This is a genomic window from Pseudomyxococcus flavus, assembly GCF_050038885.1.
GTDB lineage: Bacteria > Myxococcota > Myxococcia > Myxococcales > Myxococcaceae > Myxococcus > Myxococcus flavus.
On record NZ_CP143624.1, the window covers coordinates 9,189,497 to 9,247,167 of the forward strand.

General features: G+C 70.1%; 46 protein-coding genes, 1 tRNA gene and 1 pseudogene (2 of these 48 running past the window's edge). 20 read left to right on the forward strand and 28 right to left on the reverse strand.

Features of this window, described 5'->3' with window-relative positions; all coding sequences use genetic code 11:
- From VZL07_RS37910 to VZL07_RS37940, 7 genes are all read right to left on the reverse strand, one after another.
- Nucleotides 1–1,499 carry the 5' end (the start) of a hypothetical protein gene (locus tag VZL07_RS37910; RefSeq protein ID WP_426752854.1) on the reverse strand. Its footprint begins 1,591 nt before the window's first position, so only the first 1,499 of its 3,090 coding nucleotides appear in the window; it begins with the start codon at nt 1,497–1,499; the stop codon falls past the left edge of the window.
- A 9-nt stretch (nt 1,500–1,508) separates the two neighbouring features.
- Complete coding sequence (locus VZL07_RS37915; RefSeq protein WP_426752856.1) at nt 1,509–5,108, reverse strand: flagellar motor protein; 3,600 nt, start codon at nt 5,106–5,108, stop codon at nt 1,509–1,511.
- A complete protein-coding gene (locus VZL07_RS37920) occupies nt 5,105–7,006 on the reverse strand; it encodes a hypothetical protein (protein WP_426752857.1) in 1,902 nt (633 codons plus the stop codon). The genes VZL07_RS37915 and VZL07_RS37920 overlap by 4 nt, the downstream gene beginning before the upstream one ends.
- Before the next feature lie 36 nt (nt 7,007–7,042).
- Complete coding sequence (locus tag VZL07_RS37925; protein ID WP_426752858.1) at nt 7,043–8,710, reverse strand: TolB family protein; 1,668 nt, start codon at nt 8,708–8,710, stop codon at nt 7,043–7,045.
- A gap of 249 nt (nt 8,711–8,959) precedes the next feature.
- Nucleotides 8,960–9,922 carry a hypothetical protein gene (locus tag VZL07_RS37930; protein WP_426752859.1) on the reverse strand — a complete coding sequence of 321 codons (963 nt, stop codon included), beginning with the start codon at nt 9,920–9,922 and terminating at the stop codon, nt 8,960–8,962.
- 39 nt (nt 9,923–9,961) lie between these two features.
- A complete protein-coding gene (locus tag VZL07_RS37935; protein WP_426752861.1) occupies nt 9,962–11,809 on the reverse strand; it encodes a sensor histidine kinase in 1,848 nt (615 codons plus the stop codon).
- Entirely contained in the window at nt 11,806–15,135 is a 3,330-nt protein-coding gene (locus VZL07_RS37940) for a response regulator (RefSeq protein WP_426752862.1), read from the reverse strand. The genes VZL07_RS37935 and VZL07_RS37940 overlap by 4 nt, the downstream gene beginning before the upstream one ends.
- A 195-nt stretch (nt 15,136–15,330) precedes the next feature.
- On the opposite strand from VZL07_RS37940, the gene lexA reads away from it, so the two are divergent.
- Nucleotides 15,331–15,999, forward strand: coding sequence for a transcriptional repressor LexA (lexA, locus tag VZL07_RS37945; protein WP_090490846.1), 669 nt, complete (start codon nt 15,331–15,333; stop codon nt 15,997–15,999).
- Nucleotides 16,000–16,045: 46 nt separating this feature from the next.
- Here lexA and VZL07_RS37950 read toward each other — a convergent pair whose 3' ends face one another.
- The 5 genes from VZL07_RS37950 to eno all read right to left on the reverse strand — a co-directional run bounded on the left by VZL07_RS37950 (nt 16,046) and on the right by eno (nt 21,486).
- Nucleotides 16,046–17,188, reverse strand: coding sequence for a tetratricopeptide repeat protein (locus VZL07_RS37950; protein WP_426752863.1), 1,143 nt, complete (start codon nt 17,186–17,188; stop codon nt 16,046–16,048).
- 15 nt (nt 17,189–17,203) lie between these two features.
- Complete coding sequence (locus VZL07_RS37955) at nt 17,204–18,265, reverse strand: hypothetical protein (protein ID WP_426752864.1); 1,062 nt, start codon at nt 18,263–18,265, stop codon at nt 17,204–17,206.
- A 194-nt stretch (nt 18,266–18,459) separates the two neighbouring features.
- Complete coding sequence (locus VZL07_RS37960; RefSeq protein WP_426752865.1) at nt 18,460–19,392, reverse strand: peptidoglycan DD-metalloendopeptidase family protein; 933 nt, start codon at nt 19,390–19,392, stop codon at nt 18,460–18,462.
- Between the two features lie 2 nt (nt 19,393–19,394).
- Complete coding sequence (gene surE / locus VZL07_RS37965) at nt 19,395–20,183, reverse strand: 5'/3'-nucleotidase SurE (RefSeq protein ID WP_426752866.1); 789 nt, start codon at nt 20,181–20,183, stop codon at nt 19,395–19,397.
- A gap of 4 nt (nt 20,184–20,187) precedes the next feature.
- Nucleotides 20,188–21,486 carry a phosphopyruvate hydratase gene (gene eno / locus VZL07_RS37970; protein WP_426752867.1) on the reverse strand — a complete coding sequence of 433 codons (1,299 nt, stop codon included), beginning with the start codon at nt 21,484–21,486 and terminating at the stop codon, nt 20,188–20,190.
- Between the two features lie 106 nt (nt 21,487–21,592).
- Between eno and VZL07_RS37975 the strand changes: the two genes are divergently transcribed.
- Nucleotides 21,593–22,636 (forward strand): ADP-ribosylglycohydrolase family protein, encoded by a 1,044-nt coding sequence (locus tag VZL07_RS37975; protein ID WP_426757459.1) that lies wholly within the window; start codon nt 21,593–21,595, stop codon nt 22,634–22,636.
- Nucleotides 22,637–22,738: 102 nt separating this feature from the next.
- Here VZL07_RS37975 and VZL07_RS37980 read toward each other — a convergent pair whose 3' ends face one another.
- The 4 genes from VZL07_RS37980 to VZL07_RS37995 all read right to left on the reverse strand — a co-directional run bounded on the left by VZL07_RS37980 (nt 22,739) and on the right by VZL07_RS37995 (nt 25,232).
- Nucleotides 22,739–22,915 carry a hypothetical protein gene (locus VZL07_RS37980; RefSeq protein ID WP_426752868.1) on the reverse strand — a complete coding sequence of 59 codons (177 nt, stop codon included), beginning with the start codon at nt 22,913–22,915 and terminating at the stop codon, nt 22,739–22,741.
- Nucleotides 22,916–23,341: 426 nt separating this feature from the next.
- Nucleotides 23,342–23,767, reverse strand: a complete 426-nt coding sequence (locus VZL07_RS37985; protein ID WP_426752869.1) for a type II toxin-antitoxin system RatA family toxin — start codon at nt 23,765–23,767, stop codon at nt 23,342–23,344.
- 41 nt (nt 23,768–23,808) lie between these two features.
- Nucleotides 23,809–24,774, reverse strand: a complete 966-nt coding sequence (gene glpX, locus VZL07_RS37990) for a class II fructose-bisphosphatase (protein WP_426752870.1) — start codon at nt 24,772–24,774, stop codon at nt 23,809–23,811.
- Between the two features lie 29 nt (nt 24,775–24,803).
- Entirely contained in the window at nt 24,804–25,232 is a 429-nt protein-coding gene (locus VZL07_RS37995) for an acyl-CoA thioesterase (RefSeq protein ID WP_426752871.1), read from the reverse strand.
- A gap of 98 nt (nt 25,233–25,330) precedes the next feature.
- Between VZL07_RS37995 and VZL07_RS38000 the strand changes: the two genes are divergently transcribed.
- Nucleotides 25,331–26,944 carry an alkaline phosphatase family protein gene (locus tag VZL07_RS38000; RefSeq protein WP_426752872.1) on the forward strand — a complete coding sequence of 538 codons (1,614 nt, stop codon included), beginning with the start codon at nt 25,331–25,333 and terminating at the stop codon, nt 26,942–26,944.
- 94 nt (nt 26,945–27,038) lie between these two features.
- Here the strand turns inward: VZL07_RS38000 and nadC are convergent, their stop codons facing one another.
- The 4 genes from nadC to VZL07_RS38020 form a co-directional block, all read right to left on the reverse strand.
- Nucleotides 27,039–27,920, reverse strand: coding sequence for a carboxylating nicotinate-nucleotide diphosphorylase (gene nadC / locus VZL07_RS38005; RefSeq protein WP_426752873.1), 882 nt, complete (start codon nt 27,918–27,920; stop codon nt 27,039–27,041).
- A gap of 11 nt (nt 27,921–27,931) precedes the next feature.
- The gene (locus VZL07_RS38010; protein ID WP_426752874.1) at nt 27,932–31,819 is read right to left on the reverse strand and encodes a valine--tRNA ligase; all 3,888 of its coding nucleotides are present in this window, start codon (nt 31,817–31,819) and stop codon (nt 27,932–27,934) included.
- Nucleotides 31,820–31,883: 64 nt separating this feature from the next.
- On the reverse strand, nt 31,884–33,143 hold the full coding sequence (locus VZL07_RS38015) for a response regulator (protein WP_426752875.1): 1,260 nt from the start codon (nt 33,141–33,143) through the stop codon (nt 31,884–31,886).
- A gap of 116 nt (nt 33,144–33,259) precedes the next feature.
- Nucleotides 33,260–34,075: a chemotaxis protein CheW gene (locus VZL07_RS38020; protein WP_426752876.1), complete on the reverse strand. Its 816-nt coding sequence runs from the start codon at nt 34,073–34,075 to the stop codon at nt 33,260–33,262.
- Nucleotides 34,076–34,125: 50 nt separating this feature from the next.
- On the opposite strand from VZL07_RS38020, the gene VZL07_RS38025 reads away from it, so the two are divergent.
- Nucleotides 34,126–35,499, forward strand: a complete 1,374-nt coding sequence (locus VZL07_RS38025) for a diguanylate cyclase (protein WP_426752877.1) — start codon at nt 34,126–34,128, stop codon at nt 35,497–35,499.
- 134 nt (nt 35,500–35,633) lie between these two features.
- Here VZL07_RS38025 and VZL07_RS38030 read toward each other — a convergent pair whose 3' ends face one another.
- The gene (locus tag VZL07_RS38030) at nt 35,634–36,029 is read right to left on the reverse strand and encodes a demethoxyubiquinone hydroxylase family protein (protein ID WP_426752878.1); all 396 of its coding nucleotides are present in this window, start codon (nt 36,027–36,029) and stop codon (nt 35,634–35,636) included.
- A 149-nt stretch (nt 36,030–36,178) separates the two neighbouring features.
- Between VZL07_RS38030 and sinK the strand changes: the two genes are divergently transcribed.
- Together sinK and sinM are read left to right on the forward strand one after the other, a co-directional pair.
- Entirely contained in the window at nt 36,179–37,696 is a 1,518-nt protein-coding gene (gene sinK, locus VZL07_RS38035) for a hybrid histidine protein kinase/response regulator SinK (RefSeq protein WP_426752879.1), read from the forward strand.
- Nucleotides 37,693–38,796, forward strand: coding sequence for a signal integration modulator SinM (sinM, locus tag VZL07_RS38040; protein WP_426752880.1), 1,104 nt, complete (start codon nt 37,693–37,695; stop codon nt 38,794–38,796). Before sinK ends, sinM begins: the two co-directional genes overlap by 4 nt.
- Nucleotides 38,797–38,900: 104 nt before the next feature.
- Here the strand turns inward: sinM and groL are convergent, their stop codons facing one another.
- Both groL and VZL07_RS38050 read right to left on the reverse strand, forming a co-directional pair.
- On the reverse strand, nt 38,901–40,541 hold the full coding sequence (groL, locus tag VZL07_RS38045; RefSeq protein WP_426752881.1) for a chaperonin GroEL: 1,641 nt from the start codon (nt 40,539–40,541) through the stop codon (nt 38,901–38,903).
- Between the two features lie 168 nt (nt 40,542–40,709).
- Nucleotides 40,710–41,066: a response regulator gene (locus tag VZL07_RS38050; protein ID WP_426752882.1), complete on the reverse strand. Its 357-nt coding sequence runs from the start codon at nt 41,064–41,066 to the stop codon at nt 40,710–40,712.
- A gap of 92 nt (nt 41,067–41,158) precedes the next feature.
- Here VZL07_RS38050 and VZL07_RS38055 point away from each other — a divergent pair, with 92 nt between their 5' ends.
- Nucleotides 41,159–42,229 carry a metallopeptidase family protein gene (locus tag VZL07_RS38055; protein WP_426752883.1) on the forward strand — a complete coding sequence of 357 codons (1,071 nt, stop codon included), beginning with the start codon at nt 41,159–41,161 and terminating at the stop codon, nt 42,227–42,229.
- On the opposite strand, the gene VZL07_RS38060 is transcribed toward VZL07_RS38055, so the two are convergent.
- Nucleotides 42,183–43,160: an NAD-dependent epimerase/dehydratase family protein gene (locus VZL07_RS38060; protein WP_426752885.1), complete on the reverse strand. Its 978-nt coding sequence runs from the start codon at nt 43,158–43,160 to the stop codon at nt 42,183–42,185. The two genes, VZL07_RS38055 and VZL07_RS38060, sit on opposite strands and share 47 nt — an antisense overlap.
- A 104-nt stretch (nt 43,161–43,264) precedes the next feature.
- On the opposite strand from VZL07_RS38060, the gene VZL07_RS38065 reads away from it, so the two are divergent.
- Complete coding sequence (locus tag VZL07_RS38065; protein WP_426757460.1) at nt 43,265–43,906, forward strand: TetR/AcrR family transcriptional regulator; 642 nt, start codon at nt 43,265–43,267, stop codon at nt 43,904–43,906.
- 52 nt (nt 43,907–43,958) lie between these two features.
- Nucleotides 43,959–44,057, forward strand: a tRNA-Sec gene (locus VZL07_RS38070).
- Nucleotides 44,058–44,303: 246 nt separating this feature from the next.
- On the opposite strand, the gene VZL07_RS38075 is transcribed toward VZL07_RS38070, so the two are convergent.
- Nucleotides 44,304–45,215: a DUF2381 family protein gene (locus tag VZL07_RS38075; RefSeq protein ID WP_426752886.1), complete on the reverse strand. Its 912-nt coding sequence runs from the start codon at nt 45,213–45,215 to the stop codon at nt 44,304–44,306.
- Between the two features lie 41 nt (nt 45,216–45,256).
- The gene (locus VZL07_RS38080; protein WP_426752887.1) at nt 45,257–47,293 is read right to left on the reverse strand and encodes a serine/threonine-protein kinase; all 2,037 of its coding nucleotides are present in this window, start codon (nt 47,291–47,293) and stop codon (nt 45,257–45,259) included.
- Nucleotides 47,294–47,401: 108 nt separating this feature from the next.
- Here VZL07_RS38080 and istA (VZL07_RS38085) point away from each other — a divergent pair, with 108 nt between their 5' ends.
- The 4 genes from istA (VZL07_RS38085) (at nt 47,402) to VZL07_RS38100 (ending at nt 50,790) form a co-directional block, all read left to right on the forward strand.
- The gene (gene istA / locus VZL07_RS38085) at nt 47,402–48,925 is read left to right on the forward strand and encodes an IS21 family transposase (RefSeq protein WP_426752888.1); all 1,524 of its coding nucleotides are present in this window, start codon (nt 47,402–47,404) and stop codon (nt 48,923–48,925) included.
- Nucleotides 48,926–49,061: 136 nt separating this feature from the next.
- Nucleotides 49,062–49,820 carry an IS21-like element helper ATPase IstB gene (istB, locus tag VZL07_RS38090; RefSeq protein WP_426749852.1) on the forward strand — a complete coding sequence of 253 codons (759 nt, stop codon included), beginning with the start codon at nt 49,062–49,064 and terminating at the stop codon, nt 49,818–49,820.
- A 252-nt stretch (nt 49,821–50,072) separates the two neighbouring features.
- Nucleotides 50,073–50,438 carry a helix-turn-helix domain-containing protein gene (locus VZL07_RS38095; RefSeq protein WP_426752889.1) on the forward strand — a complete coding sequence of 122 codons (366 nt, stop codon included), beginning with the start codon at nt 50,073–50,075 and terminating at the stop codon, nt 50,436–50,438.
- Nucleotides 50,431–50,790 carry a helix-turn-helix transcriptional regulator gene (locus VZL07_RS38100; protein ID WP_426752890.1) on the forward strand — a complete coding sequence of 120 codons (360 nt, stop codon included), beginning with the start codon at nt 50,431–50,433 and terminating at the stop codon, nt 50,788–50,790. The genes VZL07_RS38095 and VZL07_RS38100 overlap by 8 nt, the downstream gene beginning before the upstream one ends.
- Here VZL07_RS38100 and VZL07_RS38105 read toward each other — a convergent pair.
- Nucleotides 50,787–51,470, reverse strand: a complete 684-nt coding sequence (locus VZL07_RS38105; RefSeq protein WP_426752892.1) for a protein kinase domain-containing protein — start codon at nt 51,468–51,470, stop codon at nt 50,787–50,789. The two genes, VZL07_RS38100 and VZL07_RS38105, sit on opposite strands and share 4 nt — an antisense overlap.
- Before the next feature lie 22 nt (nt 51,471–51,492).
- Entirely contained in the window at nt 51,493–52,548 is a 1,056-nt protein-coding gene (locus tag VZL07_RS38110; protein WP_426752893.1) for an IS3 family transposase, read from the reverse strand.
- 15 nt (nt 52,549–52,563) lie between these two features.
- Here VZL07_RS38110 and VZL07_RS38115 point away from each other — a divergent pair, with 15 nt between their 5' ends.
- From VZL07_RS38115 to VZL07_RS38145, 7 genes and pseudogenes are all read left to right on the forward strand, one after another.
- Nucleotides 52,564–52,968 (forward strand): transposase, encoded by a 405-nt coding sequence (locus VZL07_RS38115; protein WP_426749777.1) that lies wholly within the window; start codon nt 52,564–52,566, stop codon nt 52,966–52,968.
- Entirely contained in the window at nt 52,962–53,342 is a 381-nt protein-coding gene (gene tnpB / locus VZL07_RS38120; RefSeq protein WP_426749778.1) for an IS66 family insertion sequence element accessory protein TnpB, read from the forward strand. Before VZL07_RS38115 ends, tnpB begins: the two co-directional genes overlap by 7 nt.
- Before the next feature lie 16 nt (nt 53,343–53,358).
- Entirely contained in the window at nt 53,359–54,063 is a 705-nt protein-coding gene (locus VZL07_RS38125; RefSeq protein ID WP_426752894.1) for a hypothetical protein, read from the forward strand.
- An 89-nt stretch (nt 54,064–54,152) separates the two neighbouring features.
- Nucleotides 54,153–55,673 carry an IS21 family transposase gene (gene istA, locus VZL07_RS38130; protein WP_426757258.1) on the forward strand — a complete coding sequence of 507 codons (1,521 nt, stop codon included), beginning with the start codon at nt 54,153–54,155 and terminating at the stop codon, nt 55,671–55,673.
- A 100-nt stretch (nt 55,674–55,773) separates the two neighbouring features.
- Entirely contained in the window at nt 55,774–56,514 is a 741-nt protein-coding gene (gene istB / locus VZL07_RS38135) for an IS21-like element helper ATPase IstB (protein WP_374270940.1), read from the forward strand.
- An 82-nt stretch (nt 56,515–56,596) separates the two neighbouring features.
- Nucleotides 56,597–57,508: pseudogene (gene tnpC / locus VZL07_RS38140) on the forward strand (IS66 family transposase); the annotation flags it as partial.
- 125 nt (nt 57,509–57,633) lie between these two features.
- A protein-coding gene (locus tag VZL07_RS38145) for a hypothetical protein (RefSeq protein ID WP_426752896.1) crosses the window boundary here: on the forward strand, nt 57,634–57,671 show its start. It continues 343 nt past the right edge of the window; only the first 38 of its 381 coding nucleotides appear in the window; its start codon is at nt 57,634–57,636; its stop codon lies off the right edge, out of view.

Genomic DNA, 57,671 nt, shown 5'->3' on the forward strand with positions numbered 1-57,671 from the left:
GACTGCCCCGACGCGGGGGCCCACGTGTAGCGCACCGCGGGACACGCTTCGTCCACCGGCTGCGCGGTGAACACCTGGGCCGCTCCGGACGCCGTGGTCGACGCACGCGTGGGCGTCACCCTCGGCCGCTGCGGGCCCTGCACGTTCACCACCCGGAAGGGCACCGTGGCCTCGACGTCGTGCGAGCCCAGGCCATCCGACGCGAAGATGCGAAGCGTCCCCTCCTCGTCCTGGCAGACGGGACGCTGGGGCATGAGCATCACGTCGAGCTGGTCCGGCGTCTCGAGCGTGTTGACGGCGATGGGGCTCCCCGCCGGCGGCTCCTCCACCGAGATGCGCACGGCATCGAAGTCGGCATCGGTGGCGGTGAACCGGGCCGTCGCCGACTCCGTCTCGTTGACGATGATGGGGGTGCTCCCCACGTCGAGCACGGGCGCGTTCACGTTGAAGTACGAGACGACGTTGAAGCCCGGCTGGTCCAGGATGAAGACGCAGAAGGTCGAGCCGACGCAGGTCACCTCGAGCGGCGCCGCCACCAGCGCGCCCGGGAGCGCCGAATCCTCGAAGGCGGGATGAATCCGCCACTGCTGCCCGGCGTTCCCCGCGCTGGAGGCGGGCACGGCCCCCAGGACCACCGGCTCGCCGCCGGGCCCCTGCCCCACGGCCAGACCAAATCCCTCGCCGTGGCGGCTGCCGCTGCCCGTGTTCACGTCCACCGAGGTGATGACGATGGGTTGCTCGTCCGGGAGCATCACCGGCGCGAAGGTCGTCCCAGCCGGGTCGAGCACGCCGCGGAAGAGCCCGTCCGCGTTGCCGAACAAGGCGATGGGATAGGGTCCGTCCCCCGCGAAGAGGTCCACCGTCCGCGGAGACTGGGTCGTCAGCGTGGAAGGCACGACGAACTGTGCCTGATGGTCGTCGCGCGTGTACCAGAGGAGCTCCGTGCGCGAGACGCCGGTGACGCTGAAGAGCGCATGCGGCGCGCCATCCGGCGTGTCCACCACGCCCAGCACATCCGTGGACGACATCAACCCCGTATCACTCAGGATCGGTGTCCAGGGCGCGGGGCCCTCCAGGCCGGCAGGCGACGTGAGCAGCGTGAGGCCGCCCCCGGAGAGCGCCACCGACGCGTAGCCCGTGCCTGACGGCGTGTGCTTCACCCGCCGGACGCCCACGACGGTGTTCACCGGGTCCGGGGGGATGATGTTGCCTGCGGCGCGACAGTTCTCGTGGCTGATGATGTCGCCCGGGCGCACGACGATGGCGAAGCAACCCGCCGGAGACAGGAAGGTGCCGAACACATCCCCGTGCAGGAAGAGGATGGACTGGGTCCCGGCCCCCCGGTGCAGCTCGGTCTGCGTCGACGTCGACACCGCGTAGACGCCCGGAGCGAAGACGTCCACGGACCGGGCGATGCCTGGCACTTCGGTGACGTCCCACTCCGCGCGCGCCGCGGTGGCCACACCCAGGCAGAGGCTGATGACGAGGACGGGACGCACGACTCGCTCCTAATAAGCCACTTCGGCTCGAAGGTAGAGCCGGTCCTGATTGTCCGACGAGCCGGGCTCCAGCCCCAAACCGCTGAAGCCCAGGAGTGTGTACCCGGTGGCCAATCGCAGCCGCTCGTCCACCCGGTAGGCGACTTCCGCACGCACCGCTGTCAGCCGCTCGCCTTCCGGGGATGCCGTCCGCCGCGCCAGCTCCGCCCCCACCTCCAGGCCCCCCACCACGCGAACCGCGGGACGGAGCGTCCCCGTCCACACCCAACGCGCGGTGTCCTCCACGCTGGAGCGGCCCGCATGCAGCCCCGCCGCCACTGACAGCCGGTCCCCCAGCCGGACGGCCGGCAGCAGGGAGAAGGTCTGCAGGGCCCGGTCGCCAAACGCGGACCGGAGGCCGGGCAGCAGCTCGCGGGTGATGCCATAGCGCGCCACCACCAGCCAGGGACCGGGCCGCCAGGCCACCGCGGCGTAGCCTTCCACCAGCCGCGTCTCCAGCACGTCGGCATGGACGGTCCGCGCGAAGTCCACGCGCCCGGAGGCCGTCACGTCCTTCAGCAACTGCGCCTGGGCCGCCAGGGCCACCACGGCCTGGAGCCGGTCCACGGGCGTCGCCGCGCCCCGCTCGGGCGTGCCCTCCTCCCGGCGCAGCTCCACGCGTCCATCCAGACGCAGGCGCGGAAGGACGAGCTGCCCGAAGACGCCTCCCGCCTCCCGCTCCAGCGGGCTGTCCACGTCCAGCAGGCTGCGCACGCCGCGCTCGTAGCGCGCGCCCACGCTGAAGCCGCCCGCCACCTGCTGCTGGAAGCCCACCGCGCGCGCCAGCCGGACCGCCGTGGCGTCATGCGCGCCCACGTCCTCCACGAAGAGCGCGGTGCCGCTCGCCGGCAGCTCCGTGCGCGCGCCCGTCACCGTGCGGCCCGCGCCGTAGTCCGGCCCGTCCACGTCCACGGAGTAGCCGCCGTAGTACACGTCCTGCCCCCGGCGCGACTCGACGTTCGCCCAGGCCCGAGGCCCGAGCGCCGGCCCCCAACCACCGAACACCCCCGCCCGCGTGTCCCGGTCCACCTCCACATCCACGCCCACGGACGTGAAGGTGTCGTCGAAGCGCCCCGGCCCCTCGCCGTGCAGCGCCAACGCCTGGCGGTGCGCCGCGCGAAGCCGGAGGCGCTCCCACACCTTCAGCGAGCCCGTCACACCCGCGGAGGTGCGGCCGCCCCACAGCGCGGGTCCCACGCCCGCCACCTGCGCGGCGCGCAGCCTCGAGTCGCGGACCTCCAGGCCCACGCCCCACCGTGCCTCCTCCCACCCCAGGCCCGCACCGAGCACCTGCGCAGAGAAAGGCGTGTCGGCGAAGGGCTCGCGAGGATCGGCCGAGCGGCGCTCGTCCGCCAACAGCGTCAGCCGCAGCCGCCCCAGCGGCTGCTTCACGCGCAGCGACGACTGCCGGAACATGGCGACGTCGGTGTGCGCACCGTCCGAGAAGCCTCGCCCGCGCAGGCGGAACGCCGCGTCCACGGTCCCCTCCCCAGACAGGCCCGGCCCGTGGAGCTGGACGTTCAGGGCCTCCGCGCCCGTCCCCGCGTCGGGACGAGGCCGCAGGAAGCTGAGGCCACCGTCGTCCGAGACGCCGAAGAAGGAGGCATCCACGGCCGTGCCACGGCTGGACGCCACTTCGGCCGCCACGCGGTAGGCGCCCAGCGTCGTGCTCGCGCGTCCCGTGTAGAGCGTGTAGGGGCTCCCGTCCCTGCCCTCGCGCACCGCGCCCAGGCCCAGCCGCGAGCCGCGCCACTCGGCCCACACCTCACCGCCCGCCGAGTCGCCGCCATCCGCGAGCCGCAGCGCCGCGTAGTCCACCACCAGCACCGGCTCCGGCGACTCCGTGGGCGAGCCGGTCCGCAGCCAGGCCTCGCCCGCGAGGAAGGACAGCGGACGCGCCAGGAGGATGCGCCCACCGAAGTAGTCGATGTCGTAGTCGACGCCTCGCACGAGGTGCCGCTCGCCCATGGGGAGCCCGGTGACGCCATCGCGCACCTCCACGCGCACCAGCTCCGACCCCTCCGCCACCGACGCCGCGCCCAGGTAGTACAGGCTGCCCCCCGTGGCCCGCAGCTCCTCGTGCGCGGGCACCGCCGACACCGCTCGCACCGGGTCCGTCAGACTTCCGCCGAAGGCATTCACCCCCACACGCGCCGAGTCCTTCTTCCCGACCTGGAGCTCCGCGTACGGGCCGAACAGCGGCCGGTGGTAGCGGCCCACCTCGCGGTCCTGGATCAGCGCGCGATAGGTCCCCAGGCCCGCGCGGCCGTGCTCCGCGTGGCGCGCTTCCAACCGGAGCCGGGCCTCCGTGGGGTTCGGCATCAGGGACACCGAGTCATCGCCCCACTCCGCGGGCGCGAGGTCCGGGTCCGCGACCCGGTCGAAGCGCTCGGGCACGCGTGGACGCAGCCAGTCCGGGAGGCTGGCGCCGTTCAACGTGCGCCCGTCCGTGTCGCGCAGGTCGAGCTCGCCCACGAGGTCCACCGCGCCCAAGCGCACCTCCGCGTGGGCGGAGCCCCGTCCGCGAAGCTGCACGTCGCCGGTGGCTGGCGCATACGTCGCCTCCACGTCCAGCAGGCCCACCGCGAAGGACCGGGCCTCGGCGACAATCTCCACCGACTCGTCGCGAGGCGCCTCCCCCGGCAAGGCCAGGTGGACCTTCACCGTGTTGAGGCCCGGGGCCAGCACGACGGGAGCGTCAGCGCGACCCTCCGGCCCCACCACGACTTCGCCTCCCGGCGTGTGGACACGCGTTCCCGCGGGCGCCGTCACTCGCACGCGCGCGGGGCCGGTGGCCGCGGGCGCATCCCGCCCAGAGGGCAATTGAAGCGTGGCAACGGGGAGCATCGGCCGCGGGGCCACCAGCCAGCCACCGTCACGGCTCACCACGTCCACGCGCTGGCGGAACAGCCGGACCTGACCTTCTGGCCCGGTGGCGGTGATGGGCAGCCAGTTCTCGCCGCTCGCCAGCGGCACCTTGGCCTGCCACGCCCCCTTCGCGTCCACCTGGGCCGCCACGCCCGCGACGGTGACGCGGTCTCCCGCCGCTGCCTGTCCCGCGACCCGGAAGCGGACGGCACCGGAGTCCGGCTCGACCTGCGCCACCGGGGGAGCCTCGGTGAAAGACAGCTGCACGGGCGCTGCGTCCACGGCCGCACTGCGCACGGCGAAGTCCTGGAGGACCGCGGCCCCCCACGGGACTTCCAACGTCGCGCCCGCTGGATGCACCCGACTCGTGACTGGCAGCGAGCGCGCGTCCACCTTCAGCCGATGGCGCCCCGGACGCAGATGCAGCCCACGCACGGCATCGGGCACGCGCGCGTCCACGCCGGTGATGTGGTAGCGCCCCTGGGCATCCGTGCGGACATCCCGACCGGTGGAGAGCACGAGCCGGACATCGGCCACTCCGGGTTCGTCGGCACCGCACTGCCCGTCGCCATCGAGGTCCTGGCACACACGGCCCGCGATGGTGGATGCCTGAGACGGCGTGTCCAGCGACAGCGCCTGCGCCCACGTGCCCAGGGGCAGCAACCACGTCACAACGGCGAGACAGGCCAGTGCGCGGCTCATGGGCGCACCTCCGCCAACGCCGTCACGCCCGTGGCGACGTCGGCGACGGAAACACTCACGGTGCCGGCGGCGCGCACCGTGAACGACGTGCGGCCTTCCCGCGACACCTCATCCATCCGCTCGCCCTCCGACAGCGAGACGAACACGTCGCGCCCCGGCAGCACCTGCCCGCTGGCGTCCTCCACCCAGTACGTCACGCGCGGCCCATCCACCTCGAGGCGCACGTTGACGGGGACCTCGGGCGCCAGCCGAACGCGCTGAGACACGGAGGGAGGCACCAACGGCCGCTCCAGCGGAAAGACGGGGCCCTCCACGCCCAGCACGTGAACGGTGCGCGTCAGGCCCGTCCATACGGCGTGCGCGACCTCCACCGTTCCCGGCTGCGCGGGGCCCAGGCGCACGGTGCCATCCGCGCCCGTCACCACCTCCCGGCCGTCCACGCGCAGCGGCTGCGCGGGCACCGGCAGGCCCGCCAGGTCCGACACCCCCGCGTGCAGCGCACCGTCCGCCATCCACACCCGGATGCGCGCCGGCTCGCTGCCCGCGGGTCCCCAGGCGCGGGCCTGGACGTCCACCGCCACATCCTCGCTCTGGGATGGAAGCACCCAGGTGCTGGTGAAGGTTCCCTCGGAAGCCTCCTCCGGCGGGGTGAAGGTGCCCACGGGCGCGCGCAACTCCAGCGTCGCACCCGGACGGGGCCTGTCGAGGGAATCGCGAGCGGTCACCACCACGCGCGTGCGGGCCCCGAGGTGCACCAGCGACTCGTCCAGGCGCAGGCGGCTCTCGGCCACCGGTCCCTGCACCAGCTCCAGCGCGGGCGACTCGCGCGAGCCCGGCCCGCGCTGCGGCCACGCGGCCTCGATGCGCTCGTCGGCCGCCAACGTCCGCGGCGCGGTGTAGCGCCACTCCAGCAGCCCTCCCGGCGCGCGCGTGGGCCCGCGCAGTGTGCCGTGACGCGCCTGCGCGGTGACGCGCGCATCCTCCACCGGCCGGCCCATCGCGTCGCTCGTCGCGCACACCAGCCGGGCCTGAGACACGCCGTCGGCGGGCAGCCGCTGCGGCTGGAGCACGCACGCCAGTCCATCGGTGGGCGGCAGCCGCAGGTCGATGGGCATCCGCCGCACGTTGCCCACCTTGTCCACCACGCGGCCCTCTCCGATGCGGTGCCCCGGCGGAACGATGATGGGCACCCGGAAGCGGCCGTCGTGGCCGGCGGTCACCGGACCGAACGTCTGGCCCGCGATGCCAATGGAAATCTCGGCGTCCGGCTCCGTCGTCCCCGGCAGGTTCACCGATGCGGCGAGCGGCACGAGCACCCGCCCGTAGGCGCCATGAATCGACTGCGGCGAAGGCCACGCGGAGAAGGCCACCAGGATGGCCACTTCGGGATACCGCGTGTCCGGCAGGACGTAGCGCGCGCGATACGTGCCCGGCCCGGTGCGCTCCAGCGCCTCCACGCGCCCCACGCTCACGCGAACCACCGGCGGCGCGCCGCTATCATCCGCGGTGCCATCCGGCCGCACGAGCTGCACGGTGAGCCGCGCCTCCTTGTCCTTGCCCTTCACCGGCGCGGGCGGATCCAGCGCCAGTCGGACTTCGGTGGCCTGTGGCCCCAGCACGTAGCGGGCGCGCGCCTCCAGACCGTCCTTGCTCGCGCGCACCACCACGTCGCGCACGCCGGGCCGAGGCACCACCACGAACGTGTGCAGCGGCGGCTGGGCCACGGCCTCGCGCAGCTCCGCGCCCTCCACCTGCACGGAGGGCTTGCCCATCGCGACAGGATGGCCCGCCGCGTCCTTGCGTACGATCGCCACGGGGAAGCCATCCGGCGCCACGGCGGACGACGGCCCGAGAATCTCGAGCGTGTCCGCCCAGGCCGGGGCACACAGCAGCAACAATCCGAGGAGGAGAAACCGGTTCAGGGCCGTGTCAGTCTACAGGGCGACCTCGCTGCGTCGAAGCGCCTTCGCACCTGCACGCGCACGACGCGGACGCAGCCACCAGGCCATCAACAGGATCACCCCGGAAAGCGTTACCGGTCCGCTCCCGGTGCTACATCCCCGAAGCTCCGCGTCACGCACCGGGCCATCGGGAACGAAGGTCACTGGAGACACCACCGAGGACGAAGATGACACCGGCTTCAAGGCGCGTCCTGGAACGATTCGGGCGCCCGTGGGCGCGTCCGCCACGGGCTGGCACGTCATCGGAGGCGCGTACACGCGAAGGCGGAACGCGCTTCCGGGTCTGCCGGAGATGAGCGCCGCCAGTGAGTTGTGACCGTCCAGCGGCGCGCGCGTGGCCACCAGCGATACCCCCTGCCTGAAGCGCGACGGGTCCACCAGCTCGCGGCCGTTGATCCACACCCAGCCCGCGGTGGACGCCTCGCCGTTGTAGCCGTTGTCCACGCACAGCACCCCCTCCCCCGTGCCCGCGAAGCCGAGCGCCACGCCGTTGGGCTGACCGCTGGTGCGCGCCACCTCCAGCGATGCGAGCAGGGGCCAGGCATCGGGCCGCGCGCAGACCTCCTCGGGCGAGGCCATCGCCACCGGCGCGAGCTTGCAGCCCGGCGCGTCATCCACCTTGAAGGTGAAGGCGTGGACGTTGAAGTCACCGTTCTGCGACACGGTCCACACCACGCGCACCGTACCGTCCGCGTCCACGCTCAGGTCGGTGAGGCTCTCGTTCTCCGGCGTCTCGGTGATGGCGTAGAGCGTCTCGGTGCTCATGTCGTAGAGCACGATGTCGAAGTCGCTCTTCGCCGGGTCCCTGCGCTCGAAGGCAATCAGCGAGCCGCTGATGCTGGGGTTCGCATCCATCCCCGGCAGGGCCAGCCGCTGCTCCGTGCCACCGCCCAGCGGCTTCCAGTAGATGTCCCGGTCGGTCACCCCATCGAAGGTGCGGGTGCTGGCATAGACGACGACCTCGCCGTTGGTGTCCGGCTGGGACTCCTCGCCCTCGCTGCCGGTGAGCGCCTGGGACGCGAAGCCCGAGGCACCGCGCCGGGCCTGCCAGATGTCGCAGCGCAGGCCCTGCTCATCGCACTTGGCCCAGACCACCGTCGAGCCGTCCGGGGACACCGCGGGCGTGCGGTCCTGGAACGTGTCGTCCGTGAGCCGGGTGAGCGTGCCGCGCTCCAGGTCGTAGGCGGCGATCTCCGGCTGGGACGTCACGCCGGTGTAGCCGAAGTCCTGCCACGCCACGGTGCGCCCACCAATCACCGCGGCGCGGCGGCTGCTGCCTGCTTCGGGCGCCAGCTCCCGGGCCACCGCATCTCCACCCACGTCGAAGGTGTAGATGGCGCTCGATGTGCTGACGCGCGTGAAGACGATGGTGCCGTTTGAGATGTCCGACACGAAGTCGAAGGCGCCTTCGTTCGGAATGGCCGCGTCCGTGGCGGTCCGCAGGTCGTGGTAGCGAATCTCGCTCGTGCCTCGGGACTCGTTCGTGTACGCCACCAGGGGGCCGCTGACGTGAGGGTCCGTCTGGTCGCCCGGGCCGCCCGCCACCACGTGCAGGGTGCCCGTCAGCGTTCTCGGTTCGGGGGTGGATGCAAGCGCCAGGGGAGGAAGCAGCCAGCAACTCAGGGCCAGTGTCCGCAGCATCGGATAGGTCCTCCGGGGTTCCGAATCGATGACCCACGTCCGCCCTGCACGAGGCGCAGTGGGCCCGGACCCGGTCCGGTGCTGACTTCCCACGGCGGTCACGGCCGGCCGGACTTCAGGCCCCGCGGCTTTGCGCACCTGGGCTTTCGCCCGGGATTGCCCTTGAACAGGAACGATTCCTCCCCGAAGTGTAGGAAGCCCCCTCGGTGTGGGTCAAGGCGAACACCCGCCCGCCCACCTGGCTGCTCCCTAGTCTTCGCGCGCCTGATTCCAGATGTCCTCGGTGTCCGTCTGGAGCGGAGGCGGCGTCGTGTCGACGACGACGTCCTGCGAGGCTTGCTCCCGCGTCCTGCCGACACCGAAGGCCTGGACGTCCACGGTGTTCCGGCCCTCTCGGAGGATCACCTTCCGCTGGAAGTTTCCTTCAGCATCGGACTTCACGTTGACGCCAGCGACCTCCACGCGGCTGCCCGGGGTGACCTGCCCGCGCACGACGAGCTCGCGCGCGCGCCGGGTGCGCTCGGTGGGCCAGTCCACCTTGAGCAGCAGGCTGGTGGGCACCGGCGCCGGGTCTGACGGCGCCTGCCCCGGACGGACGACGGCCTGCTGGCCCGCGCGGACGATGACGACCTTGCCCTGGCCCACCAACGTCACCTCGCCTTCGCGCGTGCCCACCGCGACGGTGCCCTCGCCGTTGTTGCTCATGGTGAAGGCACCGCTCTGCTGCAGCGTGGCCTTCGCGTCCGAGTTCGCGGCCTTCACCTCGAAGGTGTGACGCTGCCCTGGGCGGACGACGGCGGTGGCCATACCGCGAGCGAGCAGGATGCGTGACAGCGACTCGGTCAGCTCGTCCACGGAAATCTCCGTGCCGGGGTCCATGTGCACCTCCACGGACTCACCGCCAATCAGCATGGCGTACGAGCCGTCATCCGTGCGCACCCGCTCGTCACGGCGCAGTTTCGTGCCCACGGTGGCCTCGCGCCACGAGCCATCCGTGTTCTGCACCTCCACCTTGCCGGACACCTGCGTCAGCTCCAGCTCCAGCGGCCGGGCCACCGCCTGCGCCTCGACGACGGGCGGCGCCACCGGCGGAGGCGGCGGCGGGGGCGGCTGGCGCAGGAAGACGAACCACCCCACCGGCAGCGCCGCGAGAATCAGCACGAGGCCGATGAAGAAGGGGGCCTGACGGCGCGATGGGTGGGAATCAGCCATGGGCGGCCTCGTTAGCTATCACAGGCCCCGCGCGGGACCTCACGCCTTCGGCAGCTTCACGGTAAAGCAACTGCCCTGCTCGACTTCCGAGCGGACCTCGATGCTGCCGCCCGCCTCCGTCACCATGCGCCACGCCACACTGAGCCCGAGCCCCACGTTGGACCACACGTCCTTCGTCGTGAAGAAGGGCTCGAAGATGCGCGGGCGGATGTGGGGAGCAATGCCCTTCCCGGTGTCCTCCACCTCCAGGTAGCTGACGCCGTCGGCCTCGCCCGTGCGCAACGTGAGCCGCTTCTGCGGTGACTTCAGCATCGCGGTGCGTGCATTGGACACCAGCGCCAGCACCACCTGTGACAGGTGCCCCGGGTCCGCGCGTACACGTGACAGGCCGTCCGCCAGCTCGCTGGTGAGCATGATGCCCTCACCGCGCGCCTGGTGCTCCGTGAGGCTGAGCGCGTCGCGCACCACGGCGTTGAGGTCCACCGGCCGCAGCTCCGCGCGCTCGCGCTGCTGCGAGAAGCGCAGCAGGTTCTGGGTGATTTCCTTGCAGCGCTTGGCGCTCTGCTCGATTTTCCGCAGCGTCTCCAGGTCCGGGTCCGTGGAGCCCCGGTCCAGCATCAGCAGCTGCACGTTGCCGAGGATGCCCGCCAGCGGGTTGTTGATTTCGTGCGCCACGCCCGCGCCCAGCTGCCCCACCGCGGCCAGCTTCTGCGCCTCCACCAGCTGGGCCTGCGCCGCCTTCAGCTCCGCGGTGGCCTCCTCCACGCGGACGCGCAAGTCGTCGTTCCACCGGAGCAGGCGGCCCCGCGCCGCCTCCAACTCCTCGCCCATGCGGTTGAAGGTGGTGGCCAGCTCGCTCAGCTCGTCCTGCCCCGTCACCCGCACGCGCTTGTCCAGCTCGCCACGCCCGTAGGCCTCCGCGCCGCGCACCACCTCCGCCAGCCGCAGGTTGAGGCGGCGGGTGAAGAGCGCGCCCAGCCCCAGCAGCACCAGGAAGGTGCCGCCGATGGACAGGAGCACGGTGCGGCGCATGGCGTGGACGGGCGCCAGCGCGGCGGCCTCGTCCACCTCCACCAGCACGTCGAAGCGCATGCCGTGCGGAACGCGCGCCACGCTCACGCGCCGGGTGGGCGACTCCAAGCGGAAGCTGCGCACCGGCTCCGCCAGCGGCCCCGCGGGCGCGAGCAGGTGCGCGCTGAGCTCGGGCGCCAGCAGCTGGCCCCGGCGGTCCGGAAAGGAGCTGGCCAGCACCCGCCGCTCCTCGTCCACCAGGTCGATGCGCCCCAGCCCGTCCCCCGCGCGGCGGCGCAGCACGGCCTCCAGCGGCTGGAGCACCACCTCCGCCACGGCGAAGGGCGCGCGCTCCCCGTCCGCGAGCTTCACCGCCACGGCCACCGCCGCCCGCCCGTCCTCCGCGTGCAGGTACGCGCTGCCCAGCGCCGCCTGCCCCTTGCCACCGCCCCGCAGCGTCTGCACGGGCATGGCGCGCACCAGCCGGTCCAGCGACTCGGGAGCGAAGGCCGGGTGTCCGTCCAGGGCCTGTGTCCGGAAGACAGGCGAGCCCAGCGGGTGGCCGTCCGCGTCCAGCTTCAGCACCGCGCTCACCGCCGGGGACTGGCCGTACAGGAGCCGCAGCGCGCCCTGCGTCTCCGCGTCGCTCATGGCCTGCCAGTCGATGAGCTCGGCGGAGCGGGCCAGGGCGTCCACCACCTCCATCATCAAGGCCCCCACCGCTTCGGCCGCCGCGGACGCCTGCGCGCGCTGCTCCGCGTCGATGCGGGCGGCCAGCTCGGCCTCGGCGCGCGAAAGCAACAGGAAGCCGACCGCGGCCAGGGGAAGCACCGTCGCGGCGAGCATGAAGAGGACGAGTTGCTGGTAGAGCCTCATCCGGCCGCGGAGCGTACCACCCGCTCCAGGTCACTGCGCAGGAACACCGAGCCGGCAATGGCCTTGGCGCGCTTCTTCATGTCCGCTGCGCGGCGCGCCAGCTCGGCATGGTCCTGCGTGCCGTCCGTCATCACCGCCACCACGGACACGCTCATGATGGGGAAGCGCCGCTTCTCTCCGTAGCGGTCCTCCGCCTCGATGTGCCCGCGCTCGCGGTCCTGCCGGTCGTAGTAGAGCGGGATGATGCGGTCGAAGGTCTCGATGGCCTTCTGGCAGATGCGGTCCACCGACTCCGGCGAGGTGATGAACACGAAGTCGTCGCCGGCCACGTGGCCCAGGAAGTCGCCGGGCGCGCCGTCCTGGGCGAACACCTCGCGCATCAGGTCGCCCGTCTGGCGCACCACGCCGTCCGCCTTCGCGAAGCCGTAGTAGTCGTTGTAGGCCTTGAGGTTGTCCAGGTCCAGGTAGCAGAAGGCGAAGGGCCGCCGCAGCGCCAGCCGCCGCTGCACCTCGCGCTCGATGGCGGTGGAGCCCGGCAGCTGCGTGGTGGGCGACGCGGACAGCTCCTGCTCCTTGCGCCGCATCACGCTCTCGACGCGGGCGCCCAGCTCCAGCGCGTCGAAGGGCTTGGTGAGGTAGTCGTCGCCGCCCAGCTTGAGCGCGCGCACCTTGGAGGACGTCTCCGCGCGGGCGGAGATGAAGATGACGGAGATGTGGCCGCCGGCGCTCTCCGCCTTGATCTCCTCCAGGAACACGAAGCCGTCGCCGTCCGGCAGCGTCACGTCGAGCAGCACGACGTCCGGCCGGCGCTCGCGCAGGGAGCGGCGCCCCTCCTCGATGGAGCCCGCCAGCGCCACGTCGAAGCCGATGTTCTCCAGCACCTCGCGGCAGATGGTGGCGATCTTCGTGTCATCGTCCACCACCAGCACGCGGCCGTGCGCCGGGCCCTGGCGGCCGCGCACCAGCGAGTCCACCGTGGCCAGCAGCTTGTCCGGCGCCAGCGGGCGCACCAGGAAGGCGTCGGCCCCCGCGCGGAACGCGCGCTGCCGCTCGTCGAAGGCGGAGGACACCAGCAGCGGCGCGCGGCGCGTCTCCGGGTCGTGCCGGAGGATCTCCGCCAGGCGCAGCCCGTCCACGTCCGGCAGGCGCACGGACACGAGCACCGTGTCCGGGTCGTACCGCCGCGCGGCGGCCAGGCCGTCCTCCGCGTTGAAGGCCAGCCGCACGTCGTAGCCGCGCCCGGACATCAGCGCCTTGGCGATGTACGCCACCTCGGGCTCGCCCTCGATGACCAGCACCCGGCCCCGGCTCTCCTGGCGGCGCGGGAGCTGGATGGCGTCGGCCACGTCGTCCTGCCGGCGCAGCTCCGGCGGCGGCTCGGTGGGCAGCACCACCAGGAAGCGCACGCCGTCCAGGCACGGCTCGCACCAGATGCGGCCGCCGTGGGCCTCCACGATGTTGCGGCAGATGGCCAGCCCCAGGCCGGTGCCGCGCACGGTGCGGTTGGCCTTGGTGCGCGCCTGCTCGAAGCGGTCGAAGATGCGCTCCAGGCTCTCCTCGGCGATGGGGTCCCCGCTGTTCCAGCAGGAAATCACCACGTAGCCCGGCAGGCTGGAGGTGGCGTGGACCTCCACGCGGACCTCGCCGCGCTCCGGCGTGAACTTCACCGCGTTGTTGAGCAGGTTGTTGAGGACCTGGTCCAGGCGGTTGGGGTCCGCCAGGAGGCGCAGCGGGTGGCGCGGCAGCACCGGCGTCACCTGCACCTGCTTCTCGGCGAAGGCCGGGCCGTACTTCTCCACCACGCGCTGGACGAGCTCGTCGAGGTACGACACCTCGAAGCTCATCCGCAGCCGGCCCTTGGCGAACTTCGACAGGTCCAGCAGGTCGTCCACGATGCCGTTGAGCTTCTCCGTGGAGTCCCGCGCCAGCGACAGGTAGCGGCGCTGCCGGTCGTTGATGTCCCCGGCCATGAAGTTGAGCACCAGGTCCAGCGCGCCGGAGATGGACGTCAGCGGCGTGCGCAGCTCGTGGCTCACCATGGAGACGAACTCGTCCTTGCGCTCCTCCAGCCGCTTCTGCTCGGTGATGTCGCGCAGCACCACGCACACGCCGCGCAGCGTGCCGCGCGCGTCCGTCACCGGCGTCACCGTCGTCTGCACGTGCCGGTCGAAGAGCTTCACCTCCTCGCGCAGCACCTGCCCGCCGCCGTACTCCCAGCCACGCACCAGGTGGAAGGGCTGGAAGCCCAGGCGCTCCTCCATCAGCCGGGTCGTCTGCTCCTCGGGGTTGTCCCCCGCGTGCAGCAGCCGCCGCGCCGCCGGGTTCATCACCACGATGTCGTTCTTCTCGTCGGTGAGGACCACGCCGTCGGCCATGGACTCCACCATCCGCTCCATGCGGTGGCGAGCTTCCTCCTCCGCCGAGCGCAGGGACTGGATGGCGTCCGCCGTCTGGTTGGCGAGCACGTCCAGCAGCACGCCGTCGTCCTCGGAGAAGGCATCCGGCCGCTGGCTGAACAGCGACAGCATGCCCACCGGACGCCCGCCCGCCACCAGGTTGACGGTGAGCTGGCTGGGGTAGATGGACGGCGCCGCCGCGTCCTGCGTGGTGGTGCCCGCCACGCGGGTGATGACGCGGTCCTCCGGCAGCAAGAGGCCGCTGCTCTTGCGGTAGGCGCCGAGCATGGACTCCTTCACGCCCAGCAGCGCCTGCTCCCCCACCACGCCCTGGCAGCGCAGCCGCAGCGTGGCGCTGCGCGCCTCATCCGGGGCGATGAGCGCCGCGCCGCAGTCGTAGGGCAGCACGCGCGCCACGGCGATGAGCACGCGGTCGATGATGTTGTCGTAGCTGGCCGGGTCGTTCGCGCTGGCGCGGCTGACCTCGTACAGGACGAAGAGCGCCTCCACGCGCTGGTGGAGCTGGCGGATGAGCCGCTCCTTGTCCTTGCGCAGCTGCGTGTACTCCACCGCGTTCTTCACGGTGATGAGCAGGTCGTTCACGTCCCAGGGCTTGGTGATGTAGCGGTACACCTGCCCCTGGTTGATGGCCGCGATGATGTCGTCCGGGTGCGTGTACCCGGTGAGCAGCAGCGCGGTGACGTCGAAGCCCTCCGCGCGCGCGGTGGCCACCAGCTCGATGCCCGTCATCTCCGGCATCCGCTGGTCCGTGACGAGGACGTCGACTGACTCTTTTCTCAGGATTTCCAGGGCGGCGGAGCCGCTTCGGGCCGTGAGGACGCGATACCGGCGCTGAAACATCCGCGTGAGGATGTCCAGGACGTCGACCTCGTCGTCGACGAAGAGCAGCGTGTGGCGGAGCTCGGACAAAGCAGCGGAAGTGTACGTCGAGTTCGTCCTCCCACCTCAAGAAGTGAGAAACAGGACGGTCCGGCACACACGGGGAGTGCGCGGTGAGACACCGGACGAGTTGACTCTACACGTCTGTTCAGGGAGAGTGACACTGAAAGCCTGTTGCCTGGGGGAACGACCCTCCGGCAGGACGGCAGACGAGTGAGGGAGCGCATGGAAGAGCTCACGGAACGCCAGCGCGAGATTCTCAGCTTCATCGTCAAGGAGACGGAGACCCGGGGCTTCCCGCCGACGATTCGCGAGATCGGGGAGCACATGGACATCCGCTCGACGAACGGCGTCAACGACCACCTGAAGGCGCTGGAGCGCAAGGGCTACCTGAACCGGGGCGAGCAGCAGAGCCGCTCCCTGGTGCCCACCAAGCGCGCCAGGCTGTTGCTCGGCCTGGGGGCGCGCAAGGACTCGGGCATGGTGGAGATTCCCCTGCTCGGCAAGGTCGCCGCCGGCGCGCCGCTGCTGGCGCAGGAGAACATGGAGGACTCCGTCAAGATCGACAGCTTCCTGCTCGGGGGCGTGAATGGCCGCGAGGTCTTCGCCCTGCGCGTGAAGGGGCAGTCGATGATTGACGACGGCATCCACGACGGGGACTACCTCTTCGTGAAGAAGACGCCGTCCGCCCAGCCGGGGGAAATCGTGGTGGCCCTCATCGAGGACGAGGCCACGGTGAAGCGCTACTACCCGGAAGGCGACCGGATCCGCTTCCAGCCGGCCAACGCCACCATGCAGCCCATCTACGTGAGCCGCGCGGAGTTCCGGTCCACGATGATTCTGGGGCAGGTGGTGGGCGTGTACCGGAAGCTGCAGGGCGGGCGCACGCCGTAGTCCCCTCCCCGTCCCGGGCCCGTTGCCGCGGCCCGGGCATGTCGGCTCACGGGCACTTCTTGATGGTGGCGTCGGCCGCGGTGGCGCGCGCGCAGGCGGCCTGGAGGACACCCGTGTCCTTCAGCTCCTGCGCCAGCCGCGCGGTGGTGAAGTGCAGCTCGGCGTCCTTCGCGTGGTCCGGCTCCGCGCTGAGGTTGGAGAGGATGCGCAGCGCGTCCGGCTTGCGGTCCATGGTGGCCAGCAGGCTGGCCAGCTCTCGCAGCTCGCGCGTGTCCTGGCCGGAGACGGACTCCAGGGCCGCGGCCAGCTCCTCCTTCGCGGCGGACGTGTCCTTCATCCCCAGGTAGAGGCGCGCCAGCGCCACGTGGACGATGGCGCGGTCCTTCACGCGCAGGGACTCCTTGTACGCGGAGATGGCGTCGCCAGGCTTGTCGAGCTTCGTCTGGATTTCGCCGACGAGCTCCCAGAGCGTGGGGTCTCTCGGCGCGCGGCTGGCCGCGTCCCGGTAGGCGTTGGCGGCCTCGGGCAGGTTGCCAGCGTGCACCAGCCCATCACCCAGGGTGGCCAGCACCTCCGCGGTGTGGATGCCGTCGTCCACGGCCTTCTGCGCCACGGCGAGCACGTCCGCGTAGCGCTTCTGCTCGGACAGGACGTCCAGCGCGCGCATGATGAGCGCGGACTTCTGCTCCGGGGACGGCGCCGCGTTCGACGCGAGCGTGAAGTGCCGCACGGCGGCGTCATGCTCCCCCTGCTTGAGGTGCAGGTCGCCCAGGGACTCCAGGGCGTTGAAGTCCTGGGGGAAGAGCGCCAGCGCCTTGCGCAGGGAGCTCTGGGCCTCGGCCACCTGGCCGAGCTGGGCCTGGATGAAGCCCAGGCGGCTCCAGTTGGTGGAGCGCTTGGGCTCCAGCTTGAGGGCGGCCTCGAACTCGGCGGCGGCGTCCGTCAGCCGCCCCATGGACAGGTACACCTCGCCGCGCGCGGCGGGCAGGCGCGGGTCGTCCGGGGCAATCTGCTTCATCGCCTCGAAGGAGGCGAGCGCCGCCTCGAAGTGCCCCTGGAGGTACTCGGCGGTGCCTTTGACGTAGAGGCCCTCCGCGTGGTCCTTCGGCTTGACGCGAGGCGTCTCGTCGTCACACCCGGACAGGGCGAGCAAGGCAATCAGGGACAGGACACGCGGTCGCGGGAACATGAGGGGCTCCGGGGCTCAGAAGTGGTACGCGATGCCAGCGGTGAGGTCCAGGTTGAGGCCGTCTCCCAGCTTCGATTCGGCCAGGCCCAGCACCGCTTGCGCGACGTTGGTGCCCACCTCGACCTGGACGCCCACCTTGCCGGCGATGAGGAACTCGAGCCCCGCGAAGCCCATGACGGTGGGCAGCGGGCCGGTGGACTGGAAGATGCCGAAGTCGCCGAAGGACAGCTGCACGCCCAGGCCGAAGCCCCAGTAGGGCCGGAGGGCGCGCTCCACGTTGTGGTAGTGGCGCGCGCCCACGACGCTGGGCAGCACGTTGAGGCCGCTGCGCACGCCCTCCTGGGTGGAGCGCACGTAGCTGAAGCCCACCTGGAGGAAGCCGACCCACTCGGGGTGGAACCAGTAGCCCACCTCGATGTCGCCGCCGGGATTCACCGTGGACAGCTTGTCGATGAAGTTGTTGTTGACGCGCACGCCCAGCAGCAGCCCGCCGCCGCCCGTGCGCGTGGAGCCGCCGAGCAGCGGGCGGGCCACCACGGACTCCTCCGGCGAGGCGAGCGCGGCGAAGAGCTGGTCGGACACCGCCTTCGCCGTGCGGAGCAGGTCCTCCGGCTCCGGCGCCTCGGCGCGGGGCCGGGCGAGGCTCCGGCCTTCCGCCGTGTCCAGCAGGTTGGCGGTGAGCAGGTACTGGTCGCCGAAGCGGTCCAGGCGGCCGGTGACGACGTAGCGAGCGCCGGTGAGGGCCACCAACTCCTGGAGACAGTCTCCCCGCTCGCACGTCTTCACGTCCTGGAGGTGCTGCTGGCGCGTGGCATCCAGCGCGGACTCCACGTCCCACTGCGAGAGGACGCGCAGCCGCGGTGACTCCGCCAGCCGGGAGGTGATGAGCGAGGTGATGCCCGGCGCCGCGTCGCGCCCCGCCTCGTTGGCGTCCAGCATCAGCACCGCGACGACGGTCGACTCGGCGGCGGGCGCGCGTGTCGCAGCCTCCAGCGCCTCTGTGGCCGGTGCACGGGCATGTGCCGCCGAAGCCAGCAGGAGGAGACAGGGGAACCACCAGGACAGGGAACGCGACACGGGCCGGCACTCTACCCTCACCCGGGCCCGGCACGAGCAGCCGACCGGAGGCCGGCGCGCCGGCCGCTCCAATGTCAGCGGCTGGATGCCCGCCAGGCGCAGTGGGGCCCGCTCCGAGCAGGCGACCGGAGGCCGATACGTGCGTCTCGCCCCATGTCAGCAGCGAGGAGCCAGCCAGGCCCAGCCTGCCCCGCTCAGGAGGAGGGCATGGGGCCGAGGTAGTCGAGCGGGTCCACCGGCTTTCCGTCCAGGCGGACCTCGAAGTGCAGGTGCGGCCCGGACGTCCGGCCGGACTCGCCCACCGTGGCAATCACCTGCGCCCGGCGCACCTTCTGGCCGGTGCGCACGCGCAGGTCCCGGTTGTGGGCGTACAGCGTGATGAGCTGGTTGGCGTGCTCGACGATGACGATGTTGCCGTAGCCGCGCTGCTCACCCGCGTAGAGCACGGTGCCTTCCTGCGCCGTCTTCACGGGCGTCCCGGAGGGAGCGGCCAGGTCGATGCCGTCATGCGGCTCCTTGCCCTTCTTCCCGAAGCGGCCGTACAGCACGCCCTTGAGGGGCCAGTCGAGCATCCCCTGGGTGGCCAGACGCGGGCGGGACACGCTGGCCGGTCGCGACGCGGGCCGCTTCCGCGACGGCGGCTCCTCACGACGCCCCGCCGCGGGCACGCTGCGCCGGGAGGCGGCTGCCGTGGAGGTCCGCACGGGCTCCGGGTCAGCCTCCGCCAGCGCCCGCACGGGCACGTTGCGCTCCACGCCGGGGATGATGAGCTCCTGTCCCACCGCCAGCGTCCACGGGGCCTTGATGTTGTTGGCCGCGCCCAGCTCCTCCACCGTGAGGCCGTAGGTGCGGGAGATGCGGTACATCGTCTCCCCGGCGGCCACGCGGTGACGCACCGCTACGAGCTCCGGCTCGGCGTGGACACCGCGCAGGTTGAAGGGCAACGGCGTGGTCCGCGCCTCGGCGTTGTCCACCGCCTCCGGCGCCTCGGGCTCAGGCGCGGAGTCCGCTCCCGTGTCCGGGCCAAGCCCGGAGGCAGTCCGGGTGCCCACGCAGCCGCTCAGCAGCACGGCCAGGAGGCACACCCGGAGCGCCCCACGCGCTCGGTTGGACACGCTCGGCGCCAACGCTAGGCACCATCCGGTTCATGCCGGTGGAAGCCATCGACCTGCCACCCGGAGAGGTCCGGGAGCCGGCCGTGGTCCGTCAGCTCGAAGTGCAGCGGCGTGACGGAGATGCGCTTGTCCCGGAACACGGCGTTGCAGTCGCTGCCCGGGATGTCCTCGTGCTGGTAGTCGCTGCCGCCAATCCAGTAGTACTTGCGGCCGCGCGGGTCCTCGTTCTCCACCACCTCGTAGCCGTACGAGTGCCGGCCCTGGCGGGTGACGGAGAAGCCCTGCGGCTCCACGCCGCCGGGGATGTTCACGTTGAGGAGCATCCGCGGCGGCAGGGGGCGCGACAGCGCGCTGGCGACCAGCGCACGGGCGAACCGGGCCCCGGGCGCGAAGTCGAACTGACGCCGCGCCACGAGGCTGAAGGCGATGGCGGGCACGCCGAGGAGCGCCCCTTCCATCGCCGCGGCCACCGTGCCGGAGTACATGATGTCTTCGGCCAGATTCGCGCCGTGGTTGATGCCGGAAACCATGAGGACCGGGCGATCATCCTTCAGGAGATGGTTGATCGCCAGATAAGCGCAGTCCGCGGGCGTCCCATCGACGGCGAACCACCGCTCCCGCACCTCCTTGATGCGCAGCGGGCGGTGCAGGGAGATGGCGTGGGACGCGGCGCTCTGCTCCCGGTCGGGGGCCACCACCCACACCTCCCCCAGGGGGCTCACGGCCTCGACCAGCGCCTGGAGCCCCTCGGAGAAGTAGCCGTCGTCGTTGGAAACCAGGATGCGCTTGGGCTTGTTGCTCACGGGCTCACTTCTTCTGGTTCAGGGCGCGGAACACCGACTTGCCAGCGTAGCGGGCCGCGGCCCCGAGCTCGCCTTCGATGCGCAGCAGCTGGTTGTACTTCGCGATGCGGTCCGAGCGGGACGCCGAGCCCGTCTTGATCTGCCCGCAGTCCAGGGCCACCGCCAGGTCGGCGATGGTGGTGTCCTCCGTCTCGCCGGAGCGGTGGCTCATGACGGACGTGTAACCGGCCCGGTGCGCCATGCGCACGGCGTCGAAGGTCTCCGTCAGGGTGCCAATCTGGTTCACCTTCACCAGGATGGAGTTGGCCGTGCCCGACTCGATGCCGCGGCTCAGCCGCTCCACGTTGGTGACGAAGAGGTCGTCGCCCACCAGCTGCATGCGCGAGCCCAGCGCGTCGGTGAGCTTCTTCCAGCCCTCCCAGTCATCCTCCGCCATGCCGTCCTCGATGGAGATGATGGGGTAGCGCTCCGCCAGGCCGCGGTAGTACTCGAGCAGGCCGGTCGAGTCGTACTCCTTGCCCTCGCCCTTCAGCTTGTACTTCTTGCTGCCCTTGTCGAAGAACTCGCTGGCCGCCACGTCCAGGGCCAGGAAGAGCTGCTCACCCGCCTTGAAGCCCGCCTGGTCGATGGCCTCCATGATGAGCTTCAGCGCCTCTTCGTTGGCCGGCAGGTCCGGGGCGTAGCCGCCCTCGTCGCCCACGCCCGTGGCCAGCTTGCGGCCCTTGAGAATCTTCTTCAGCGCGTGGAACACCTCGGCGCCCCAGCGCAGGCCCTCCGCGAAGGAGGACGCGCCAGCGGGCACCACCATGAACTCCTGCACGTCCACGCGCGTGTCCGCGTGCGCGCCGCCGTTGAGGATGTTCATCAGCGGCACCGGCAGGGTGCGCGCCTGCACGCCGCCCACGTAGCGGTACAGCGGCAGCCCGTGCGCGTCCGCCGCCGCGCGCGCGGCCGCCATGGACACCGCGAGGATGGCGTTGGCGCCCAGCTTGCTCTTGGTGGGCGTGCCGTCCAGCTCCAGCATCCGCTGGTCCACCACGAACTGGTCCGCCGCGTCCGTGCCGATGAGCGCCGGCGCGATGACGTCCACCACGTTCTTCACGGCCTTCTGCACGCCCTTGCCCAGGTAGCGCTGCTTGTCGCCGTCCCGCAGCTCGATGGCCTCGTGCTCGCCGGTGGACGCACCGGACGGCACCGCGGCACGGCCACGGGCGCCACCTACCAGGTGGACCTCCGCCTCCACGGTGGGATTGCCACGAGAGTCGAGCACTTCGCGCGCCAGAATCTGAGAAATCTCGGTCATAGGCGGCCGTTTCTAGAAGACGCCCCAGGGTCGGGCAAGCATGGTCGCAGCCCGCGCTGCTACAGTGTCCACCCGTCGAATGCCCCCGCCCCAACGCCGCCCCGCCGTGAAGGGGCCCGACCCATTGCTCGCTCAACGGCGCCGCGGCGCGCTGCTGGGCATGGCCGTGGGAAATGCCCTGGCCGTGCCCACCGCGCACCGGCCCTTCATGGCCGTTCCATTTCCCAAGCAGGCGGAAGGGCCCTACGTGAAGCTGATGGGCGGCGGGCCGCATGAGCTGCGTCGCGGACAGGTGACGGAAGAGGTCCAGCTCGCGGCCTGCCTGGGCCACAGCCTCCGGGCCCTCCGCCGCTACGACGCCGCGGACGCACTGCGTCGTTACTGCGCCTGGCAGCCCCATGCCTTCGACGTCAGCGAGCCCATGATGGCGGTACTCGAGGACTGCCAGACCTCCGGCTTCCCGCCCCTGGGCGCGGGCCGGCGCGTGTGGCTGCGCGCGTTCCGGCGGCCCGCGGAGGCCGGGAGCCTGGCTCGCACGGCGCCCCTGGGCGTGTACCTGGCGCGGGACGCGGCCGCGCGCACCCAGGCCTCCCTGGAGGACTCCGCCCTCACCCACTACGACCCGCGCTGCCAGCTCGCCTGCGCGGCCTTCAACGCGGCCATCGGCCACGCCGTCACCCACGGTGCCGGCCTGAAGGCCTCGGACCTCATCACCGCCGCGGAGTCGGGGCTCCTGCTGGCCGGCGCCGCGCTCGGGCACTCCGCCAGCGACCACGTGCAGGAGGTGACCTTCGCCGCCGCCCTCCTCCGCGAGGACCTGGCGGCGGCCCAGCAGGAGGACCCCATGCTCTACGGGCCGGAGCTGCACCTCCACCGGCCCCAGCACGCGGTGAGGGTCGCCTTCAGGCTGGCCTTCTGGGAGCTGCTCCACGCCCCCAGCGCCGAGGCCGCCCTGCTGGACGTCGTCCACCGGGGAGGCGACACGGAGGCCCATGCCACGATCACGGGCGCGCTCGTGGGCGCCTTCCATGGCGAACAGGCCCTTCCCGAGGAGTGGCGCAGACAGGTGCTGGAGGCCCTGGCCACCGTCAAGGGGCCGCTGTGGGACGTCTACCACCCGCGCCACCTGCTGGCCCTGGCCCAGGAGTGAGCCAGGCCCCTGGATGCGCGAAGCCCGCGGGGCCGTCCTGGAGAGGACCGCCACCGCGGGCTCGGGGACACACGGGCGCGGCCGTCAGGCCGCACGCCACGGTCAGGCCAGCAGGTCGATGACCACCACGCCCCGCTGGGGCTTGTCGTCTTCCGTCTCGGTGCGGCGACGAGGACGCTCGTCCGGTGCGGGGAGCGGGAGCTCCACCACCGGCCGCTCGTGCTCCTCGCGGCGGCGCTCACGGCGCTTGATTTCTTCAATGATGAAGGCGTCGAGCATGGGTCTTCCGTCTCCCTCAGCCTACGTACCCCGATGTACGCCCAACCCGCCCCAATACCATTTCCACCAATATCAGATGCAAATTAAGAACCCCGGTTCTTCGCTGGGTACGTTGCAGCCATCTCGCACGGTTGCTCGTCTGCCACCCGACACCTGAGCCAGGGCACCCAGGGCAGAAATGTCGTGGAGGCCGAAAATCCCGTCGGGACGATGTTCATTTTAATGCCCTCGGAGCAGCCCGCAAGCGGACCGTCCCCAGGGCATTACTCCTTGTATCCCGCGTGGCAACCACCCTTTTCACGGCCCTGCCCGGCTGCTTGCTGGCGTGAAGCCTGTCCCAGGGTCCTCGACGACATCGGGCGGCCGGCGGGCGAAGGTGGAATCGCCAGCGGGCCGCCCGGGGTGTGTCGTTGCGGACGCCGTGCGTCAGGGCGCCTCGAAGCGGCGCTTGAAAGCGTCCAGCATCTTCGGGAGCGAGGTCTCCACCAGGGCGTTGACGACGCTCTTGGGGACCAGGGCGCCCAGGGCCATCTCCACGGTGTAGGTGGCCTTGGTCCTCCCCTCGCCCTCCGGCTCCAGGACCCAGCTGCCCTTGTTGTCCTTCATGAACTCGCCCTTGATGTAGGACCAGGACATGCGGGAGGGCCGCTCCTCGGTGACGTGGATGGAGTAGCTGATGGTCTTCACCACATCCACCTTGTAGTGGACGTCCACCGTGTTGCCCTTGCGGTTGTCGGTGCGGATCTCCTTCACCTCCGGAAGGAACTCCGGGTAGCGCTCGTACTGGGTGATGACGTCGAAGACCTTCTCGATGGGGGCGTTGACGACGATGGTGCGCGAGGCGCCAGGCATGGATTCCTCCAGGGGGCGTGAGGCGAGGTGGGTGCGGCGTCCTAGAAAGCGTACCCCGGCTTCTTGTCGAACTTGTGCATGGACTGGATGAAGCGGACCGTGCCCGTCTTGCTGCGCATGACGACGGAGTGCGTCTCGCAGCCGCCGCCGAAGAAGCGCACGCCCTTGAGGAAGTCGCCGGTGGTGACGCCCGAGGCCGCGAACATGACCTCACCCTTGGCCAGCTCCTCGGCGGTGTAGATCTTCGAGATGTCGGTGATGCCCATCTTCTTGGCGCGCTCGATTTCACCCTGGTTGCGGGGAACGAGCCGGCCCTGCATGTCACCGCCGGTGGCGCGGATGGCGGCCGCGGCGATGACGCCCTCGGGCGCGCCGCCAATGCCCATCAGCACCTCCACGCCCGTGTTGTCGAAGCACGTGGCGATGGCGCCGGCCACGTCACCGTCCTCGATGAGCCGGATGCGGGCACCCGCGGCGCGAATCTCCTTGATGAGGTCGGTGTGCCGCTCGCGGTCCAGCACCACCACCGTGAGGTCCTCCACGTAGACCTTCATCTTCTCCGCGATGGCGCGCAGGTTCTCCGTGGGCGTCTTGCGCAGGTCGATGGCGCCCCGGGCGCGCGGGCCCACGGCCAGCTTCTCCATGTAAGTGTCGGGGGCGTTGAGCAGGTTGCCCTTGCTCGCCATGGCCACCACGGAGATGGAGCCCGGACGGCCGTAGGCGCACAGGTTGGTGCCCTCCAGCGGGTCCAGGGCGATGTCCACCTCGGGCGCGCCATCACCCCGCTTGCCCACCTTCTCGCCGATGTAGAGCATGGGCGCCTCGTCGCGCTCGCCCTCGCCGATGACGACCGTGCCGTCGATCTGCAGCGCGTCGAAGGCGCGGCGCATCGCGTCCACGGCGGCCTGGTCCGACTCGTTCTTGCTGCCGCGGCCCATCAGTCGCGCGGAGGCGATGGCCGCCATCTCGGTGACGCGCACGACCTCCATTGCCAGGTTGCGATCCATGTGTGTGCTCCTTGGTATGCCGGAAGGGTTCAGGTGGAACGGGAAGAGCCCGGGGAAGGCTCGGGGGTTTCGAGCAGCCGGATGAGGGAATCCGGCAACCGCGTCGGCTTGCCGTCGCGCCCCACGCAGGCGTGACGCGTCATCCCGGTGCAGAGCAGCGTGCGTGGCGCACCGTCGCGGAACAGCGCGTAGGTGAACACGATCGACGCGCGGCGCAACTCGCTCACGGTGGTTTGGATGACCAGCAAATCGTCGTAGCGCGCGGATGCCTTGTACTGGCAGCTCGCCTCGGCCACCGGTAGCAGGGCACCCGAGCGCTCCAGCTCGGCGTAACTGCCCCCGCGTGCGCGGAAGTACTCACTGCGCGCGAACTCGAAATAGCGGAAGTAATTCGCGTAGTAGACGACACCCATCTGATCGGTGTCGCCGTAGATGACGCGAAGACGGGCCTCGACCATGAAGCCGGCGACCCTAACAGCGCGATGTGCCCTGTCCAAGCCGTCACACGCGTTGTTGGTTGCTTCTCACCATCCCGCCGGAGATGGTTCTCGTCCCAATGATTCGCGCACTCGCCCTCGCCGCGGCGCTGGCCGCCCTGCCCGCACTTGCCCGACCTCCCAGGCTTACGCTCCTCATCAGCGTGGACGCGCTCGGCAGTGACGTGCTGCTGCGCAACCGGCACCGGCTGAAGGGCGGCCTGGGCCAGCTCCTCGCCCAGGGCGCGTACTTTCCTTATGCCCGCTACGGCTATGCCGAATGCCGCACCGCGCCCGGCCACTCCACGCTGTCCACGGGCGCGAACCCGTGGCGGCACGGCATCGTGGACAACCGGTGGGTGGACCGCTCGACGATGAAGCGCGTCTTCGCGTTCGCGGACGACGCCCACCCGGTGTTGGAGGCGCCCCAGACGCCCGGTCAGGACTCGGGGCCGGCGCACCTCCAGGCGGAGACGCTGGCGGACCGCCTGCGCCTGGCGACGCAGGAGCGGGGCAAGGCCGTGGCGCTGTCCCTCAAGTCCCACGCGGCCATCCCCCTGGCCGGCCGCGCGGGCCAGGCATGGTGGTTCAACACGAGCGTGGGCAAGTTCGTCACCGGCACCTGGTACACGAAGGAGTTCCCGGCCTGGGTGAAGGCGCTCAACGAGCGGAAGCTACCCGAGGCGTCCTTCCACAAGAAGTGGGAGCTGATGCGGCCCGCCTCGGAGTACGTGGGCGAGGACGACGTCCCTTCCGAGGCGGACGTCTACGGCCTGGGCCGCACCTTCCCACATCCGCTGGACGGAGGGCTCCCCTCGCCCGGCCCCACCTTCTACAAGGCCTTCGGCGTCTCTCCGGACTCCCATGACGTGCTGGTGGAGGCCGCGAAGGCGGCCATCGCGGGCGAGGGCCTGGGCAAGGACGACGTGCCCGACCTGCTGGCGGTGAGCTTCACCGGGACGGACCTCGTGTTCCATGAGTACGGCCCCTACTCGTGGGAGATGCAGGACTCGCTGCTGCGGCTGGACCGGGCGATGGGCCAGCTCATCGCCGCCGCCGAGCGCGCCGCGGGGGGACGGGCCAACCTGGTCATCGCGCTGTCAGCGGACCACGGCGGCGCCGCGGCACCAGAGCAGTGGGCGGCGACGGGCCTGCCCGCCCGGCGGGTGAACCCGGTGCAACTGGCGGAGGGCCTCACCCAGGCGCTGCGTCAGCAGTTCGGGGGCGACGTGACGGCCACGTTCGAGCAACTGGACGTGTACCTGGGAGGCAAGACGCACCAGGGCGGCGCGGTGGACGCGACGGTGCGGCGCGCCGCCGCGGCGTGGCTGGCGAAGCACCCGGCCCTGGTGACGGCCGTCGCGAGCGATGACCTGTTCACCGCGACGGACGCCGGGGGCTACCTTGCGGGCATGCGCAAGAGCTACTACGCCGGGCGCAGTGGCGACGTGCTCGTCATGGCGCGCCCCTTCCACCTGCTCTACGCGGACGCGGACGGCACCAACCACGGCACGCCCCACGCGTATGACGCCCAGGTGCCCATGGTGTTCGCGGGCAAGGGCGTGAAGCCGGGGATGTACCTGGAGGAGATAGACCCCGTGGACTTCGCCCCCACCCTGGCGGCGCTCCTGGAGATGGGCATGCCCGCGTCGGCGGAGGGCAAGCCGCGCTTCGAGGTGCTCACGGGCAAGTGAAGACCGCGTCGCGGCCTTCCGCCCGCCTGCGCTGGGACTGAATGGAGCGATGGCGGGAGGCGCTCGAGCCGGATGCGCCTCCCCGGCTCGCGTGCTACGCCGGCTTCGGCTGCTTGCGCGAGGGCCGCTTCGCGGCGGCGGAGATTTCCAGCGACAGGTCCATGGCCCGCGCCGAGTGCGTCAGCGCGCCCATGGAGACGAAGTCGATGCCCAGCTTCGCCAGGCGGGGCAGCCGGTCCAGCGTGACGCCGCCAGAGACCTCGAGCGGAACGCGGCCCGCTGCCAGCTTCACGGCCTCGCGAATCTGCGCGTCGTCCATGTTGTCGAGCATCACCACGTCGGCGCCATGCTCGATGGCCTCCGCGAGCTGCTTGAGGTTGGTGACCTCGATCTCCACCTTGCACAGCCGCGGGCCGTTGAGCTTCGCGCGGCGCAGCGCCTCCGCGATGGAGCCGCCCACCGCGGCGATGTGGTTGTCCTTGATGAGGACGCCATCGAAGAGGCCGAAGCGGTGGTTGGAGGCGCCGCCCATGCGGACGGCGTCCTTGGCCACGGTGCGCATGCCCGGCGGCGTCTTGCGCGTGTCCAGGACGCGCAGCTTGGAGCCGCGCACCGACGTCACCGCCTGCTGCGCCAGCGTGGCGATGCCCGCGGCCCGCTGCACGATGTTGAGCGCGGTGCGCTCCGCCGCGAGCAGCGAGCGCATCCGGCCATGACAGCGCGCGGCGACCATCTTCGGTTTGATCTCCTGGCCGTCGCGGCGCAGCAGCTCCACCTCGACGTTCGGGTCGACCGTCTTGAAGACGCGGACGAAGGCATCCAGGCCCGCGAGCACCAACTGCTCCTTGGCAACCAACTCCGCGCTGCCCTCGTAGTCGGGAGGGATGAGGGCCTGCGAGGTGACGTCACCCGCCGCCCCCAGGTCCTCATCGAGTGCGAGCGCGATGAGCCGGTCGAGGTATTCCTGCTGCTGCACGTCTCCTCCTGCTACCGCCGGGTCTTTGCCCGCGCCTTGGGCTTCGCCCGGGTGGCCTTCTTCGCCGCCGCCTTCTTGGCCGGCGCCTTCTTCGCGGGAGCCTTCCGGCCCGCCGCCTTCTTCACCGCCGTCTTCCGGGCGGCAGCAGCGCTCTTCTTCGCGGCCCCCTTCTTCGCGGTGGCCTTCTTCACAGCGGTCTTGGCCGGAGCCTTCTTCGCCGCGGCCTTCTTGGCGACAGCCTTCTTGGCCGGGGCTTTCTTCGCCGCGGCCTTCTTCGCAGCAGCCTTCTTGGCCGGAGCCTTCTTCGCCGCGGTCTTGCCGGCGGCCTTCTTGGCCGGAGCCTGTGCCTTCTTCGCGGCGGCCGGCTTCTTCGCCGGAGCCTTCTTGGCCGGAGCCTTCTTTGCGGGCCGCGCCTTCGCGGGGGCCTCGGGCTCCTCGTCGGGAGCAGTCGCCGTCTCGGCCACCGTGTCCCTCGCAATGGACGATGCCTTCTTCACGGCGGCCAGCGCGGCCTTCACCACCGCCTTCGCGGTGGAGGCCACCGTCTGGGCGGACTCGGTCTCCTCGGTGTCCTCCGCCTCGGCGGTCTCTTCGGCCAGGCCCGGCACTTCCCGAGCGTCGCCACCGGCACGCGCCGTGTTGAACTCCCGCATCGCGTCGTCGACGAGGCCCATGCTCATATACGCAACGCCGAGGTCATGATGGTCGGCGGGGGACAAACCTTCCTTCGTCCCCGCGCGCAGCTTCTCCAGCGCATCCTGGACCTGGGGGTCGACGGCCTCGGGCACACCGCCCGCGGCCTCCAGCTCGCCCTTCAGCTCCTGCGCCAGGTCCACGCTATCGTGGGCTTCCTGGCCCACGGGCGCCTTCTCCTCGGCCGGCGCGGCGGGCGTCTCCTCTTCCTCCGTGGCCTCGGCGAGCGTCTCGTATGGAGCGCTGGCCTCGGCCGCCGGAGCACTCTCTAACGGAGCGGCGCTCTCGGTCGGGGTGCTGGGCTCGGTCGCGACTTCAGCCTCGGTCGCGACTTCAGCCTCGGTCGGGACTTCGGCCTCGGTCGGGGTGTTGCTCTCGGACGGCGGGGCTGCGGGCATGGCGGGCTCCGGGGCAATGCGCTGCAGATGGTCCTGAAGCTTGGCCTTGCGCTCCTTCAGCTCCTCGACGCGGGCGCGGTCCTTCTCGACCACGTCCGGGGGCGCCTTGGCCACGAAGTTGGGGTTGTCCAGCTTGCGCAGCACGCCGGCCATCTCCTGCTCGGCGCGGGCAATCTCCTTGCGCAGGCGCTCACGCTCCGCGTCCAGGTCGATGAGGCCCGCGAGCGGAACGTAGATTTCCAGGTTCGAGCCCACGAAGGCCGCGGCCTGCGGCGGCTTGGTGCCGGGCGCGCCAATCTCGACCTCGGACAGGCCGGCGAGCGGCATCAGGTACGCGCGCCAGCGCTCCAGCAGCTCGCGGGTGCGCGCGTCCGGGCTCTGCACCACCGCCTTCACCTTGGTGGCGGGCGACAGGTTGCTCTCGCCGCGGATGGTGCGCAGGCCTTCGATGGAGGCGATGACCGGGGCCATCTCCGCCTCGGCCGCCTCATCCACCAGGTCCGCTTCGGGCTCGGGGAACGGCGCGATCATGATGCTGTCCACCGAGCGGGACATCGGCAGCTTCTGCCAGATCTCCTCGGTGATGAACGGCATGAACGGGTGGAGCAGCCGCAGGATGCGGTCCAGCGCGTACACGAGCACCGCGCGCGTGGAGTCCTTCGCCTGCGCGTCCGTGCCGTACAGCGAGCCCTTGGCGAGCTCGATGTACCAGTCGCAGAACTCGGCCCACAGGAACTGGTACAGCGTGGAGGCGGCCTCGGCGAAGCCGTATGCCTCCAGCGAGGCGCGGGCCTCGGTGGTGGCGCGCTGGAGCCGCGAGAGAATCCACCGGTCCGCCAGCGTCAGCGGGCGCTCCTTCAGCGGGCGCTCATCCAGCGTGAACTCGCCCATGTTCATCAGGGCGAAGCGGCTGGCGTTCCACAGCTTGTTGCAGAAGGCCTTGTAGCCCGCCAGGCGGTCCATCGACAGCTTGATGTCCCGGCCCTGCTGGGTGAGCGACGCGAGCGTGAAGCGCAGCGCGTCCGCGCCGAACGCCGGCATGCCCTGCGGGAACTTGTTCTTCAGCGCCGGGGCGAGCTTGTCCACGCTGGCGCCGAGGATGACGTCCAGGGGGTCGATGACGTTCCCCTTCACCTTGGACATCTTCTCGCCCTTCTCGTCGCGCACCATCGCGTGCAGGTACACGGTGCGGAAGGGCACATCCCCCATGAAGTGCAGGCCCATCATCATCATCCGGGCGACCCAGAAGAAGATGATGTCGTGGCCCGTCTCCATCACGGACGTCGGGTAGAAGGTCTGCAGGTCCGGCGTGTTGTTCGGCCAGCCCAGCGTGGAGAAGGGCCAGAGCGCGGACGAGAACCACGTGTCCAGCACGTCCGAGTCCTGGATGAAGCTGGACCCGCCGCACTTCGGGCAGGACGTGGGCTGCTCACGCGCGACGATGGGCTCGGCTCGAGCGAAGTCGACGCCGCCCACCTTCACCGTCGCGGCATCCAGCGGCAGGTCGGTGTCGTCACCCAGGCGCGGGCTGCACGCGGTGCAGTAGTACGCGGGAATCTGGTGGCCCCACCAGAGCTGGCGGCTGACGCACCAGTCGTGGATGTTGCGCATCCAGTGGAAGTAGGTGTTCGTCCACGACTCGGGGACGAACTTCGTGCGGCCCTGCTCCACCGCCTCGATGGCCGGCTTCGCCAGCGGCTCAATCTTCACGAACCACTGCGGCGACAGGCGCGGCTCCACCACCGTGGCGCTGCGCTGGCACGTGCCAACGGACAGCTTGTGCGGCTCCTCCTTCTCCAGCAGCCCCTGCTCCTGGAGATCGGCCAGCACCTGCTTGCGCGCCTCGAAGCGATCCAGGCCGGCGTACTTGCCGGTCTCCTTCGTCATCCGTGCCGACTCGTCCAGGATGGACAGCATCGGCAGCTTGTGGCGCAGGCCCGTCTGGTAGTCGTTGAAGTCGTGCGCGGGCGTCACCTTCACCACGCCGGTGCCGAACTTCGGGTCCACCAGCTCGGCGTCCGCGATGATGGGAATCTCACGGCCGCTGAGCGGCAGGACCACGTGCTTGCCAATCAGGTCCTGGTAGCGCTCGTCCTCGGGGTGCACGGCGACGGCGGTGTCGCCCAGCATCGTCTCCGGGCGCGTGGTGGCCACGGTGAGCGTGCGGTCGGTGTCCTTGACGGGATACCGGATGTGCCAGATGGAGCCGTTCTTCTCCTCGTGCTCCACTTCCAGGTCGCTGAGCGCCGTGTGGCACGAGGGACACCAGTTGATGAGCTTCTGGGCCCGGTACATCAGGCCCTCTTCGTACAGGCGGACGAAGACCTCGCGCACCGCGGCGGAGGACTGCTCGTCCATGGTGAAGCGCTCGCGGCTCCAGTCCAGGGACGCGCCCAGGTAGCGGTGCTGCTCGCCGATACGGGCGCCGAACTTGCCCTTCCACTCCCAGACGCGCTCCAGGAACGCCTCGCGCCCCAAATCGTGGCGGCTCTTGCCCTCCGACTTCTTCAGCTCCCGCTCCACCACCATCTGCGTGGCGATGCCGGCGTGGTCGGTGCCGGGGAGCCACAGGGCATTGAAGCCGCTCATCCGCTTCCAGCGGGTGAGGATGTCCTGGATGGTGGCCGTCAGCGCGTGACCGATGTGCAGGCTGCCCGTGACGTTGGGCGGCGGCAGCACGATGGAGAACGGCGGCTTGTCGGACGGGGCCTCGGCGCGGAAGTAGTTGCGCTCCAGCCAGAACGCGTAGCGACGGGCCTCGACCTCGGTGGGCTCGTAGGCCTTCGAAAGTTCAGTGGTATCGGTCATTGAAAACGGCCGGCCCCGGAGACCGGGGCCGGCGGAAGGTCAGAAGGTTACGGCGCCAGGCGCCTCAGTGCTGGGTCTCTCGGTCCTTGATGAGCCGCTCGAGCTCCTCGCGGATGATGGTCTCCGCCAGCTGCGGCACCACCTCCCAGGCAATCTTCTCGATGACCTCGCGGGAAGCCTTCGAAAGCGCTTCGCGCAGCAGGGCCTCGCCTCCGTCCGCGGCGGGCGCGGGAGCGCTCGCCGGCCTGGCCGCGACAGGCGCGGGGGTGGCGATGTCGAGGGAGATCTCCTCCGCCTCGCCCTGGTCGGGCAGCGAGTCCTCGATGCTGATGGCCGGCTGAGCGGCAGCGGGCGCACCGAGGCCGAACGGGTCACGGCCGCGCGCGGCGGGCGCGGGCGCCGCCCCGGGAGGAGGCTGCGGCGCCCCTGCCGGCGGACGCGGCAAGCCGCCCGGCGCGGGGCCTCCCGGCGGAGGCGGCACACCCGGACGCGCGACAGCGCCCGGCCCCGGCGGCATGCCCGGACGCGGCGGCACGCCCGGCGCGGAGCCTCCCGGCGGAGGCGGCACGCCCGGACGCGCACCCGGCGGCATCCCGGGCCCCGGTGGACGCGCACCCGGCGGCATCCCCGGCCCCGGTGGACGCGCCATGCCCGGCCCCGGCGGCATCCCGGGCCCCGGAGGACGCGCACCCGGTGGCATCCCCGGCCCCGGAGGACGCGCCATGCCCGGCGGCATCCCGGGCCCCGGAGGACGCGGCGCGCCCGGAGCGCCCGGCGGCGGCATGCCCGGCCCCGGGGGACGCGGCATGCCCGGCCCCGGAGGGACGCCCGGACGCGCACCCGGCGGCGGCGCGGCGCGAGGCCCAGGCTGGGGCGCGGCGGCGGCAGGCGCGGGAGCGGGCTGCGCCGCGGCGGGACGTACCTGCGTGGCGGCGGAGGCCGGCATCGTGTTCGACTTCTGGCCGACCAGGGCCTTCACCTTGTCGAGCAGCACCTGGCTCTCGAAGGGCTTGGTGACGTGGTCGTCCGCGCGGGCGGCGCGGGCGCGGTTCTCGTCGAAGGCCTCGAAGGTGCCGGCCAGCAGCATCACCGGGATGCCCTGGGTGGCCGGGTCGTTCTTCAGGGCCTCGCAGACCTCATAGCCGCTCTTGCCCGGCATCATGACGTCCGCGAGCACGACGTCCGGACGCAGCTCGCGGGTGCGGGAGATGGCGTCCAGCCCGTTGTCCACCGCGGTCACCTGAAAGTCCTCGGTCGCGAAGATCATCCCGATCACCTTGCGGATGGTGAGCGAGTCATCGGCGACCAGCAGATTCTTGGGCATCGGTTCGGGCCTCGGGGAGCATCCACTCCCCTGAATTCGTTGGTGTTTCCCGCCACGAGGGTTGGATCGCGGCAGTCTGACAAGCCGGGCAGCTTACGAGTTGCGCTCCGGGACGATCAAGAAAACATGCGTTGCAGATCCAGGAACGATACGGGCTCGGTCAACCCAGGAGCGCGGAAGCTGCCCGCGGTGTCGTCCGGCTCGAAACGTTGCAGGACGCCGAGCACCCGCGTGGCCGTCAGCCCCACGTTCCGGCCCGCCAGCTCGGTCAGGACGATGAAGGCCTCCGGCAAGGACGCCTCCCCGAGCAGCGCGGGCACGGAGCAGACAGGCCACAGCACCTGGTCATGCGGAAAGATACCGGCCACGGGCCCGCTCTGCACGGGCAGGACGCTGAAGGCCTCGCCCCGGGCGATGACCTGCGACACCAGGCCCAGCGGAACCCCGAACAGCCGCCCCTGGGACTCGAACACGAGCGCCCGGTCCGGCGCCGTCTCCGCCCAGTGCACGGGCCGGCTGGAAACCGACGCCGCCATCGAACCCACCCGGTGTGGCAGCGCCTCCGCGATGAGCTCCAGGTAGAGCCGGGACTTGTGCAGCACCGCGCCCCGGCTCAGGGGCGCCAGCGAATCCGCCAGCCCCGGCGGCAGCAGGAAGAAGGGCGCGCGGGCCACGTCCGCGACCTCGACCACGGAGCGCACGCGCACCGCCAGCGTGGGACTCACGTCGAGCACCACCACCATCCCCGGCCCTTCCTCCGGAGGCCCGCCCAGCAGCGCGGACAGGTCCTTCACCTCCAGCACGCCGCGCAGGCTGCTGCCATTAGCGCCCGGCATCGCTACTTCCATGACAGACGTTGCTTCCACGGCGTAGCGGGTTTCTCCGGCCTCTACGAGAAGGCAGAGCCGACGGCCGCTTTCGAAGGGGGACACGGGGGGCGACCCTAGCAGCGTTCCACCGGTTGGTGCTAAGCCGATAGGAGATGGCGCGAATCCTCCTCGTCGACGACGAAAAGGTCGCCCGCACGCTGTACGGCGACTACCTCACCGCGGTGGGACACGCCGTCACGGCGGTGGGCACTCTCCAGGAAGCCAAGGGAGCGCTCGCGGGTGATCGCTTCGACGCGGTGGTGACGGACCTCATCCTCCCCGGTGGCGACGGCATGGAGGTCCTCCGGTACGTGCGGGAGCGACACCCCGGCGTGGAAGTGGTGGTCATCACCGGGCTGGAGAAGGTGGCCCCCGCGGTCCGCGCCATCAAGAGCGGCGCGGCGGAGTACCTCGTCAAGCCGGTGGCCCCCGAGGCCCTCCAGCACGCCGTGCGCCGGGCCCTGACCACGCGCGACCTGATGCAGGAGAACGCGTCCCTGCGCCGGCACGTGGCCATGCTGGAGGCCGGCCAGCGCATCGCCACCACCATGGACCGCGAGAAGCTGGCCACCGCCACCACCAGCGCGCTGCAGTCCATGGCCTCCGCCAGCGCCGTGGTGCTGCTGGAGCGCGACGCCGCGTTCGCGTTGCGCCGCCACGGCACGAGCGGCCTGTCCACCGCCATGGAGGAGCCGCTCATCGCCACGCTCATCGAGCGCCTCGCGGACGCCCGTGCCCCCCGCGAGCTCGAAGGCCTGGACGCCCCCTTCCCTCGCGCCGTGTCATTCCCCGCCCTGGAGGGAGACACGGTGCTGGGCCACGCGGTGCTCTTCTTCGGCGGGCCCGCCGCGGAGTGGACGGGCGAGACGGCCAGCTTCCTGGTGCGCAACTGGGCGCTCGCCCTGCGCAACCTCGGGCGCTTCGCGGCGGTGGAGGACCTGGCGTACGTCGACGACCTCACCCGCCTGTTCAACACCCGATACCTCCACCTGGTGGTGGACCGAGAGGTCCAGGACGCGCTCCAGTCGCACCGCACCTTCAGCCTGCTGTTCCTGGACCTGGACCACTTCAAGTCCATCAACGACACCCATGGCCACCTCGTGGGCTCCAAGGTGCTGGTGGAGGCGGCGCGCGTGGTGAAGGGCTGCGTGAGAGACCACGACGTCGTCGCCCGCTACGGCGGAGACGAATACGTGGTGGTGCTGCGCAACACCGACTCCGGTGGCGCGCTCAAGGTGGCCGAGCGCATCCGCCGCACCATGGAGACGCACAACTTCCTGGCGCGCGAAGGCCTGTCGCTCAAGCTCACCACGTGCATCGGCGTGGCCAGCTTCCCCGAGCACGCCCAGGACAAGGCCACGCTGCTGGACCTGTCGGACCGGGCCATGTACCGCGGCAAGCGCGGCTCGAGGAACGTCATCTACATGGCCGCGAAGGACCTGGAGGCGCCTCCCGCCGAGCGTCGGCAGGCCAACAGCGCGTCCTGAGCGGATGGGCGGTGCGGCGCCCGGGGCCAGCGCCCGCTGAGCGGCGCGTCCAGCGGTGGTAGGCGCCGCGCCTTGCCCAATTGGGCCCGAGTGGGCGCCCCCGTCGGAGGTCGCCCGGCGTTCAGGCTGCTTCGCTACCGCCGAAGGCTGCCCACGGTGAGGCGCTTCTGCGGGGTGAGCTCCTCGGCTGCTGCGGGCTCGGCGCCCTCCTTGCCCACGGCTTCGACGGCCTCGTGGGACGCGCCGGAGGTGATGAGCCGGTACTTCTCCACGGCCTCCTTCGCGTGCGCGGCCTGCTCCGGATCCAGCCGGGCGATGAGCTCCCAGAACAGGGCCGCGTGCTCGCGCTCCTCGTCCATGACGTGCCGGAGGATGGCCTTCGCGTCCTCATTGTCCGTGGCGTCGATATGCGCGGCGTAGAGGTTGATGGCATCCAGCTCCGCCTCGATGTTGAGGCGGATGGAGCGGGCCAGCTCGGTGTCCGTCATCTTCCGGGGAACCAGCGAGTGGAACGGGTTGGTCTGCGGCATGAAGGCCCTCCCGAGGCCGGTGGCGCCGTCCGGTTTTTCCGGACCATGTGATGAGAACGCCGGTCAGCATCCGCGCCGCGAGGGTCCCGGTCAACGGATTCCCTCTGGGTGCGTTGCGTACAAGCGGTTGCCTCCGCCATGCTCGTCACATGGAAATACCCGCGCCGCTTGCCCAGCTGCTCCAGGCCGTGGAGGCAGGGGACCTGACGGCCGCGCGAACAGCGGCGGCGGCCTTGCAACGTGCGGGTGCCCACTCCTCACAACTGGCGGCGGAGGTGCTTCACGAGCTCCGGCAGCCCCTGCTCGGCGTGAAGGCCTACGCCCAGCTCCTGGCGGAAGACGGCGCCGCCCCGGGCCCCCTGCGCTTGCTGCTGGCCCAGGTGGAGCGGATGGAGCAGATCGTCTCCGACTACATCCGCCTGTCGAGCGAGCGCCCGGCCTCCCAGCAGCGCCTCTCCCTGGCGGCCCCCATCTGGGCGGCGGCGAAGCACTTCAGCGTCAACCCGGACTCCGCTCGCATCTCCCTCGAGGTGGAGGCCCCCGAGGACATCACCATCCAGGGCAACGCGCGGCTCATCGAGCAGCTCACCCTGAACCTGCTCAACAACGCCCGCGACGCCATGTCGGGGCGCGGCCGGGTGAAGGTGGTGCTCACGATGGAGGGCGCCTCCCCTGCCCTCTACGTGGCGGACTGGGGCCCGGGCATCCCCGAGGAGCTGCGCGCCCGCATCTTCGAGCCCTACGTCACCGCCAACAAGCGAGGCACCGGCCTGGGCCTGTCCGTGTGCCAGCGCATCGCCCGCGAGCACCACGCGCGCATCGAGCTGGCCCCGCCCTCCGTCCTGCGCGACGTGCCGCCGCCGGCCACCGTGTTCCGGGTGCTCTTCCCCGCCACGGACGCCGCGCCCGCGAAGAAGCAGCGCCTGCTGGTGGTGGATGACGAGATCATCATCCGCATGGTCTTCCGGGACCTGATGAGCAAGGAGTGCGAGGTCATCGAAGCGGCCAGCGGCGAGGAAGCGCTGGACCTGCTGCACCAGGCGCCGGTGGACCTCATCGTCACCGACAAGAACCTGCCCGGCATGTCCGGCCTGGAGCTGGCGCAGCAGGCGCGGCGGCTGCACGCGGACTCGCGCGTCATCCTGATGACGGGCTACCCCTCGCTGGTGACGACGCAGCAGGCGCTGGAGCTGGGCGTGGTGGACTACCTGCTCAAGCCCTTCGACGACATCCGCGAGGTGCGCGCGCTGCTGCGCTCCACGCTCGCCCACAAGCCTGTCCCCGCCCCGCCGGTGACCGACCCCGCGATGCGGCGCGTGGACGTGCTGGAGGACAACCCGACGACGGCGGCGCAGATTGCCAGCGCCCTGGCCCTGGTGGGCCTGGAGGCGCGCATCCTCGACTCCACGGAGCTGGCCGCGCTGGAGCCTCCCGTCGGCGTGGTGGTGAGCTGGGACTTCGCACCGGCCTACGGGCGCAAGGCGCTGGAGCTGGGCAAGGCGCTGGGCCAGGGCGCGCCCTTCGTCGTGCTGGCCGAGCACCTGACGATGGAGACGGCGATAGAGTCCCTCCGAGCAGGCGCCGCCGCGTGCCTGCCCAAGCTGATGTCCGACGCCACGGCGCTCAGCCGGGAGCTGAACCGCGCCTTCAAACGAGAGACACCATGAGACTCGCGCTCCTGTCCGTCCTGTTGCTCGGCGTGGCCTGCTCCTCGGACAAGCCCTCCGAGCCGGGCGGACCGGACGCGGGCGTCGGCGCGGACGCGGGGACCGGAGGCGACGCGGGCCCCGGTGACGACGACGCGGGCACAGGAGACGCGGGCTGCGAGCCGCTGGCGCCGGGCCCGGGCACCGTGCTGCTCAGCGGGCTGAACACGCCGCGCAGGCTCGCGGCGGACGCGACGGACCTCTACATCTCCGAGTCGCACTCGCTGAATCCCCAGCAACCCCAGCCCGGCCCCGGACGGCTGCTCCGGCTGCCGCGCGGCGGGGGTGAGGCGGTGCCGGTGGCCACTGGCTTCCGGGCCCCGGACGCCATCGCCGTGGGTGCCGAGTCCCTCTACGTGCTCGACCTGGACGGGCTGTGGCGCGTGGACAAGGCCACGGGCGTGAAGGACGAGCGGCCGCTCGATGCCACGCTGAACAACGTCACCATCGGCGGCACGGAGGTCCTCCCCGCGAGCGTGGGCGGCCGGGACGTGCTGGTCATCGCGACGGCCCACCGCCGGCTGGTGCGCGTGGACGCCGGCGGAGGCAACCGCCGCGAGCTCTTCTCCGGCACCGGGGACGCGCAGGTCCGTGGCGCTCGCGTCGTCGGCCAGGACGTCTGGTTCCTGGTCGCCGCGGGCGAAAGCCCTGGCCTCTACAGCGTGCCGCTGGACGGCAGCGCCCCGGCGACCTTGCGCGACGGCAGCATCACCGCGGGCACCTCGCTGGAGGTGACGCCCACGCACTTCCTCGTCACCGAGGGCGGCGGCGGCAACGGCCGCGTGCTGCGCCTGCCGCGCGAGGGCGGTGAAGCCGAGGTCGTGGCCTCGGGCCTCCAGGGCCCGGCCTTCCCCGTGGAGTTGAAGGGGACGCTCTACTTCAAGGACGTCAGCACCGGCGGCACCGACTTCCTGCGGCGCGTGAGCACCTGCACGGCGGGCGCCGTCGAACCCGTGGGCCCGGAAGGCGTGGGCCCGGGCGGCCTGCTGGTGGACGGAGACACCCTGCTCTACACCTCGCAGGAGAGCGGCACCGGCGGCGTCGTGGGCCGCGTGCCCTGAAACGACAACGGCCCCGGCGCCTCGCGAAGAGGCATCCGGGGCCGCTCGACTGCCGAGCCTGGATGGCCCGGGCCCTCAGCGGGGCCCGAGCCCTCCGGAGTGGCTCAGTAGTCCATGTCGTCGCCGCCGTAGTCCGGCATGCCGGCGCCAGCGCCAGCCTTGGCCTTGCCCTTCGGACGCTCGGCGACCATGGCCTCGGTGGTCAGCAGCAGCGAGGCGACGGAGGCGGCGTTCTGCAGCGCGGTGCGCTCGACCTTGGTCGGGTCGATGACGCCGGCCTTCTCCAGGTCCTCGTAGGTCTCCGTGCGGGCGTTGTAGCCGAACGCGCCCTGGCCCTCGCGGACCTTGTTGATGACCACGGCGCCCTCGACGCCGGCGTTGCTGGCGATCTTCCGCAGCGGCTCCTGGAGCGCGCGGCGGATGATGTCCACGCCGAAGTTCTGCTCACCGCCCAGCTGCAGCTTCTCCAGCGCGGGCAGCGCGCGGAGGTAGGCCACGCCGCCGCCAGGGACGATGCCCTCCTCGACGGCCGCGCGGGTCGCGTGCAGCGCGTCCTCGACGCGGGCCTTCTTCTCCTTCATCTCCGTCTCGGTGGCCGCGCCGACGTTGATGACGGCCACGCCGCCCACCAGCTTCGCCAGACGCTCCTGGAGCTTCTCGCGGTCGTAGTCGCTGGTGACCGTCTCGATCTGGCCACGGATGAGCTTGATGCGGCCCTCGATGGCCGCCTTGGTGCCCACGCCGTCGACGATGGTGGTGTTGTCCTTGTCCACCGTGGCGCGCTTGGAGCGGCCCAGGTCGTTCAGCGTCAGGGTCTCGAACTTGTGACCCAGGTCCTCGCTGACCACCGTGCCGCCGGTGAGGACGGCGATGTCCTGCAGCATCTCCTTGCGGCGGTCACCGAAGCCCGGGGCCTTCACCGCGCACACGTTCAGCACGCCGCGGATCTTGTTGACCACCAGGGTGGCCAGGGCCTCGCCCTCGATGTCGTCGGCGATGATGAGCAGCGGCTTGCCGGAGCGGGCCACCTGCTCGAGCAGCGGAATCATGTCCTGCATCGACGAGACCTTCTTCTCGCTGATGAGGATGTAGGGGTCGTCCAGGACGGCCTCCATCCGCTCGCGGTTGGTCACGAAGTACGGGGACACGTAGCCGCGGTCGAACTGCATACCCTCGACCACGTCGAGCGTCGTCTCGAGGCCCTTCGCCTCCTCGACGGTGATGACGCCCTCCTTGCCCACCTTCTCCATCGCGTCCGCGATGATGGCGCCGATGGTCTCATCACCGTTGGCGGAGATGGTGCCCACCTGGGTGATGGCCTTCTTGTCGGCGGTCGGCTTGGACAGGCTCTTCAGCTCGCCCACCACGACCTCGACGGCCTTGTCGATGCCGCGCTTGAGCTCCATGGGGCTGTGGCCGGCGGCCACCAGCTTGAGGCCCTCCTCATAGATGGCGCGCGCCAGCACCGTGGCGGTGGTGGTGCCGTCACCGGCCTTGTCGGAGGTCTTGGACGCGACCTCCTTCACCATCTGCGCGCCCATGTTCTCGAACTTGTTCTCGAGGTCGATCTCCTTGGCGACGGTGACGCCGTCCTTGGTGATCGTGGGGGAGCCGAAGCTCTTCTCGATGACCACGTTCCGGCCCTTGGGACCGAGGGTCACCGCGACCGCGTCCGACAGGATGCGGACGCCGCGCAGGATGGCCTCACGCGCGGACTGATGGAAGAAAATCTCCTTCGCTGTCATCGCAACCTCCTGATTTTACTTGGGGATTTTACTGGTACGACACGGGCCGTTAGCACTCGGCCATGGCGAGCGCCAACATAAGGGCCGCCCAAACGATGTCAACCAGGAAGGGTGGGCGTGTAGGCGAGCGGACGGCCTCGGGCACCCTTCCGGGCAGGCCCGCGTGGGCTACTCCGCGAAGCGCACCAGGGTGAGGAGTTGCCCCATGTCCAGGGGCTTGTGGAGCGTCAGGGCCACGCCCTTGCGCAGGCCCCGGTCCGTCACCGAGCCGTCCTCGCTGCCCGTCATCAGCAGCACCGGGACGTTCTGGAAGCGGGGGTCCGCCTTCAGCATCTCCGTGAACTGGATGCCGTCCATATGGGGCATCACGTAGTCGGTGATGACCATGCTGACCTGGTTGCGCTCCAGCACGTCGAGCGCCTGCAGCGCGTCCGCCGCCGAGTAGACCGTGAACCCATGCATCTCCAAGAAGCGAGAGAGCATCGTGCAGAGTTCGAGATCGTCGTCGACGACAAGGATGTTCACGGGACCGAGCGCCGCACCAGGACGGGCGCTGGAACGTAACAGCCGTACGCGGCGTTGACAACGAAGTGCACGGCTTCATATGTCGCGGGCCCATGGGGACGCGGACGTCGAAGCGAATGGGGGTGGGCGGGATGGAGGCGCTGGACGCGGCAGCAGAGGCCTTCGAGACGGGCGACTTCGAAGCGGCCCTGGCCGCCGCCGACCGCCTCCTGGCGCAATCCCCCGACCTGCTGGACGCCCTGTCCCTGCGCGCCGCGGCCCTGGTGGAGCTGGGGCGCCTGGAGGAAGCCGGCCGGGCCTTCGGCGCCGCGCTGAAGGTGTCCCCGGACGACCTGGAGGTGCTCCTGGGCGCCGCGGACTGCCTCATCTGCCGGGCGGGCGAGGACCGCGAGGCCGTGGAGGAGGGCCTGGGCCTGTGCACGCGCGGCAAGCGCCTGTCCCAGAAGGCCGACGATGTGGAGATGCTCTACGAATTCCTCCTCCTGGAGGGCATGGGCCTGAACCAGGTGGGCGAGTGCCGGGCGGCCCTGGCGAGCCTGGACGCGGCGCTCGGGCACATGCCGCGCTCGGTGGACGCGCAGCTCGAGCGGGGCATCGCCCTCTTCGAGCTGTGCCGCTTCGACGAGGCGAAGGCCGCCTTCGACAAGGTGCTGAAGGACGCCCCCGACGAGGCGTGGGCCCACCAGTACCTGGGGCTGATGGCGGAGCGGCGTGGCGACGAGAAGGAGGCCCAGCGCCGCTTCGCGAAGGCCCAGGCCCTGGTGCCGGCGGAGTTCTTCCCGCCGGTGGAGCTGGGCGAGGCCGAGTTCGACCGCGCGGTGGAGGCCGCGGTGCAGTCCCTGCCCCGCCACGCGAAGCAGTACCTGGACAACGTCACCATCGCGGTGGAGGACCTGCCCGCGGACGATGACCTGCTGGGTGAGGACCCTCCGCTGTCACCGAGCATCCTCGGCGTGTTCCGCGGCCTGCCGGTGGGCGCGCGCAGCGTGACGAACGCGTTCGACCACGTCCCCGCCTCCATCGTGCTCTACCAGAAGAACCTGGAGCGCTTCGCGCGCACCCGCGAGGAGCTCATCGAGCAGATTGGCATCACCGTGATGCACGAGGTCGGTCACCTCATGGGACTGGATGAGGATGACCTGTGGCAACGGGGGCTGGACTGAGCGCCGCGAGCGTCTGGCGGATGCCCTCGTGGTACGGCGTCTTCCGGATGTCGCCCAGCAGCGCCCGCAGCGCCGAGTCGTCCATGATGACGGGCGTGGTGTGCAGGTAGTGCATCTCCGGCAGCTCGCGCATGAACCGGTCGAACAGGCCGATGAAGCGCACCATCCACGGCCCGAGCACCGAGTACTTCGCGGGGTAGCCGGCCTGGGCGTAGATGTCCTCGACCAGGGCCTTCTGGGTGGTGACGCCCGCGCCCCCGAGGTTCCAGAAGCGGCCGTAGGCGCCCGGCGTGTCCATGAGCGCCGTCACCACGGGGCCCACGTCCGGCACGTAGACGAACTCGTGAGGCGTGTCGATGGGTCCGATGAGCTGCGCGCGCTTGCCCTGTGACGCGGCGACGAAGGCGCGGTGGAGGAAGCTGTTCTCCACGCCCGGGCCGTAGAAGTCCGGGAGGCGGAGGATGGAGACCTTGATGGCGCCCGCCTTGTCCGCCGCGAGCAGCAGCTCTTCCTGCTCCTTGCGCATGCGGCCCTTGAAGGTCTGCGGCATGCGGGGGTGGGACTCGTTGACGACGTCCGTGCGCGGCAGGCCATAAGGGTACACGCTGGCGATGAAGACGAGGCGCTCCACGCCCTCGGCGATGGCGGCGTCGAGCGTGCGGCGCATCAGCCCGGGGTGGAGGTGGAACTGCCAGTAGGGCACGCCCACCAGGTAGACGAGCGTCTGCACGCCTCGGGCCGCGGCCCGGATGGAGGCCTCGTCCTCCGGGTTCCAGGTGACGATCTCCGCCTGGGGGTCCGCCCCGAACTCGCGCTGGAGCCCTTCCCGGGAGCGCCCCACCACCCGATAGGGCCGCCCCTGTGCCCGCAGCGCCTGCGCGACGCTGTGCCCAATGGCGCCCGAGGCTCCGAACAACGCAACCGTGCCCATGTCCTGCTCCCTTCGCTAAACAGCGGGTGATTTGTGAACACCGTTCGGTGAACACCGTTCATCTACTGCTGGCCGTTCGGATGGTCAAGGCCTACACTCGGAATATGGGGATTGCGGAGCGGAAGGAGCGACAGCGGGCGGAGCTGCGGGAGCAGATTCTGCGAGTCGCCCGGGACATCGTGGTGAGGGAGGGCTTCCCTGCCCTCTCGATGCGCAAGCTGGCGGACGCGGTGGAGTACGCGCCCGCGACGCTCTACCTCCACTTCGAGAACCGGGAGGCCATCGCGAAGGAGCTGTGCGTGCGCGGCTTCCAGGAGCTGCTGGCGGTGCTGGAGCCCGCGGCCCAGGTGGAGGACCCGCTGGAGCGCCTGCCCAGGATGGCGGAGGCCTACGTCCGCTTCGGCCTGGAGCACCCGGAGACGTACCGGCTGATCTTCATGGAGGACCCGAAGCTCTCCACCGCGCTGTTCGCGGGCAACCCGGAGGGCGCGGGCCCGAGGTCATTCGGGGTGCTGGTGCAGGTGTTCGTGGATCTGCTGGCGGCGGGGAGGCTGGAGGAAGGGACGAAGCCGGAGCCGCTCGCGGAGATGCTGTGGGCGGGGCTTCACGGCATCGTGGCGTTGAGGCTCACGTGCGCGGGGTTCCCGGGCACACCCGCGGAGGAACTGGCGCAAGTGCTGGTGTCCACGCTGGTGAAGGGCTTGCCGGGGTTGAAGGTGGAACGGGCGCAGACGAAGGCGCGGTGACGCGCCGGGCCCGTGGTTGACGGGATCCGGAGGGTCCGGCGTAATCGCAGACGGTAGGGCCTCCGGACCTGGTGGCCGGCCCGGTCTTCAAAACCGGTGAGGGGCGCCGAGAGGCGTCCCTGGCGAGTTCGATTCCCGTGCCCTACCGCCAATACTTCCGAGGGGTTACGCCCCACCCAACCCACTTGGACCGTACCTGAACTGTCCAGCTACGTCCAGGCACGTCCACGGGACTGCGTTACCGGTGCGTTACGCCAGAGCATCCGCCAGCCCCATCCGTGCCGACCAATTGCCCGAAGCGTGGAGCACTTGCCCCGGCAAACTCGACCGCCCCGGGGCGCATCTGCCCAGCGCCCTGCATGAATCCCGTAGCGATGCACGCCGGCCCCCCCATCTTTCAGGGAAAAGTGACGTTGCTGATCGTCACCGTGCGAGCACCATCGGACTCCCACAGCTTGAGCGAAAACGGGCCGCGTGAGGAGTCGGGAGAAGCCTCTGCTTCAATCACCACGCGCCCAGTTCCACCGGATGCAATGGGTGATTCCTGCCACACGCGGAGCACCTTCAAATCCGTTCCAGGGGAACGGCGAAGTGCAGCGCCTATTGCAGCCCACGGCCGCTCTCCTCTCAGATCCCTCAGGAAAACTTCGAGTGCTACACGCCCCGTCGCGCGGTAGCTATGCACTTTGAAGGGCTGTAGCGCGCTCTTCGGGTCCGAGGACACTGTCTTGGTCACGATCCGACCATCCACACCGTTCACATCGATGCCACCAATCGCGAGCAATCCCGCCAAGCCCTCCGGAGCGTCATGCTCCGACACCAAGCGCGCGATCTCTTCTTGGCACCGCAAAGTCTCGGCACGCGATTCCCTCGCTTCTTGCTGATACGACTCGACGGTCCTCTTGTTCCGATACACCTCGACGAGATTGTCCGCTCGCCCGGGATGAACCACCAACAAGAACGAAGCGCCGGTAGGCGCCGCATCGTCGCGGAATCTCACCGACACCCGGAACTTCTCACCAGGAAGGGCCTTTCCAGAAGGGACCAAACGCATCGTCGTTCGGCCCACATCGACGTTCGAAAAAGCTCCGTTCCCATCCAGGTCGACGCCTTCTCGTGCGAGTTCGGAGTCGAAAAGAAACACCGTGGAGAGACCAGGACTGACGGTAACCTCTTTTAACGCGCCGGAATCACCTGGTTCCAACTCAATGCGCCGAGAGCCGTTTCCGAGCCCCACGCCTCCCTGAGCCGCAGCCCCTCCTGCAATGAGCAAGAGCCAAAGGGAAACGATTGATGATGTTGCATGCATCCGTCCGCGACTCCCTCATGCGGCATCTCGCGCAAGCCGCATCACTCAAACTCGCTCACTGCCCTCACATCCCCTGTCGTGAAAACACGGGCCGAGGTGGAGTTGCCATCCCCCGACTCTCGTTCCAACCCCTTCACCAGGGACTCAGACAAGAGTTCCAAGCACACAGGGAAGCTCTTGCCATCACGAGTACGCGCATGGGTGAATCGACCATAGACGCGATCACTTACCGCGAGCCGTCCAGAGAAGACGGTGCCGTCGGGCATGCGCTTCCACTTACCAAGCAACAGCAATTCAGTTGGGCCATCCGTCACCGCGATGATCTGCGGCTTCCTGACCAGGAACGTCACGCCGTGGTGGTCTCCTGCCTCGATACCCCACTTCTCCATCGACTCAACGGCTCCCGCTGGGCACGGCTCTGGAGGCGGCGGCGGGCGCACCTGCGCACCTGGGCACGCCAAACCCGTGCATGCGGCCACCGCGACAATCGCCTTACTCATGATGCCCGCGCCCTTCCTTCCAGGCTTCGGTGGCGTCGGGGTCTCGGTCTTCTCCATCTTCACAGTTGTGGCCTCAGGGAGCATCGCAGGGGCAGCGACGGCCGCAGGGGTGGACTCCTTTCCGGAGGGGGGAGCTGCGGCGTGGACAGCTTGGGACGAACTCTCGGAACGCGCTACTTCCTGACGGGGCGGCATGGCATCTGCAACGGGTGACGTCCGCAAGCTCCACACCAGCACCACCGCGACGAGCACCAAGAGCACCGTCAGGCTAGCCGTGCTCCAACCTCGGGAAACCGGCGCAGGATTCGACGCCCGTGCCATAGCGGAGTTCTTCTCCTCCAGCGAGGGAGGCCGCACCTCCAGCGGAGGCGGACTCTCCATCTTCGGCCGCTTGCCGCGCCGGGGGCGGTGCAGCGGTTCGTTCAGCCATTTGTCGAGAGTGTCCCTGCCCCCCTCCGTCGTCGCGGTGTCCTCGCCGTAGCAGTCGCACAGCGGCACGTCCCACGTTGCGTCCGCTCCGTGCAGCACCTCCTCAAGAGCAGCACGCAAAGCCCCGGCACTCGGCACCCGCGCGGCTGGCGTCTTCTCCAACAGCCGCATGCACACGCCGCTAAGCGCCGAAGGCACACGCTCGTTCACCTGACGTGGAGGAAGCGCATCATTCGAGATGACGACATCCGCCAGCGTGAAATGGTCCCCCGTGAAGGGAGGCCGCGCGGTGAGGAGTTGGTAAAGAACCACGCCCAAAGCCCACAAGTCGTCCGAGGGCCCCGGCGTGTAGATGGCCCCAGGCACACGCGCGTTCTGACGGAAGAAGCTCCACGCCTCCGGAGAGCGGTACTCAGGTGTTCCGGGCGGCAGAATGTCCGCCGTGATTCCTGGCGCTCCCGCGTAATCCCCCACGCCGAAGTCCACCAGCTTGGCCACGCCATCCGCAGCGCGAACCATGACGTTGGCCTCCTTCACGTCACGGTGGAGCACCCCGGCTTCGTGTGAAGCCTCCAGCGCCCGCGCCACGTCCAGCACGACGCGCGCCACCTGCCTCGCGGAAGGATTCTCCTCGGACGTCCAGACGTCCAGCTGCCGCCCTTCCACGTACTCCATGACGATGACGCCGAACTCCGGAGACGCCACCGGCCACTTCCCGAAGCCGTGAATTCCCACCACGTTGGGGTGACTCAGCTTCAGCAGAATGGAGACTTCGCGCTCGACCCGCGCACCCACGCGCGCCAGGTCCACCAACTTCAGCGCGTAAGCCTGCCCCTCACACCGTGCGAGGTACACGGCACCGAAGCCGCCGCTGCCCAGCCGACGCTCCACCGTGTAGCCCACCACCTGGGCACCGGGCGCGAGCGCCGCGAAGGCAGGCCCACGCGGCCTCACGGCGTCCGTCTCCCAGCCTTCCGGCCCTCGCTCATTGCGTGTTCCGGGGCATGCCGAGCACCGATTCCGGGCCAAGCCGAGCAGCGATTCCGGACCAAGGTGAGCAGCCGTTCCGGGCATGCCGAGCAGCGATTCCGGGGATGCCGAGCAGGCATTCCGGGCAAGGCGAGCACCGGTTCCGGTGATGCCGAGCACCCGAGGTGAGCGGGGTGCGAGGCGGACAGGAGCGTTGACGGCGCTGGGCAGCAGCGGGCCACTCCGCCCTCCCTTTTGGAGGTGGAGATGGCGGCACAGAGGCTGTCCATGCGGAAGCTCAGAGAGTTGTTCCGGTTGAGGTACGAGGCGAAGCTGACGACGCGGTCGATTGCTACCAGCCTGGGCATCGGCAACGGCACGGTGTGCGACTACCTGGGGCGGGCTCGGGCCGTGAAGCTGACGTGGCCGCTGCCTCCGGAGCTGGACGATGACGAGGCGCTGACGGCGCTGCTGTTCCCCGAGGACGCGAAGGCGCTGGCGGAGCGGCCGGAACCGGACTGGGCGCACGTGCACGCGGAGCTGAAGAAGAAGGGCGTCACTAAGCAGCTGCTCTGGCAGGAGTACCTGCAGGCGCACCCGGGCGGCTACCAGTACAGCCGCTTCTGCGAGAGGTATGGACGGTGGCTGGCCACTGCCAGCGTCACCCTGCGCCAGGAGCACCGCGCCGGAGAGAAGTGCTTCGTGGACTTCAGCGGCGATGGGGTGGCGGTGAGGGACGCCGTCACCGGGGAGGAGCGCGTGGCGAAGCTCTTCGTGGCGGTGCTGGGTGCCAGCAACCTCACCTACGTGGAGCCGGTCTTCAGCGAGGACGTGGCCACGTGGGTGGGCTGCCACGTGAGGGCCTTCGAGTTCTTCGGAGGCGTCAGCCAGCTGGTGGTGCCCGACAACCTCAAGGCTGGCGTCACCCGGGCGCACCGGTACGAGCCGGACCTCAATCCCACGTACGCGGACCTGGCCCGGCACTACGGCTTCGCGATTGTGCCCGCGCGCCCGCGAAAGCCTCGGGACAAGGCCAAGGTGGAGGCGGCGGTGCTGCTGGCCGAGCGGTGGATTCTGGCGGCCCTGCGCCACCGACGCTTCACCTCGCTGGCTGAGGTGCACGAGGCCGTCCGGCCCCTCTTGGAGAAGCTCAACGCGCGGCCCCTGCGCAAGCTGGGCATCAGTCGCCGCGAGCTCTTCGAGCAGGTGGAGCGCGCCACGCTCAAGCCCCTACCGGCGCGGTCCTACCAGCTGGCCTTCTGGAAGAAGGCGCGGGTGAACATCGACTACCACGTCGAGCTGGACGGCCACTGGTACAGCGTGCCGTACACGCTGGTCGGCAAGCCGGTGGAGATGCGCCACACGGAGTCGTGCGTCGAGGTCTTCCTCGCCGGACGTCGCGTGGCCAGTCACGTGCGCAGCCTGGAGAAGGGGCGCTTCACCACGCAGCCCGAGCACATGCCCGCCTCCCACCGGCAGCATGCCGAGTGGACGCCCTCGCGCCTCATCCGCTGGGCCGAAGGCGTGGGCCCCTCGTGCGCGAAGCTGGTGGAGGAGCTCATGACGAAGCGGCCCCACCCACAGCAGGGCTTCCGCTCGGCGCTGGGCGTGCTGCGCCTGGCCGACGAGAAGAAGTACGGCAAGGCCCGCGTGGAGAAGGCGTGCGCCCGGGCACTTCGCCACCGCGCCGTCAGCTACAAGTCCATCGTCGCCATCCTCCAGCACCACCTCGAGGACGCCGACGAGAAGACGGCCGACAAGGGCCCGCTGCCCGAGCACGAGAACGTGCGCGGCGCCCACTACTACCACTGACTGCACGCACGGCTTGAAGGCCGTGCGCGGACATGGCCCGTCGATGCTGGCTCGAGTCTCCCAGCATCGGCGGTGGCCTGCGCGCGCCCTCTTGGGCGCGCTCCGGCCGGACACCGAGACCGACGGAGAGGAAGAAATGCTGGTGGACCAGACGCTGGAGAAGCTCGACGCGATGAAGCTGCACGGCATGGCCAACTACCTGCGTAGCTGGGTGGAGAGGCCGGCCGATAAGACGCTGAGTGCCACGGACCTGGTGGGCCTGTTGGCGGACGCGGAGTGGATGTACCGGGAGAACAAGAAGCTCACTGCGCGCCTGCAGCACGCGAAGCTGCGCCAGCAGGCATGCCTGGAGGACATCGACTACGCCCACGCCCGCGGCCTGACGAAGCCCCAGGTGCTGGAGCTGTCCACCTCGAAGTGGGTGGCCGACAAGCAGAATGTGCTGCTGACCGGGCCCACCGGCGTGGGCAAGAGCTTCCTGGCGTGCGCCCTGGGGCAGAAGGCGTGCCGCGACGGCTACAGCGTCGTGTACCGGCGCGCCTCCCGCCTCTTCGACGAACTGGCCCAGGCTCGCGCTGACGGTACGCATCCGCATGCGCTCAAGCGGCTGGCCAAGGCGCAGGTGCTCATCCTCGATGACTTCGGCCTGGAGCCGCTCGGCGCCGCCGAGCGCAAGGAACTGCTCGAAGTCTTGGAGGACCGCTACCAGCAGTCCTCGACGGTGGTGACTTCCCAGCTCGAACCGAAGGACTGGCACGCGGTCATCGGTGACGCGACGCTGGCCGACGCTATCCTCGACCGGCTGGTCCACAACGCTCACCGCCTGCGCCTGGCAGGCGAGTCCATCCGCAAGGCGGACGCGAATTTGACGAAGGGGCGCAAGCAAGCGAAGTGATGGGACGTCCCAGCGTCGCTGACGCTCCGACTGCTCGCCATGGCCGGAACGGCTGCTCGGCTTGAGCCGGAACGGGTGCTCACCATCGCCGGAATACGCACTCATATGCGCACCCTCCCAACCGGCAGCGCACCCTACCAAATGGACTACCCTGTAGGGAGTCTCTCCTTTCGACCACCCCTTACCGACTGACGTCTGACGTCCAGCATCACTGGCTAGACGTCTGGCATTCAATTCCACTAGGAAGAAGCCATGCAGCAAGTCACTTCCGCCCACGAACTTCGCAAGCAACTCGCCACCTTCATCGGCCCTGCCGCCCGCGCCGCGCGAAGCCGTCTGGGACTGACGCAAGCCGAAGTCGCCCGGCACCTGGGGATTGCCCACGCCGTCTATAGCCGTCTGGAGCGCGGAAAAATGCTGCCGAGCGTCCCCACCTTGCACCGCCTGTGTGAGGTGCTGGACGCGTCGCCCAACGAGTTGATGGGCCACACCCGCGCAATGCATCCCGACACGGACTCGCCCGCCCGTCGTCGCCTCTTCTACCGAGTGCGGCAGTTGGACGAGACTCGGGCCCGAGCGATGCTCGCCCTCCTTTCCCTCGGGACGTTCCATGAATGAAGAGCTGGCAATCACCATCGGCACGGTTGCGCGTGAAGCGAGGGAGAAGCTGGGGATGACGCGCGCAGAGGTGGCCGAGCGCGTGGGCCTCGTGGAGCCCGCCTATGGGCGTCTGGAGCGGGGAAAGGTGTTGCCCAGTGTCCCCGTCCTCCACCGCCTCGGCCTGACGCTGGGCATCTCCCCCGAAGCCCTGCTGGGCACGACGCCTCGGGGAACAGGGAAGAAGCCACCACGCTCCCCTGCCCTAGAAGCCGAGACGCCCGAATTGCGCCGGCTGCTAGCGCTCGCGCGGAAGCTGGACGCGGAGAAGCTGGACGCGCTCCTCCACGTCGCCACCGTCCTGACTCGCTAGTCTTCCTTCGCGAGCGCCTCGAGTTCGTGCGCGTCCAGCCCCTCTGGGTAGAGGCCGCCCTCACCGAACTCCACCACGTCTCGCAGGCAACTCCCCTCCGCGACAACGCGGGCGACTTCCTCCTGGGCATCCTGGCGCCCAAACGTGGGATGCCGCTTCGTCAGCGCCGCTCGCAGCACGGCCCCCATGTCCGCCGCCGTGGCGAAGCGCTCCCTCGGGACGACGCGCAGAGCCGTGTGGAGAATGTCCTTCACATCCGCTGACAGCCCACCCACGGCCGTCTCCACATCCGCCGGACTGAAGCTGGAGAGCAGCACGCGCATCTGCGTCAACGGCAGGGAGGGAAACTGCTCGGCCATGAGGGGACTCATCCCCTTGGGAGTCGAAGGCACATCCTCCACGTCGAAGAGGTGTGTGCCCGTCAGCAGTTCTACGAGCACCACGCCCAAACTGAAGACGTCCGAGGCCGGGGACAACGGCAGGCGCTCCAGGTACTCAGGAGAGGCATAGGCCACGTCACCCCGGACGAGATTCGCGGGGGATTCAAGCCGTCCCACCATGAGCGAGTACGCGGCACCGAAGTTGGCGAGCTTCACCCCGCCGTGCGCCCCCAGGTAAATGTGCCGAGGGTTGACGTCCCGGTGGATGATGCCCAGTTGCTTGCCATCGGTGAGCGTCAAGGTAGTTGTCGCGTGAGAGAGTTCAACCGATGCGCTTCAACTCCTGCACGGCCGGGGTGGGGTTCGGGGAGGGGTTGAGGCGCACCGGGCCTGCCGGTGTCCAGTCTCGCGTGTGGCGGCTCCATCGCTCAGGATGACGGGCTTGGGCGCGCTGGTACACCTGATGGCGCCGGGCGAGCAGCGCCGTCTCGCGACGGAAGTGTCTGTCGTCAGGCGTGACGAAGCGGATGGCGGAGTGCAGGTGCTCGGTGTTGTACCAGGCCACAAAACGCGCCACCCAGGCGCGCGCGTCTTCGGCGGATGCGAAGGGGCGCCGAGGGAATGAGGGGCGGTACTTCAGCGTGCGGAAGAGGGCTTCGGAAAACGCGTTGTCATCCGAGACGCGGGGCCGGCTGAAGGACGGGGTGACGCCCAGCCATTGCAGGGTGGCCAGCAGCGTGGCGCCCTTCATCGGGCCGCCGTTGTCCGAGTGCAACACCAGCCCCTCGGGACAGCCCGCCTCCTGCCAGCAGCGGCGGATGAGGGCCGCGGCATGCTCGGACGACTCCTCCTCGTGCACCGTAAAGCCCATGATGCGCCGGCTGAAGACGTCCACCACCAGGTACAGGTAGAGGAAGGCTCCCTTCACCGGACCCTTCAGGTAGGTGATGTCCCAGCTCCACACCTGATTGGGCCCGGTGGCCAGGTGCTCGGCCCGGAGCCTGGGCGTGGGGGCCCTGGCGCAGCCCCGGTGGGTGAGTTGACCCGCCTCGCGCAGCACCCGGTAGATGCTCGCCTCGCTGGCCACGTACTCGCCCCTGTCGGCCAGCCGGGGCACAATCTGCTTGGGCGAGACGTCGCGGAACTCCTCGCTGTTGGCCACTGCCAGGATGCGGCGTCGCTCCACTTCCGACAGCCGGTTGGCGGGCCGGGTATGCGGACCGCACCTGCCGTCCTGGGCCGTTTCAGGCTTCCTCCAACGCTGGACGGTGCGAGGCGTCACCCCGAGTCGCTCGCAGACGGCTTCCAGTCTCGTAAGACCTCGCTGTGCCCCGTCGTGACGGGCTCCGGCCTCTCGTGAGACCTCCCTTGGCCACACGCCAGGAGGTGGTCCATGGAGTTGGAGAAGGAGTTGGAGCAGTTCCGTCAGGAAGCACAGCGGTTGAAGGCCGGGCGGCGCAGTGGCTCGTTGCCCTTTCCCGAGGCGCTGCGCGCCTTCGCGGTGCGCTACGCCGAGCACACCGTGGCGGCGGGAGGGACGGTGACGGACGCGGCGCAGAGGCTGGGCGTGTCCGGGCCGACGCTCTACGAGTGGCGCAAGGGGCGCCCCGCGGGACACCGCCGCCCGAAGCCCGCCGAGAAGGGCGCGGCGCTGGTGCCGGTGCGCGTGGGCGAGCGTCCTGCCAGAGCGGAGGTGGCGGGAGTGCAGCAGGTGGCGCTGGTCTCTCCGGGCGGCTGGCGAGTCGAGGGGCTGACGCTGGAGACCGCTGCCCAACTGGTGGGGAGACTGGGGTGCTGACGCCCACGCGCGCCGTTCGCGTCTTCGCGTACGCGGCCCCGGTGGACATGCGCAAGGGCTTCGATGGACTGGGTGCCCTCGTCGAGCAGCAGCTGGGGCGGCAGCTGCTCAAGGGCGACGTCTTCCTCTTCGTCGGCCGCAGCCGGCGCCGGGCCAAGGTGCTGCACTTCGACGGCACGGGCCTGGTACTCCTCACCAAGAGACTCTTCCGGGGACGCTTCGCTCGGCCCTGGTGCGAGGAGGGCGCGCAGGCGGTGGAGCTGACGGTGAGCGAGCTGTCGCTCTTCTTGGAAGGCTGCGAGCTGGCCGGAAGGTGGAGGCTGTCGCCTCCGGCGGTGGACGAGAAAGTCCTTGCGGTAGGCAGTGGCTTGTAGCACCTGTCAGGTAGTCATGACGCGCGTCGAGCAACTGCGAGACTTGGAGACGGCCAAGCAGGTGGCGGCGCTGCTGGAGGCGGAGAATGCCCGGCTGCACCAGCGCCTGGAGGCGCTCGTCGCGGAAGTGGCCCGGCTCAAGGGCGAGGACGCCCAGGCGCACCTGCAGTTGGAGTTGACGCAGCTCAAGGAGCAGCTGGCCCTCATGCAGCAGCGCCTCTTCGGCGCCTCCAGCGAGAAGCGAGGCGACAGGCCGCACAAGCCTCCGCGTGCCAAGCCGCAGAAAGGCCACGGCCCCAAGGCCCAGCTCGAGCTGAAGGTGCAAGAGGTGCTGCTGCCGCTGGACGAGGCGGACCGGGTGTGTGGCCTGTGCGGCAGCGGCCTGCACGCGTGGGAAGGCCAGACGGAGGACTGCGAGGAAATCACCGTCGTCGAGAGAAGCTTCCTGCTGCGGCGGGTGAAGCGGCAGAAGTACCGCTGCGGCCAGGGCTGCGCGCCAGTGACGGCGCCGGCCCCACCGCGACTGCTTCCGGGTGGCCGCTACTCGGTGGACTTCGCGGTCCACGTAGCCCTCATGAAGTACGGCTTCCACCTGCCGCTGGCTCGCCAGGTGCGCGCGTCGGCCCATCGTGAACACTCAGATCGGAGCATCGTGATCACCGAGTTCGGCCCATCGTGGACAGGAGGTTCGGCCACGTGGACACGGAGTTCGGCTGTGTGAACAGGGGGTTCGGAGCCGAATGAGCGCTGGGCAGTCCTGGCAAGAAGGCCGCCGGAGGGAGAGCGGCCATGGCCACCGAGAGACTGCCGATGCACAGCATTCGAGAAATCATCCGTCAGAAGTGGGGCCTGAAGCGAAGCCACCGGGAGGTGGCGCGAAGCGTGGGCGTCAGCCCTGGAGTGGTGGGCAAGGTGATGAGCCGTGCGGCGCACCTGGGGTTGACGTGGGAGGCGGTGGAAGCGCTGGAGGAGGAGGAGTTGGAGCGCCAGCTGTACGGCCCGAAGTGCGCGCCGGGCACGGAGCGGCCGCTGCCGGACCCGGTGTGGATACACCAGGAGCGCAAGCGACCCGGGGTGACGCTGGAGCTCTTGCACCTGGAGTACCTGGAGCGGCACCCGGAAGGCTACCGGTACACGCAGTTCTGCGAGGTGTACCGGGAGTGGTTGGCACGCCACCGGCTGACGATGAAGCAGGCGCACAAGGCCGGTGAGAAGGTGTTCGTCGACTACTCCGGGAAGAAGCCGACGGTGGTGGACGGTGGCACCGGCGAGGTGCGGGAGGCGGAGTTGTACGTGGCGGCGCTGGGGGCCTCCAGCTACGTGTACGCGGAGGCCACGTGGAGCCAGAAGCTGACGGACTTCGTCGGCAGCACCGTGCGCGCGCTGGAGGCCTTCGGTGGGGCGCCAGCGCTCATCGTTCCGGACCAGCTGAAGTCGGCGGTGACGAGGGCGGACCGGTACGAGCCGGAGGTGAACCGCACCTTCGAGGAGTTGGGACGGCACTACGGACTGGCGGTGCTGCCGGCGCGCCCGCGCAAGCCCAAGGACAAGGCGAAGGTGGAGCGGGCGGTGCAACTGGTGCAGCGCTGGGTGCTGGCCCGGCTGCGTCACCGCGTCTTCACCTCGCTGCGGGAGTTGAATGAGGCGATTGCCGAGCAGGTGGCGGTGCTCAACGACAGGCCCATGCGACTGTACGGCAAGTCGAGAGCGCAGCTCTTCGAGGAGTTGGACAGGCCTGCCCTCAAGCCATTGCCGCCGACGCGGTACGCGGTGTCGGAGTGGAAGCGGGTGAAGGTGAACATCGACTACCACGTCGACGTCCATGGCCACTTCTACTCGGCGCCCTACAGCCTGGCGCGTCAGGTGCTGGAGGCGCGCCTCACCGCCACCAGCGTGGAGTTGCTGCAGCGGGGCCGAAGAGTGGCCGTCCACGTGCGCAGCGCGAAGGTGGGCGGCTACACGACGGTGGCCGAGCACATGCCGAAGGCCCACCGGGCCCATGCCGAGTGGAGCCCCTCGCGCTTCATTCAGTGGGCGAGCCAGGTGGGCCCCCTTACCCAGTCGCTGGTGGAGGCCATCCTCCAGGACAGGCCCCACCCGGAAGTGGGCTACCGCAGCTGCCTGGGCCTGCTGCGGCTGGCGAAGCGCTATGGCAACGCGCGGCTGGAGCTCGCATGCGGCCGGGCGCTGCGAGCGCACGCGCGCAGCAGCCGGCACGTGCGACTGCTGCTGGAGAAGGGGCTGGAAGCCACCCCGCTGCCGGCCGAAGAGCCCTCCTCGCAGCCGGCCGCCGCGCACGAGAACGTCCGCGGCGCTGACTACTACCACTGAGTGGATTGCAGGCCTCTCCACTCGGAAGGGGGCCTCGGGCACGGCCATGGCGGCCGTGCCCGAGGTCCGATGAGGCCACCAACGACAAAGGACACCCGAGATGTTGAACCAACCCACCTTGCAGAAGCTCCAGGCGCTGAGGCTGTCCGCCTTTGCCCGCGCCTGGGAGGAGCAGCAGAAGTTGGCGGACATGAGCAGCCTGGCCTTCGACGAGAGACTCGCGCTGCTCGTCGAGGCCGAGTGGCTGGCCCGGGAGAACGCCCGGATTGGCAGAAACCTCAGAGAGGCGAAGCTCCGCATCTCCGGCGCCTGCGTCGAGGACATCGACTTCACGGCGAAGCGGGAGCTCGACAAGCCCCTGGTGCGTCAGCTCGCCCAGTGCCGCTGGGTGGAGGAGAAGCAGAACATCGTCATCACCGGGATGACGGGCACCGGCAAGACGTACCTGGCGTGCGCGCTGGCGCAGGCGGCGATTCGTCGCGGCCATCGGGTGCTCTACCGTCGGGCCCCGCGTCTGCTGGAGGAATTGGCGCTCGCGCACGCGGAGGGCTCCTTCGCCGCGTTTCTCTCCCGACTGGCCCGTGTCGACGTGCTCGTCATCGACGACTGGGCCCTGGCTCCCATCAAGGACGGCGAGCGCCGGGACATGCTCGAGGTCTTCGAGGACCGCTATGGCGCGCGCAGCACCATCATCGCCAGCCAACTGCCGACCACAAAGTGGCACGACCACCTGGGCGACCCTACTGTGGCGGACGCCATTTGCGACCGGGTCCTCCACCGAGCCCACCGGCTCACCGTGAAGGGGCCCTCCCGCCGCAAGGAGGAGAATCCGTCAACTTGAGCCCAGCGTCGCTTCGCTCCGACTGATCACGATGCTCCGAGCCTGCTGATCACGATCGCCGAAACGCGCACGCCAGGAAAGGCTCTACGCACGCGAGGGTCTGACGGTGGAAGCGCAGACACTGTGGGACCAGCTCGAGGCGCTCGCCCGGCACCTGCAGAAGTCCTACGAGGCACTGCTGGCCGAGGTCTTCACCTCGCCCCTCATCCACGCGGATGAAACGCATTGGCTGCTGCTGGACAAGGGGCCGGGCACCAAGTGGTACGCGTGGACGGTGGCCTCGCCTGACACCGTCTTCCATCGCATCTACCCCAGCCGCTCCGGGGCGACGGCGCGCACCGTGCTGGGCGACTACGAGGGCGTCGTGCTGGTGGATGGATATGCGGCGTACCAGACGGCGACCAAGTCAGGCCCAGATGGGCCCTGTCCGGCCACCCTGGCCTTCTGCTGGGCCCACGTGAGGAGAAAGTTCTTCGAAGCCCAGCAGTTTGCCCCTGCCTGCAAGGAGGTGCTGGACCTCATCGGCGAGCTGTACGCCGTCGAGGCGGACCTGCCGGGCTGGTACGCCCTGGAGGGCGAGGAGCGTCAGGCCGCGCTCGCGCACCGGCTCGCCGTGCGTCAGCAGAAGTCCGCGCCGCTCACCCAGCGAATCCGCGACTGGGCGCACGCGCAGCGCGCGCTGCCTGGCAGTGCCTTTCGCAAGGCGATTGAGTACATGCTCAACCTCTGGGCGGGGCTGACGGTCTTCCTCACCCAGCCGCAGGTGCCATTGGACAATAACCACGTCGAGCGCCAGCTGCGTGACATGGTGATAGGCAGGAAGAACCACTACGGCAGCAAGTCAAAGCGGGGCACCGAGGTGGCGGCGCTCTTCTACTCCCTCATCGAGACGGCGCGGCTGCGCGGTGAGGACCCGGGCCACTACCTGCGGCGCGCTGCGCTCGCTGCCATTGAGAACCCGGGCACCGTGACGCTGCCGAAGCCCCAGAGCTGACCCCCTCTCCCGCCGTGCGACCGGGGGGGGCGGGGCAGGTCAACTCGGTGCCGGGACGGGGCACGGCGAGGAGTTACCCGGACCCGGGCCACATTGAGGAATTCGCTCGCCTCGTTTTCGATGCCGTGACGACGCGCAACTGGGCACTCGTCGCGTCGCTGGC

Excerpts from the sequence above, each read along its gene's own strand:
- VZL07_RS37915 (WP_426752856.1), bottom strand. The coding sequence starts at position 5,108 with ATGAGCCGCGCACTGGCCTGTCTCGCCGTTGTGACGTGGTTGCTGCCC.
- VZL07_RS37925 (WP_426752858.1), bottom strand. The coding sequence starts at position 8,710 with ATGCTGCGGACACTGGCCCTGAGTTGCTGGCTGCTTCCTCCCCTGGCG.
- VZL07_RS37930 (WP_426752859.1), bottom strand. The coding sequence starts at position 9,922 with ATGGCTGATTCCCACCCATCGCGCCGTCAGGCCCCCTTCTTCATCGGC.
- VZL07_RS37935 (WP_426752861.1), bottom strand. The coding sequence starts at position 11,809 with ATGAGGCTCTACCAGCAACTCGTCCTCTTCATGCTCGCCGCGACGGTG.
- lexA (WP_090490846.1), top strand. The coding sequence starts at position 15,331 with ATGGAAGAGCTCACGGAACGCCAGCGCGAGATTCTCAGCTTCATCGTC.
- VZL07_RS37950 (WP_426752863.1), bottom strand. The coding sequence starts at position 17,188 with ATGTTCCCGCGACCGCGTGTCCTGTCCCTGATTGCCTTGCTCGCCCTG.
- eno (WP_426752867.1), bottom strand. The coding sequence starts at position 21,486 with ATGACCGAGATTTCTCAGATTCTGGCGCGCGAAGTGCTCGACTCTCGT.
- VZL07_RS37980 (WP_426752868.1), bottom strand. The coding sequence starts at position 22,915 with ATGCTCGACGCCTTCATCATTGAAGAAATCAAGCGCCGTGAGCGCCGC.
- VZL07_RS37985 (WP_426752869.1), bottom strand. The coding sequence starts at position 23,767 with ATGCCTGGCGCCTCGCGCACCATCGTCGTCAACGCCCCCATCGAGAAG.
- glpX (WP_426752870.1), bottom strand. The coding sequence starts at position 24,774 with ATGGATCGCAACCTGGCAATGGAGGTCGTGCGCGTCACCGAGATGGCG.
- VZL07_RS37995 (WP_426752871.1), bottom strand. The coding sequence starts at position 25,232 with ATGGTCGAGGCCCGTCTTCGCGTCATCTACGGCGACACCGATCAGATG.
- VZL07_RS38000 (WP_426752872.1), top strand. The coding sequence starts at position 25,331 with ATGATTCGCGCACTCGCCCTCGCCGCGGCGCTGGCCGCCCTGCCCGCA.
- VZL07_RS38010 (WP_426752874.1), bottom strand. The coding sequence starts at position 31,819 with ATGACCGATACCACTGAACTTTCGAAGGCCTACGAGCCCACCGAGGTC.
- VZL07_RS38015 (WP_426752875.1), bottom strand. The coding sequence starts at position 33,143 with ATGCCCAAGAATCTGCTGGTCGCCGATGACTCGCTCACCATCCGCAAG.
- VZL07_RS38025 (WP_426752877.1), top strand. The coding sequence starts at position 34,126 with ATGGCGCGAATCCTCCTCGTCGACGACGAAAAGGTCGCCCGCACGCTG.
- VZL07_RS38030 (WP_426752878.1), bottom strand. The coding sequence starts at position 36,029 with ATGCCGCAGACCAACCCGTTCCACTCGCTGGTTCCCCGGAAGATGACG.
- sinK (WP_426752879.1), top strand. The coding sequence starts at position 36,179 with ATGGAAATACCCGCGCCGCTTGCCCAGCTGCTCCAGGCCGTGGAGGCA.
- sinM (WP_426752880.1), top strand. The coding sequence starts at position 37,693 with ATGAGACTCGCGCTCCTGTCCGTCCTGTTGCTCGGCGTGGCCTGCTCC.
- groL (WP_426752881.1), bottom strand. The coding sequence starts at position 40,541 with ATGACAGCGAAGGAGATTTTCTTCCATCAGTCCGCGCGTGAGGCCATC.
- VZL07_RS38055 (WP_426752883.1), top strand. The coding sequence starts at position 41,159 with ATGGGGACGCGGACGTCGAAGCGAATGGGGGTGGGCGGGATGGAGGCG.
- VZL07_RS38060 (WP_426752885.1), bottom strand. The coding sequence starts at position 43,160 with ATGGGCACGGTTGCGTTGTTCGGAGCCTCGGGCGCCATTGGGCACAGC.
- VZL07_RS38065 (WP_426757460.1), top strand. The coding sequence starts at position 43,265 with ATGGGGATTGCGGAGCGGAAGGAGCGACAGCGGGCGGAGCTGCGGGAG.
- VZL07_RS38075 (WP_426752886.1), bottom strand. The coding sequence starts at position 45,215 with ATGCATGCAACATCATCAATCGTTTCCCTTTGGCTCTTGCTCATTGCA.
- istA (WP_426752888.1), top strand. The coding sequence starts at position 47,402 with ATGCGGAAGCTCAGAGAGTTGTTCCGGTTGAGGTACGAGGCGAAGCTG.
- istB (WP_426749852.1), top strand. The coding sequence starts at position 49,062 with ATGCTGGTGGACCAGACGCTGGAGAAGCTCGACGCGATGAAGCTGCAC.
- VZL07_RS38095 (WP_426752889.1), top strand. The coding sequence starts at position 50,073 with ATGCAGCAAGTCACTTCCGCCCACGAACTTCGCAAGCAACTCGCCACC.
- VZL07_RS38100 (WP_426752890.1), top strand. The coding sequence starts at position 50,431 with ATGAATGAAGAGCTGGCAATCACCATCGGCACGGTTGCGCGTGAAGCG.
- VZL07_RS38115 (WP_426749777.1), top strand. The coding sequence starts at position 52,564 with ATGGAGTTGGAGAAGGAGTTGGAGCAGTTCCGTCAGGAAGCACAGCGG.
- VZL07_RS38125 (WP_426752894.1), top strand. The coding sequence starts at position 53,359 with ATGACGCGCGTCGAGCAACTGCGAGACTTGGAGACGGCCAAGCAGGTG.
- istA (WP_426757258.1), top strand. The coding sequence starts at position 54,153 with ATGCACAGCATTCGAGAAATCATCCGTCAGAAGTGGGGCCTGAAGCGA.
- istB (WP_374270940.1), top strand. The coding sequence starts at position 55,774 with ATGTTGAACCAACCCACCTTGCAGAAGCTCCAGGCGCTGAGGCTGTCC.